The sequence below is a fragment of the Flagellimonas oceanensis genome (assembly GCF_003992595.1).
In the GTDB taxonomy this organism is placed as follows: Bacteria; Bacteroidota; Bacteroidia; order Flavobacteriales; family Flavobacteriaceae; genus Flagellimonas; species Flagellimonas oceanensis.
In genome coordinates, this window is record NZ_RZNA01000049.1 from 115,344 (window position 1) to 173,014 (window position 57,671).

Consider the following 57,671-nt stretch of genomic DNA (forward strand, 5'->3'; position numbering starts at 1 on the left):
AGTTGCTCAAAGTTTTCCTGTAGGCTTGCCTGAGTGTAGAGGTCTGTGGTTCCATCAAACAAATAAAAGGTAATGTAAATTCCAATGGCCAAGAAGAAGCCCAGTTTTAAAATGGACTCCAAAGCAATGGTCGCCACGATGCCTTTTCGGTGTTCCGAAGTATCGGTGGACAAGGTTCCATAAAAGGCAACAAAAACCGCTATAAGCAACGCAATGTAGAAGGTGGAATCATCGAAAAAGCCCGTGGATTCATAACCTCCTTTTGCCGAGATCAATGAAAATGTCTCGGATACTGCTTTTAATTGCAAGGAGATATATGGAATTATGGCAAATAAACAGGTTAGCGTTACCAAAGCTCCCAACTGGCGATTATTACCATATCTCATGGAAATAAAATCGGCAACACTGGAAATTTTGTGCTGTTTGGAGATACGAATTACCTTTCTCATGAGTACAACCCAAAGAGGCAGGGCAATTACAGGCCCAAGATAAACGGCCATAAAACTAATACCCGAACTGGATGCTATTCCCACACTCCCGTAGTAGGTCCATGCGGTACAGTATACCGCCAGTGAAAGTGTGTAGACATAAGGATTGTTCGTCCATTTGCTCCTTTTGTTCTTTTCGGCAAAGTAGGCCAGTACAAAAAGCATGGCCAAATACAACACAATTACCAATCCTACAATATAATTACTCATAGAACCGCTTTAAAATAATATAGGCCAAGACAATGGAAACCAACCAGCTAAGAAATATGAATACATAGAACATGGGAAAGCCAAAAATTTCAGCTTCTCCATCAAAAATGGTAACAAATGGCACATTCCATAAAAAAAACAGTACTATGGAAATAAGTATCAATTTCTGCTGATGCCTTTTCTTCATTTTTATTTGCACGGTCGCTAAACTTAAAATTACAAAAAACGGTGCGGTAAATCCATACCACACCGCTTTTTCACAACCAACTAATTAATGAGACGATGCTTCACCCGCACCGCTGGGTATTCTGATATGCTCCACAATTTCCTGAACTTCTTCTGGAGGTTCTGGGGTAAACCTATTTACTACGATGGCCACAATAAAGTTGACGATCATGGCAATGGTTCCAAACCCTTCGGGCGATATGCCAAACCACCAGCTTTCCTGAAGACCGGCCACTGCTTCTTTGCCTCCGTCAAATATTCCAAATTTGAATTTCAGCATGTAGAAAAGCATCAAACAAAGCCCTACGATCATTCCAGAAATGGCTCCCTTGCTGTTCATTTTTTTATAGAAAATACCCAAGATGATAGCAGGGAAAAACGATGCAGCTGCAAGACCAAAGGCCAAGGCCACAACCGCTGCCACAAAGCCCGGCGGGTTGATTCCAAAATAACCGGCAATAACAACAGCTATCGCAGCTGAAAGTCTAGCTGCCCAAAGCTCTGCCTTTTCAGAAAGATCTGGTTTAAGTACGTTTTTAATCAAATCGTGGGAAACCGAAGATGAAATCACCAATAATAAGCCTGCTGCAGTAGATAGCGCTGCTGCCAGTCCACCTGCAGCTATCAAACCGATTACCCAGGCCGGAAGGTCGGCAATTTCCGGGTTGGCCAATACCATAATATCACGATCTACCGTAAGCTCATTTACCTCGGGCGATGCCACATATTGGATTTTACCATCACCATTTTTGTCATCATGGGCAATCAGCCCCGTGGTTTCCCAGCGACTGAACCATTCTGGCATGTTATCGTATTCCTTACCACTTACGGTTTCAATCAGGTTGGTTCTGGCAAATACGGCCACAGCTGGTGCAGTGGTGTAAAGAATTGCTATGAACAATAATGCCAATCCAGCAGATTTTCTAGCATCACGTACCCGTTTTACCGTAAAAAACCGAACTATGACGTGGGGCAATCCAGCCGTACCCACCATCAAGGCAAGGGTAATGGCAAAAACATCGATGGTGCTCTTTGAACCATCTGTATATTCCGCAAAGCCAAGTTCGGTAGAGAGACCATCCAATTTATCCAAAAGATAAGTTCCAGAACCATCAGATAGGGTACTACCAAAACCTAGTTGGGGTACTGGGTTTCCTGTCATCTGAATGGAAATGAATATGGCCGGTACCATAAAGGCGAATATCAACACGCAATATTGAGCCACCTGCGTATAAGTGATACCCTTCATTCCACCGAGTACGGCATAGAACAACACAATTACCATTCCGATTACTACTCCCGTATTGATATCCACTTCGAGATATCTGGAAAAGACAATCCCTACCCCGCGCATTTGTCCCGCTACATAAGTAAAGGAAACTATCAATGCACAGATGACAGCCACGACACGTGCGGTCTTCGAGTAATAGCGTTCTCCAATAAAATCAGGAACGGTAAACTTTCCAAACTTTCTGAGATAAGGTGCCAATAGCAAAGCCAAAAGCACGTAGCCTCCCGTCCATCCCATTAAGTAAACAGCTCCATCGTATCCGGCAAAAGAGATTATCCCTGCCATGGAGATAAAAGAAGCTGCCGACATCCAATCAGCCGCAGTGGCCATTCCGTTGGCCAATGGGGAAACTCCTCCTCCGGCCACATAAAACTCCTTGGTGGAGCCTGCTCGCGACCAAATCGCAATTCCTATATATAGTCCAAATGACAGCGCGACAAGAACATAGGTCCATATTTGTACATCATTCATAATTTTAGATTTTGTTGGTTAGTTAATCTTCGTTGTATCCGTATTTCTTGTCCAATTTGTTCATTAGGCGTACGTACACGAAAATGAGGATGACAAATACATAGATAGACCCCTGTTGTGCGAACCAAAACCCTAGTTTAAATCCACCCAGTCTAATGTTGTTCAAAGCATCTTTGAAGAGAATGCCCGCTCCGTAGGAGACCAAGAACCAGATGACCAGTAAAATGACCAAATACCTCAGGTTCTCTTTCCAATAGGCCGAAGCCTTTTTCTGTTTTTCTGACATAATTTGTTGGTTGTTTAGTTATAAATAAATCTGTGCTTGCAATGTTACCACGCTGTTGCTGTCGCCAGCACCGACTTTGGAATTGGCATATTCCAATGTTAACTTGGAATGATGGCCCGTCATAAACAGGTTGATTCCCAATCCCAATCTTGTGGCGTTGTCATCAATTGCATCTATGGTTCGTGTTTGATAGGATAAATAAGGCTGTACCCTTGAATTATCCGCTGGGGCAGGAATCAAGTATCCCACATGCCCATATACCATATTTCCGGTACCATATGGTCCCAGGTTGAAGTTACGACCATAATCGTTATTTTGAAACACGGCATAGGCAGTTATTGCGGAACCATCCTCACCAAGAGGTGCATCGTAAAAGGCGTCCACAGCCAAAATGTTGACATTTTCACCTTCTAGATTACCAGTTCCGTCCATCACCACAACACCGTTTGGATGTGTTAGAAAACCTGCTCCGACATTGAATACTTTTTTGCTGCCCAGATAGGTCCCTACCTTGTAAGGAAGAAAGTTGGATTCTTCATCCAAGAACTGATAATCGAAATAACCTTGAATTACTTTACCTGCATCGGCAGAACCCAATAATTCCCTTCCTCGATACACGGCTCTGCCGTTTGGTGTAGGATCATTGGTGGCATCCAAGGTATTTGTAATAGCCTCATTGAAAGATACCCGGTATTGCAAACGACCTACCCTACCCTTTACATACACACCCAAATGACGGGCAAATTGGTCGCTAAGTCCCAATACTGCCCAAGACTGGCGGTTGTTGTCCAAGGTCATAAAATTAAGGGTACTACTATTGTTCAGTCTGGAAATGCCATTCCAGTAGTGCAGTCCAGTCCCCGCATAAAAATCCTTTGCAACACGCCATTCCCCCCAAAAGGAGTGGTAAAAAAGTTGTGAAGACTCCCCTTTTCCCGTTGCACTAAGATTATTTCCGTTCAAACTGTTTAATCCAAAATGTGACAACAGCAGGAACCTTTTGTTCAATTGGGTAAAGCTCAACAATCTTGCTCTTCGGACGCTAAAGTTTGTGGTGCTGACATCCTCAGGAACATTATCGTTGTATTGGGCCCAAAACTGACCCCATGCGATCATACGAAGATATTTGGAACCATCTTCGTTGAAATTGATTTTGAAACCTCCCGTGTATTCGGTGTTTCCCTGTGAAAATGATTTTGGAACGAACAACAGAAAAAATACCATTCCAATTAGGATTCTTTTCATTTCAGTTTGAGTGTTAGAGCGTTATGTGCTCTACGAACATCCTAAAATTTTGTCCTGAAATAAAAATCCATATATATATATGCTAAATAATTATACTCAATCCTTAAAACGGTCCCATTTTATCAGCATAAATTTATCACCCAACTCGGTTACCAACTGTCCTGCCCCTTTTAGGTTTTCAGGGTTTTGAAAGTATTTTTGAAGCTCCGTATGGTTCAGGATCTTGTAAGTGGGATGGTACTTTGAATTGTAAGGCCGTTTGATGTTATATTTTCGGACCCAATTCATTACGGAAACATGGGAAACACCCAAAATACGCTCGATTTCACGATAGGTCAATCCCTCCAAATACAACTGTAGCGCCTTGTTCACGAAGTAATCGTCAATCTGTTTACCTAGTTTGGGCACCGTAAAATAGTAACCACAGGACTTGCATTTATAGCGTTGCCGCTCTTTTATAATTCCGGCTTTGGTAAACTCTGTGGATGAGCAATTTGGGCAACTTTCCATACTTGATATACTTAATTAGCATAAATATATCAATTTAGCTTTAAATATTTATCATTCTTATAGCAATAAAAAAAGGGAATCGTTAAAATTCCCTTTAGTTTATTGGTCAAATCACAATATAGGTGGGTTATTTTGACAAATATGTGGTCACATTCTCCAAAATACGCTCTTGAAGATTAGAAATATCGCTTTTCACGAATTGCTCCCCTGTAATATTCTCATAAAGTTCAATATACCGATTGGAAACCGACTCGATATAATCATTAGACATTTCAGGGACCGATTGTCCCTCTAGTCCTTGGAATCCGTTGGAAATCAACCACTGTCTAACAAATTCCTTTGATAATTGCTTTTGGGCTTCACCCTTAGCTTGGCGTTCATCATAGCCGTCGGCATAGAAATATCGGGAAGAGTCCGGGGTATGGATTTCATCGATCAAAACAATTTCCCCTTCTTTGGTTTTACCGAATTCGTATTTGGTGTCCACCAAAATAAGACCTCTTTTGGCCGCTATTTCGGTTCCTCTTTGAAATAGGGCTCGTGTATATTTTTCCAATACTTCGTAATCTTCCTTGTAGACAATACCACGCTTCAAAATATCCTCTTTGGAAATATCCTCGTCATGATCTCCTTTTTCAGCTTTTGTTGCTGGAGTAATAATCGGTTCCGGAAATTTATCGTTCTCTTGCATTCCTTCGGGCATGGGTACACCGCAAAGCATTCTTTTGCCTGCTTTGTACTCGCGTGCAGCATGGCCGGACATATAACCCCTGATCACCATTTCCACCTTGAATGGTTCACAAGCCTTGCCCACCGCTACATTGGGGTCAGGAGTGGCCATCAACCAATTGGGAACAATATCTTCGGTATCCTTCATCATTTTGGTGGCTATTTGATTTAGAATCTGCCCTTTGTAGGGTATTCCTTTGGGCATCACTACATCAAACGCAGAGAGACGGTCCGTGGCAACCATTACCAAAACATCGTTCTCCAAGGTATAGACTTCCCTTACTTTTCCTTTATAAACAGATTTTTGCCCAGGAAAATTAAAATCCGTGGACATCAGCGTATTCATTCCCATAATTTTTTCTAGAATTGATTTTGGTGCTCTATGTTCTGATAGGCATCAATCACCTTTTTCACCAATTTGTGACGGATCACATCTTTATCATCTAAATAAATAATACTAATACCATCCACATTCTTTAAAATAAGCAAAGCTTCTTTTAAACCAGAAATTACCCTGCGTGGCAAATCAATCTGCCCAGGGTCGCCCGTCAACAAAAACTTGGCATTCTTTCCCATACGAGTCAAGAACATCTTCATTTGGGCGTGCGTGGTGTTCTGGGCCTCATCCAAAATCACAAAGGCATTGTCCAAGGTTCGACCGCGCATAAACGCCATCGGTGCGATTTGGATGGTGCCGTCTTCTATGTACTTTTCCAATTTCTCGGCTGGAATCATATCCCGAAGAGCATCGTACAACGGTTGCATGTAGGGGTCAAGCTTTTCCTTGAGGTCACCTGGCAAAAAACCAAGGTTTTCCCCAGCCTCCACAGCGGGACGTGTAAGGATAATGCGTCTCACCTGTTTTTCCTTCAAGGCTTTTACGGCCAGAGCAACACCTGTATAGGTTTTTCCGGTACCAGCGGGACCGATGGCAAAGACCATATCATCTACTTTGCAGGCATCCACCATACGTCTTTGATTGGCTGTCTGGGCCTTGATCAACCTACCACTGACGCCGTGCACCAAAACATCGCCACTACTGGAAGATGAAGTGTACTCCTCCTTACTTGTACTGGTCAGTACCCGCTCGATCATATTCTCATCGAGCTTATTGTATTTGGCAAACTGCCCTGTGAGTTCATCAAAGCGTTTATCGAACTCTTCCAACAGTTCTTCATCGCCAAATACTTTGATCTTGTTCCCCCTTGCTACAATCTTGAGTTTAGGGAAGTATTTCTTAAGCAACTCAATGTTAGCATTTTGTTGCCCAAAAAATTCCTGGGGGCTGATTTCCGTAAGTTCAATTATTAGTTCGTTCAAAAATAGTGAGGTGTTACAGTTGTTTTTGAAGAATTTTATTCTTTCTTTTTTGACTAATTTTACAAACAAACTTAACTAAAAATCAATTTGAACGCGGAAAAACATATCAACAGTATTGTATGCCAATCATAACCTTAACTACAGATTTTGGATACAAGGACCACTTTGTGGGTGCTGTTAAAGGGGCCATTCTGAACAACCTCCCCGATATTAGCGTTGTTGATATTTCCCATGCCATCAGTCCGTTCAATATTCAGGAATGTGCCTATATCCTAAGGAATGCCTACCGTTCGTTTCCAAAGGGAACGGTCCATATTGTAGGGGTGGATTCTGAAATTTCACCCGAAAACGAGCACATCGTAGTGCAAGTAGATGGGCACTATTTTGTGAGTGCCAACAGCGGTGTCATTTCCTTGATAACTTCCGAGGTACAACCTGAAAAAGTGGTAGAGATCAATCTACCCAATGCTGAGGCCGGTGCCTTTCCTGTGCTCAATATATTTGTTCAGGTAGCGTGCCATATTGCACGAGGCGGCAAATTGGAAGTCATAGGCAGACCATTGCAAAGTTTGAAGGAGCTGCGCGATTTTGAACCACGGATAACCAACGAAGGCAAAACCATTACGGGCAATGTAATTTATATAGACAACTACGGTAACGTGGTCACCAATATCCAAAAAAGTTTGTTCGAAGCCTATCGGAGCGGCCGCGATTTTGAGATCAATGCACGGACCACCAAAATACGGCAAGTGCACCAAAGCTATAACGGCTTCATCAATTATGATCTGGAACGGAACCAGCGAAAAGGGCCCGGAGATGCCTTGGCCCTGTTCAATTCCGCAGGCTATATAGAACTTGCCATTTATAAAAGTGACCTGAATTCGGTCGGAGGCGCGTCCACCCTTCTAGGACTGAATTATAGGGACACGGTAACCATAAATTTCCTGTAAATGTTGATACGCATTGTAAAACTGACTTTTAAACCCGAAAATATTGCTAGTTTTGAGCGAATCTTTGAAGAAAGTAAAAATGGCATTCTGGCTTTTGAAGGATGTAATATGGTAGAATTGTATCAGGACATTACGAATTCCAATATATTTTTCACCTATAGTTTTTGGGATACCGAATCGCACCTGAACAACTACAGGAATTCCGATTTCTTCAAAGGGGTTTGGGGCAACACCAAAAAACTGTTTGCCGACAAGCCCGAAGCATGGAGTGTTCATAAAATTCAATCAACAAACCCATCTTAATGTTCGCAATTTTTAAGAGAGAGGTACGGTCCTTTTTTACATCGCCCATCGGTTACTTGATCGTAGGTTCGTTTTTACTGCTCAACGGGCTTTTTCTTTGGGTCTTCAAGGGCGAATACAACATTTTTGATTACAGCTTTGCCGATTTGAGCAACTTCTTTTTGTTGGCCCCTTGGATTTTTATCTTTTTGGTGCCCGCCATCACCATGAAGAGTTTTTCCGAAGAACGAAAAATGGGAACGCTCGAATTATTGCTGATCAAACCCATCTCCGTTTGGAAATTGGTACTCGGGAAATTTTGGGGAGCCTTCTTGCTATGCGTTATCGCTGTAATTCCCACAATCGTCTATGTTTTTGCCATCTCGGGATTGGGCATGGTAGAGGGTAATTATGACCTAGGCGTGGTAATAGGTTCCTACTTTGGACTATTGTTTTTGATGGCCTGTTATACGTCCATCGGGATATTTGCGTCTACCCTTTCCAACAATCAAATCATAGCATTTTTAGTGGGTGTTTTGGTCTGCTTTCTGATTTTCAATGGGTTTGATGCCGCGTCTTCGTTGTTTTCGAACGGGGAAACGCAACAAACCATACAATCGCTCGGAGCAAAATCACATTTTGATAGCATTGCAAGAGGTGTGATAGACACTAGGGATTTAACCTACTTTATCTCGTTGACACTCTTATTTCTATACCTCACTTTTCAACGTTTAAAACAATTGCCAAGATAATGGGAAAGTTTTTTGTGTCCATTTTAAAAGTGATTGTGGCTGTTTTGGCCATCAACCTGTTGGCCAGTTTTGTGTATACTCGGTTTGACCTTACCGAGGATAAAAGATATACCCTTTCGGAACCTGCCGTAGCGGTAGCACAAAAATTTGAAACTCCAATTATTGTTGATGTACTCTTGGATGGGAACATTCCTGCCGAGTTCGCCAAATTGAAAACAGAGACCATTCAACTGTTAGAATCATTCGGGGCTAAAAACAGTAACATCAAATATAATTTGGTGGACCCTATGGAGGATAGTGAAAATCCACAGGAAACGGTCGCCCAATTACAGAGCTTAGGCTTGCAACCTGCCAATGTTACCGTTGAGGAAAACGGAAAAGTATCTAACGAGCTGGTCTTTCCTTGGGCCATGGTCAATTACAACGACCAGACGGTAAAAGTGCCGCTGCTCAAAAATAAATTGGGCTCCACTGCCGAAGAACGAATCAATAACTCGGTACAGCAATTGGAATACGCCTTTGCCGATGCTTTTACCAAGTTAAGCATTGAAGAAAAAAAGAGCATCGCCGTTATCAAGGGAAATGGCGAACTCGACGATATTTATATCGCTGATTACCTTACCACCATTCGGGATTATTACAACATTGGCGCAATAACCTTGGATTCCGTGGCTACCAATCCGCAAAATGTTTTAGATCAATTAAAAAACTTTGACTTGGCTCTGATTGCCAAACCCACAGAGGCGTTTACGGATCAGGAAAAATATGTAATGGATCAATATATGGTTCAAGGGGGTAAAACCATTTGGATGATAGATCAAGTGAATATGGAAATGGATAGCATTTATGCCGGTGGCGGAGAGGCCATCGCCATTCCCAGAGACCTTGATTTGAAAGATTTATTTTTTAAATATGGGGTGCGCATCAATCCAGTTTTGGTCAATGACCTCTATTTTACCCAAATTGTTTTGGCCACGGGAGAAGGGAATGATTCACAGTATAATCCCCTACCCTGGTTTTATTATCCGATGGTGTTTTCGCAAAACAATCATCCCATCAACACCAACATTGAAGCAGTACGGCTCCAGTTTACCAGTCCAATGGACGTGTTGGAAAACGATTATAACAAAACTATCCTATTGCAAAGTTCACCGCTTTCCAAGACCGATGGAATTCCGCGAGTGGTCAGTTTGGATATGATCAACCAACAACCTGACCAAGCCACATATAACAATGGTAATTTGCCATTAGCCGTCCTGATTGAGGGGAATTTCACATCCATGTACAAGAACAGGGTAAAGCCATTAAAGCTTCAAAATACTTTGGAGGAAGGTCCAGAAAACAAGATGATTGTTATCTCGGACGGGGATGTCATCAAAAACCAATTGCGCAATGGCAGACCTTTGGAGTTGGGGTACGACAAATGGACCAGTAACTTCTACGGCAACAAGGAATTTCTAGTGAACAGCACAAATTACCTTTTGGACAATACGGGGCTTATTAACATTCGAAACAAGAAAGTGACCATCCCATTGCTGGATGTCAAAAAAATTGCAGAACAGAAAACCAAGTGGCAGCTTGTAAACATTGGATTTCCAGTCGTTTTAACGCTGTTGTTCGGGCTGTTCTTCGGCTATTACAGAAAACGTAAGTTTACGGCTTAGGTGTTGATAAATTTGTTTCTCTGCTAAATCCATTTGGGATATATTTGTTTTTATTGATTTTATAGGCCCTATTACAGGGAGAAATTGCCAAAAAGGCAACTATACTAAAGTATTTCTTTGATGAAGTTTATTGTATCCAGTACATATTTATTGAAACAGCTTCAGGTTTTGGGGGGAGTTATCAACAACAGCAACACCTTGCCTATCCTGGATAATTTTTTATTCGATCTTAAAGAAACTAAGCTAACGGTTTCCGCATCCGATTTGGAAACTACGATGAGTACGGTTTTGGAAGTGGATTCCGATTCTGAAGGAACCATTGCTGTCCCCGCCCGTTTGCTTTTGGACACCCTTAAAACATTCCCTGAGCAACCGTTGACCTTCGTTGTTGAGGACAACAATACGGTGGAAATCAGTTCCAACCACGGTAAATATGCCTTGGCATATGCCGATGGTGCTGAATTCCCAAAAGCGGTGGAAGTCTCCAACCCGAGCTCCACTACCCTATTGGGTGATATTTTGGCAACGGCCATCAACAAAACCATTTTTGCGGCAGGTAATGATGACCTTCGCCCCGTAATGAGCGGTGTGTTTTTCCAGTTCTCTCCAGAGAATTTGACTTTTGTGGCTACGGATGCCCATAAATTGGTAAAATATCAACGTCAAGATGTAACCGCTTCCGAAGTGGCGGAATTCATCATGCCAAAAAAACCATTGACATTATTAAAAGGTATTTTGGCAGGTTCTGAATCCGAAGTGACCATTGAATATAACGATAGCAACGCCAAGTTCTATTTTGATAATACCGAATTGGTTTGCCGTTTGATTGATGGAAAATACCCGAACTACGAAGCCGTAATTCCAAAAGAGAACCCGAACAAATTGACGATTGCCAGAAACCAGTTCCAAAGTTCTGTGCGTAGGGTTTCTATTTTCTCCAATAAGACCACACACCAAATACGTCTAAAAGTTGCTGGTGCCGAACTTAATATTTCCGCGGAAGATGTAGATTACAGCAACAAAGCTGAGGAAAGATTGTCTTGTTCCTACCAAGGTGACGACATGCAGATTGGTTTCAACTCCAGATTCCTTTTGGAAATGTTGAACAATTTGTCATCCGACGAAGTTTCCTTGGAAATGAGCTTACCTAACAGAGCTGGTATCCTTACCCCAATTGATGGCTTGGATGAAGGCGAACATGTGACTATGCTGGTAATGCCGGTAATGCTGAATAATTAAACTAACTATTTCAATTATAAAGAAAAGCTGGAACAAAATGTTCCAGCTTTTTTATTTTTATGATATAAATCTAATCGTCATAAAATAAGACGGAGACTCTCCATTCGACGCCTTCACTGCATTAACGATAGGTAGAATAAAACCTAGGATTCCTGCGCCTATCAAGCCCAATATACCCAAACCTAAAAGTAAAATGGCAGGAATACTGATGATGATGTAAAGTATAAGGCTGATTTGAAAATTGATAATGGCTTTGCCATGTTCATTCATCCCTTCCACCTTGTCTTTGGATGACAACCATATGATCAAAGGAACAATAAGGCTCCCGAATCCGGTTACATACGATAAAAGTTGTGTGAGATGCGTTACGGCCAACAAAGTGTTGTCCGTTCTAACTGCTTTTTGATTTATAACTTCCATTTTTGATTGATTTTGATGATTCATCTTATTAGTATACAAAATGCTGAAAATGTTACAAACGTCAGCTAATTTGTACTTTTGTGCCCATGTCGTACACAGATAACATTGTAGCCTTGGCAACTCCTTCTGGAACAGGTGCCATTGCGGTAATCAGAGTCTCTGGACCTGATGCCATAAGCTTGGTGGATACGTTGTTCAAATCCATTAAAGGCAAAACATTGACCAAACAGAAAAGCCATACCATCCATTTGGGGAATATTGTTGATGGCGATAAGATTCTGGATGAAGCCTTGGTTTCCATTTTTAAAGTTCCACATTCCTACACAGGTGAAAATGTGGTGGAGATTTCCTGCCACGGCTCTCCTTTTATCCAACAACAGATCATTCAACTCTTGTTACGGAAAGGATGTCGTTCCGCTTCTGCTGGAGAGTTTACTTTACGAGCTTTTCTTAACGGTAAAATGGATTTGAGTCAGGCCGAGGCTGTGGCCGACCTCATAGCCAGTGACAGTGAAGCAGCCCATGATATTGCCATGCAGCAAATGCGCGGTGGATTCAGTAATGAGATTCAAGAATTGCGACAAGAACTTCTCAATTTTGCATCATTAATTGAGTTGGAGCTGGACTTTTCCCAAGAAGATGTAGAATTTGCTGATAGAACCCAGTTTAATGAATTACTTACTCGCATCAGTACGGTACTTAAAAAATTGATTGATTCCTTTGCGCTCGGAAACGTCATCAAAAATGGAATACCCGTCGCCATTGTGGGCCAGCCGAATGTAGGGAAATCGACCTTGCTTAATGTACTGCTCAATGAAGAAAGAGCCATCGTGAGCGAGATTGCTGGTACTACTCGTGATACTGTAGAAGATCAAATCAGTATAAAAGGCATAGGTTTTAGGTTCATAGATACGGCAGGCATCAGAGAAACCGTGGATGTGGTGGAAAAAATCGGTATTGAACGTACTTTTGATAAAATTGAAAAGGCACGTCTCATTATTTACCTCTTTGATGGAATGGAGTTTGACAAAGCGGAGCTCGAACTCATTCAAAAAAAATATCCTAACAAACAATTGTTGCCCATCTGTAACAAAATGGATTTGCTGAGTCCTGACCAGAAAGAAAAAATAACATCAGAAATACCCAATGTCCTTTTCCTTTCGGCAAAGTTTAAAGAAGGAATTCCTGAATTGGAAGCAAAGCTTCTTTCTTTGGTGGATTCAGGAGCATTGAGCGGCGATACCACCATCGTCACAAATAGTAGGCATTATGATGCTTTGCTTAAAGCTTTGGAAGAAATTCAAAAGGTAAAAGAAGGTTTGGATATGGAATTGTCCAGCGATTTAATGGCGATCGATATCCGACAGGCACTGTATCATTTGGGAGAAATCACAGGAAGCGTGACCACGGATGATTTATTGGGGAATATTTTCTCTAATTTCTGTATCGGCAAATAGTCGGTAATTTTATTTAATTCGTTTTGTGCTTAAATGATTGATTATCAGCTTATTGTTAACAACTTTAAATATCTTGTTTTCCGTTAATATAGCCATTTTCCTACTTTTATTGTGTCTCATTTGTGTCTCGTTGTTTTTTCAAAATCAAGAGACACAAAAATTTGTTTCCCATGATAAAAGCACACCTAAGAAAGAAAAAGTTAGCATCAGGAAAACTGAGCTTGTACATTGAATACTACAAAGGAAACCGAACACTACCTAATGGTAAAACCAAATACCTTAGGGAATACGAGTACCTAGAATTATATTTGGTTCAGCATCCCAAATCAGCTAGCGAAAATAAAAAGAACAAGGAACAACTTGCATTAGCAGAGCAAATACTGGTCATTAGAAAAGCTGAAATCTATCAGGGAAAATTCAAGATAGAAAACAACTCAAAAGGCAAGACTTCGTTTCTTTCCTATTACGATAAAAAGAAAGAAGAACGCTATGAGACCAAGGGCAATTACGATAACTGGGATGCCGCTCAAAACCATTTGGAAAAGTACTGTCCAGAGCACACCATATTCAATGACATCGATGTGGACTTCATAAAAGGTTATAAAAAGTATCTGGATACGGTAGCGGTTACCAAAAGTGAAAAAAAACTATCCCAGAATACCAAGCATACCTATTTCAATAAATTCAAGGCATGTCTTAGGGCGGCATTCGATGAAGGGTATCTAAAGGAGAACTTGGTAAAAAAGGTCAAAGGGTTTACCATGGCCGAATCCACCCGAGAATATCTCACTTCCCATGAACTTCAGAATCTGGCCAAGACGGAATGCAGGTTTCCAAAGCTCAAACCAGCTTTCCTCTTCTCAGTCCTTACGGGGATGAGATGGTCGGATATCAACAAGCTCAAATGGAAAGAGGTCCGTGATGAGGGAAACGACCACCTTGGAAATCCTATGTATCGGGTCGTCTTCAAACAAAAGAAGACCGCTGGAGCTGAATACCTTTATATATCGAGACAGGCAAGAGACCTATTGGGTGAGCGCCAGAAATCCGAAGACAGGGTCTTCAAAGGACTCAGCTACAGTGCCCACATGAACATACAATTATTAAAATGGTGCATGCATGCTGGAATCACCAAACATATTACCTTCCACTCCGCCAGACATACCAATGCAGTCCTTCTATTGGAAAATGGAGCGGACATTTACACGGTATCCAAGCGATTGGGCCATAGGGAGATCAGGACCACTCAAATCTATGCCAAGATCATCGATGAAAAGATGAAGCAAGCTGCAGAAATGTTACCGAATTTGAATCTTGAAAAAATGGAGTAGCCTTCATTTATAGATCCAAGTTCTGTCTTTACCGCCATTGGCCAAACCTAAGATTAGAGGTTAACCCATAATAAGATTGTTGATAACTCCATTTTGCTGGACCATGAAGTAATTTTATTTGTTGACCATTGAAATCATTTGTGTTTAAATGACAACAAAACAACACAAACCTCTGTATATCTGTATTTTGTGAATATTTCACTACTTACCCTCACGGTTTCAACTGTACTTTATTCATACTTTTATCCATAGAATTCCACAATAGGAAACAAAGCGCTTTGTTCATTGATAATCCTTAAATCCGATAAAAATGAACAACATTGAATTAAACGAGAAACTCAACAATATCGAACGTCTTTTGTTGGGGTCAAAAAAGGTGCTCACTTTTGACGAGGCCTGTGATTATACCGGGATATCCAGAAGCTATCTGTACAAACTGACCGCAGCGGGTAAAATACCCCATAGCAAGCCCAACGGAAAGTTGATTTATTTCGATATCGACCGTCTCAACAAATGGTTGTTGAGAAATGATCGTAAATCCACCTGCGAGACCAATGACCAGGCCATTGAATATATCCTGCGAAAAGGATAGGCATTGACCTTTTAAATGTAACCCATCACGCTATATCCCCTATAGCAAAAAAATATCCCACATGGAAAACACTCCCTATATCAGGGTCGGGACCACTTTTTACAAGTTGGTCCAGGTCCCTACTATATCCGGACACTTCAATGAAGTGCTGGTACCTTGGAACGAACATATCATCAAACAGGACCATGGCAAAGATTACTTGGGCAAGGTTCCCAAATACGATGGGTTTGCCTGCATTCCCAGCCATATTGATTTTAAAAAGGAACATCACGGCTTTTACAATACCTACTCTCCTTTGGATCATGAACTCAAGACTGGAGACTTTCCACATACCATGGCATTTTTGAAACATCTATTTGGCAAGCAATTGGAACTGGGACTGGACTATCTGCAGTTATTATACCAAAAACCGGTGCAGATACTTCCCATATTATGCTTGGTGTCCAAAGAAAGAAACACTGGAAAGAGCACCTTTCTCAAATGGCTCAAGGAAATCTTCGGGAACAACCTGACCTATCTGACCAATGACAGCTTTGGAAGCCAGTTCAATGCGGATTGGGCCAACAAATTATTGATATGTGTGGACGAAGTGCTGTTCAACAAGGAGGAGCTAACTGAGCGTATAAAATACTTAAGCACCACCAATAGAAACAAATTGGAGGCCAAGGGAAAGGACAAACGGGAAGTGGAGTTCTTCGGGAAGTTCATCCTCTGTAGCAACAACGAGGACAGTTTTATCAAGGTCGATGCCCATGAGACACGGTTCTGGGTCCGCAAAATACCCAAACTTAAAAAAGAGGATACTGCATATCTGGAACGATTGACAAAAGAAATTCCTAACTTTCTGTATTACTTGACCGAGAGAGAGCTGTATTCCCGACAACGATCAAGGATGTGGTTCACCCCAAAGGAGCTGCATACCCCAGCATTGAAAAAACTGGTGTACAACAATAGAAACCGGGTGGAAAAGGAACTGGCCAGCCTATTGATCAGTGCCATGGAAAAGTTTGATGTGGAATCGGTGGACCTTTGCCCCATAGATGCGCTACACCTTCTCAACCGGACAAGGGTCAAGACCGATTTGACCCAATTGAGGCGGCTGTTGAAAAAAGATTGGAAACTGGAGAACCAGCCCAACTCCAACAAATACCAAAGAATAACCATATGGAACAACGGTGATATCAATACCGAGGACGCCAAGGGGAGGTACTTTACCGTAAAAAAGGATTTTTTGTCCCAAAATTTTGATGATTTGATGACAGATTGAGAAATCTCCAGTGTTTATAAGGGTTAAGCCTGTCATCACTTTGTCATCATTCTGTCATCAAAATAGAAAATGATGACAGGGCCCATGAAGAAAAAAACAAAAATGATGAAACGATGACAAAATGATGACCGGGGAACCACTAGAATTTATGGGGCCTCCCAGAGAATTGTCATCAAATCATCAAAAATCATCTCAAAACAGAGCCATGAAAGAAAAAAGAATGAACTGTGAAACGGCGCGCGAGCTTTGCATCATTTCGGCATTGGCAAGCATGGGACATTTCCCAACGAGGGAATCCAAAAAGGAGGCATGGTTCCTCAGCCCTTTTCGAAAGGAGACCCAAGCATCCTTCAAGGTCTCCAAGGATTTGAACAGATGGTACGACCATGGTGAGGGCATCGGCGGAAACCTGATCGACCTTATGATGAAGATCACCGATTCCTCCGTTTCCGAGGTACTGGAGATATTGGATGGAAACACCTATTCCATAACACAAACTGCTGCCCCGGCCAAAGTACCGGCCAAAACCAAGAGAGGAATCATTGTGGGAGAGGTAATGGACATATCCCATCCTGCATTGGAGCAGTATCTGGAGGAAAGGTGTATCCCAATGACCATTGCACGCTCCCATACAAAGGAGGTCCATTTTGAAATGGGAAACCGGGACTATTTTGCGATCGGACTCAAGAACACCAAGGGAGGATGGGAACTCCGGAACGGCTTCCAAAAACTGTGCTCCTCGCCCAAGGCCATAACACATATAAGAAATGGTAAGGAAAATTTGGCCATTGTCGAAGGCATGTTCGATTTTCTATCGCTAATGGTCATGGGTCCGACCTGGTTAAAGGATTCGGACATATTGGTTTTGAATTCCCTTGCTTTTGCCAACCAACTGGGAAAAACCATTGGTGGCTATGGGAAAGGTAGATTGCTCTTGGACAATGACTGTGCCGGGGACCGTATGACCAACACCTTATTGGAGGAACATGGGAACCTGGAAGACGGAAGGGAACTGTTCCGTGGGTTCAAGGACCTTAATGAAAAGCTCCAAGATGGCAATTAGATCCAAGTGGATTTTTGAAGTGCCCGTGAATATACCCGTTAAAAATCTTGCCATTGGCAATCTATGGCATCGCTTAAAAAATCCATCTATTTTCAATCCTTTTCCAATAAAACCCTAGGAATCCTGATTTATACATAGACCGATAAACATTTGCCCACATTTAATACGAGAAGTTTTGAGGCTCAAGACAAATGTCTTATTGTTGAAGACAAATGTCTTATTAGGGTTGTGCAAGAACATCAAAAAAAAACTGAGCAATTAACTGCCTTAAATAAAGCAATCCAAGCTTATATCAAAAATTTGGATAAGTCCTCTGAGGTTAATCCCAGAACGGAAAACATAACCTTTTCAGATTTTTTTGACAATAAAATGCTTGTTATCAAAACCATAAGAAAGGGGCTGACTTATAAATTATTCAGTAAAATAAAGGATGTGACTCCATTTTCCGAAGATGATTGGGCCGTATACTTGAACTTGTCAAAGAAAACTTTACAAAGACATCAAAATGATGCTGATTATCTATTTAAACCGATTCATACGGAAAAGATTATAGAGTTGGCAGAAGCAACCCATTTTGGCAAAGAAGTCTTTGATACAACTGAACAGTTTTATTTATGGCTTAATACCCCTTCATTTGCCTTAGGTAACTTGAAACCGGCCGAATTATTAAAAGATTCATATGGCAAGGAATTGGTAATGGCCGAATTGAACAGAATTGATCAAGGAATTTTCACTTGATGGGAGTATATGGACTATCAAAGAAAAAATACTCGAATGAGTTAAATGGTAAAGGCGCGGCCAAATCCGGGAATAGATGGAATTCAAAAGGAAGGGAAATCATTCATTCGGCCGAAAGCAGGGCTTTAGCAATGGCAGAGGTTGCTGTACATTTGACTTTGGCCACATTGCCAAGTGACTTTGTAATGATCGAGATCGACATTCCAGATGATATCCAAATAAAAGTATTGGAGCAAAAAGACATTCCTGAAAATTGGAACACTCATCCACCAAGAGTCAGTACTCAGAGAATCGGAGATGATTTTTTAGACACTGCGGATTCCTGTGTTTTAAAAGTTCCTTCAGCTGTTGTTCAATATGACCATAATTATTTAATCAACCCCAACCATAAAGATTTTTTTAAAATATCAATATCCCAAGTTCAAGAATTTTTGTTTGACAAAAGAATATTTGAATAATGGCCATCCCGTAAAGTGTATTGGACAATTTTTAAGGGTTTGGGCTTTATTAAAATGATGTTATATTTCCTCCTGGGTATGGACATTTTTCGGTCGCCTCCTTTATCCCTATATATGGATTTGATCAGAGCATGGTTTTCAAAGAAGGTCAGGGTCGCACAATAAATCAAAAAATTACCACTGTCGTAGCTTTCGTTTATATTTATCGATCGCTTCAGGATCCAGGTCCATGATCAAATGTTTCCTGCCTATTCTGTTTCTGCTCTCGACCACATGGTCCAGCACATACACAAAGTCACTTTTCAATTCCTCCATTTGCTCCTCCAAGTGTTCATACCTGATCTTGGGAACGGTAATCTCTGTATCCAACAGCTCTGGCTTGGAAGGTGTTTTCTTCTCGGTCAATTGCTGCTCAAAAAAATCGAAGTCCCCTTCCCATTCCCCGTCGGATTCAAGTTCTTGATTGAAGAGTGCCTGCATCATTCCCACAGTGGGCAGGGTCTGTTCCTTTTCAATGCTCCGCATGATGGCCACCATGGCATTGAACCTCCGTCTGATAAGATATTTTAGACTGGCGACGGTCTCCCCCAATTCCTGGTCCGGGGAGATGCCGTGCCGTTCAAAGAAATCCAACATGGCCAATAAGGTCATGGACCTGGACCTGCCGAACTTCTTGGAATACCTCCTGAACTTCAAGGCCACTGATTCCTTTATGGCCATGTTATTGAACTTCTCTTTTTGGTATCCTTGATCCATTTTTTCGTTAAAAATTCCTTGGTTTTACTGGGCCCGAGCCCTTTTTTCGTCAAAAACAACAAAACCCCTATTTTCATGGATATCCCTGTATTCCTTATAAACAGGGCCTTTCCGAAGGAAAATGGATAAATAGCGCTGCGTGGGCACGCTATCCTCTTGCTCCTCCTTTTCGTCCCGCAGGGACAAAAACGTATCGCACTGCCACTGAAAAAAGATGGGCCTCTTTTATGCTTCGATCAATGGTACGGACTTTGGGAAAGTCAAATCAGATCATTATGCCGTACCCAAATTGGTTCCCTATAAAGTTATGCTTTGTTGAACAAAAAACCCAATCATAATGATTGGGCCTGATTGGTTCCATTTATCAAAATCCCCCTTTGCTTGGATTGTTTGTTGTTTGATATCACATCAATCCATTATCGGCAAAACTGTAATAGCTGCCATCGGGAGCAAGTATCAAATGGTCCAATACCTGGATATCGAACAATTGCGCCGCCCGTTGGATCTTTTGGGTCAGCTTTCTGTCCATTTCACTGGCCTTCAACTGTCCCGATGGGTGGTTATGGGCCAGGATGATCCCCACTGAAAGTGTCTTGAGCACGATGGCAAAAAGGATGCGCATGTCCACCAGGGTCCCCGTGATGCCCCCATGGGACAGCGGATAGATTCCCTTGACCTTGTTGGAGCGGTTCAACAGTACGATTTTGAAGGTCTCGTGCAATCCAATGGTATCGGCATCCCAATTCTTATATAGGAGTTGGGACACTTCCTTGGAATTTGTGATCGAGAGCGATCTGAGGGTCACGAGCTTCTCCCGGTAACTGATCTGTATTTCATTGACTTTGTGTTCCATGTACAATACCTTGATAGTTGAAAGAAAAAGGCGCCCCGAACCATGGAGCGCCTCCGGTTTCTATTCCTCATTGTTGCCTCCCAACAATAAGATCTCACTAACCACAACCTCGGTCACATAGCGTTTGTTCCCCTCCTTGTCCTCGTAGGACCTATGGGTAAGTTTTCCCTCAACAGCAATTTCCTTGCCCTTGGCCACGAATCCCTCGATGATGTCCACGAGCTTTCCCCAGGCGATCAGGGTGTGCCATTCGGTATTGGTCACCCGCTCCCCTTGATTGTTCTTGTAGTGTTCGTTGGTGGCCAGGTTTACCCGTGCCATGCGCTTTCCTTTCTCAAAATCAGTGATTACCGGGTCCTGTCCGACGTTACCGATCAGCTGTACTTTGTTTCTTAAATTTCCCATTCTAAAAAGGTTTAAAGGATTAATGATTGCCCCTTGGTTCCTTTGGATGTTGACCAAATTTTAAGGGGGCGTTCGTTTGGTTTCCTTCGTGCACAGCACAATGAAAGAAGCGGGTTCTGTCAAGGCTTTGGACAGGAAATCGGGAGGGTACATGAGGTAGCAAAACCCTTGGGTTTTCAAGGAAATGGATACCCTATTTACTGGCAAAACTGGGCTTGGCCTTGAGAGGTTCCACAAGGACCCTTGGGAATTCCATCTGACCCAGTGGCAAATGAGCGAACGGGAAGTTGAGCGAGTGAAGTCATTGGTGTCCTGATTGGAAGTCCCTGGGTACTGCCCTGTTTTTCGATGTCCCGGAAAACAACCAAGGGCTTCTTTTATTATGACCCCCTTAAAATTCAGGCTACAACCTACATAAAGTAATAGAAACTCATATAACAAAACCATTTACAACTCCAATGGTATAAGGAATTGGTGGACAACTGTTCAGGGCTTCTTGGGAGAGGCCTGGGTCATTTCATATTCAAAACATAAAAAGTTTGGGTTGCTTAACAAATATCGAATCGTGGATGTCAATGTTCTACTATTTGCATTACGCGAATCATAAAATGCAAATTGTATCTCAATTTTGAGGATGGTTTCGTGTACGTGATAATATTTGTTCTGACCTCCTCCCAAAATTAGGTGCCGGCTATTATTAGAGGGTCCGGGCTGTTGACCACCTTCAATACTATGCATCAAAAATTCGTTCATAACGATCATCCAATAAATCAATATAGGCCACTTTCATTTTAGGGGACAAAAAGGATTTGTCAATCCAACGCAGGGCATCCTTTTTCTTTCGTAAAAATCGTTTGAATACCACTTCCGTTTGTTTTTCCGTAAGCCCCATCTTCTTGGCAAGGTTTTCAAAATGGATCCTCTTTAACTTATTTTTCTTTCCTTCCATGGTCAATGCAAGTTCCTCGCTATCATCAGGATTGACAATGGTGACATTGAGCAGGTCATATGCTGGGGAAAGAATCCAACCGGATGGGGAATCCAGCATGGAAAAATTCTTCAAGTGCATATCATTGTTGCCCGTTAAAAAACAGAACAAGGTCATCTCAAACAGGAAAATCATATCCAACAAAGTATTGGCCGAATGCTGGTACAGTGCCTTTCCAACCTTTTCCATGGAGCTTTTATATTTGTCATAGGCCTCCGTAATCTGGAACATATCAAGCATATGGATTTTTTGTCCCTCATCCGTTCTATCGATACGTTTTGTGATATAGGACAACTCGCCGGATTTTAATCGTATCAAACTGGAGGGAACGGTCTGAATACCGAATGATTCCGCGATGCGCATGGTCAAATGTTCGTTCGCTGGCATTTCCGGATATTCTCTTGATGGTGGTTTAAAGATATATTGGCCTCCAAGTGCCCCCACCACTGTCAACCGAAAGTCTCCGGTATTACCTGCATCATTAAACAGTGACATCGACAATTTAGGTTGCACACCTGGTACGGAAACACTTCGCTCTACCACATTTTTGGCCAGTTCGGACATTTGATCCAAACTATACTCCAATTTTGGCGCTTCCTTTTTACCAAAGAAAGCAATAGCGCACCTTTCATGAAAATCAAGGTCACCCTCCAACGCTTCATAACAGTATAGACACTTACCCTTCATTGTTGTTCATTAAGGGTTCCACGCTCACTGCTCCGATACAATTCTGACAGCAGGCCAACAATAGTCCCATCCTATCATTCTTGTTCAATTTCCAGTTTTTTGATGCAATGTTCAATAGCCAACCTTCCGGAATCAATCCCTCAAAAAACGGAAACAATCTATTGTCCCTGTAGGGTTCCATTCGGACAGGCATCGAGAACGTTATGAACTGGTCAGGATATTGTTCCACGTAATCCCCATCGTATTGAAATACATAGTCCCCATCATCGGTTTCCATGAGCTCTCCGGCCTTGATACCATCATATAGTATATTGGCATTCCTCATTGGACTTTTGTATTTTCATTATCAATGGCATGTAAAGGAACTGCAGCAAGGGTATGTCCAAACATTCTCAAGACCAGATTGACCTTGTCCATATTTAGATTTGTTTTCCCCTGTTCTATTTTTCGCACTACGGTAAGGGCAACACCTGCACGTTCAGCAAATTCTTCTTGCGTCAGGTTTACCTCGTTCCTACGGGTCTTGACAAACTCGGATAGCTTATACATTATATGCATTTAGATATAAAACGCATCAAATATATTAAATTATATGTAAAAACATATAATATTATTAAGAATACACAATTTTATATGTTTTCACATATAAAACAATCGTTATCCATTGGGTTCATAGTACGCTCAAATTCAAACGCTATCGAAATGAATATCACAGTAAATGATTTTCACATTGATTAATCTAAATATTATAAAAATGTTTGGTTTTCTTAACTTTTTTACACCTCTATTACACTTCAAAATGCTGGGAGACCCTATAAAATAAGGAAAAGTAACTTCTGCACGATAATATTAACTTTAAAGTTCAGATTAATGATAAGTCACAAGATTGGAATTTGTTCAGAATGTGAAAGTAAGTTTTACACTCATAATTCGAAAATGATTGGACTATGTCCAGAATGCGCACACCGATTATATGGATATGGGAATTGCTCACATGAATTCGAGAATGGGAGGTATATTAAATGTTATTGGAACGGTAATGAATCAGAATTTTTAAAAAACTGAGACAAAAACCATTGAGAAAATAAACAAAAGTTCAAATAAACGATGATGTATACATGTAGTAAAACAAGACAAAACTTCAGTATAGGCACCCAATTTGGTGGGATATACGGAATTATGTTCAGCATATAAGCAAGTTGGCAGTAATGCAAAACCAGACCGAAAATGACGATTTATAAATAATACGAGAAGAAATTAATTACAAATGAATTGGATAATATTAATAATTGCCGGACTCTTTGAAGTCGCCTTTGCTGCTTGCTTGGGAAAAGCGAAAGAGGCTACTGGAACTGAATCGACATATTGGTATGTTGGATTTGTGATTTGTTTAGCTATTAGTATGTTTCTACTTATAAAAGCGACTCAAGAGTTGCCGATTGGCACAGCTTATGCAGTTTGGACAGGAATCGGAGCAGTTGGGACAGTTCTAATTGGGATTCTTGTTTTTAAAGAACCAGCAACCTTTTGGCGACTATTTTTCATTACGACCTTAATTGCTTCAATTATAGGACTGAAAGTAGTTTCACATTAAAGAAATCGGACTAAAAAAAGAAAAGCACATACTGCCAACAATGTATATAAAAAATAGGCTAAATAGTAGTAATATCAAGGTATTTGGCACTTATTAAACTTTGTGTTTAACCGAAAGTTTTGTGCTTCATAATCGCCTACTTTTCATATACTAACCGTTGGCAACAAGCTGAAAAAAGAAAATTTTTACCAAATTGGTAACTTTTTTATTAGGTTTGCGTCAAATAAGTATCATGTGAGAGTAATAGCTAAACGAACTTTACGAGACTTTTGGGAGAAGCACACTGACTGTGAAGAACAATTAAAGTCTTGGTTTAGAGAAACTGAAAAATCCGAATGGAAAAATATTAATGAATTAAAAAACGATTACCCCAGTGCAAGTATCTTAAAAGACAATCGAATTGTTTACAATATTAAAGGCAACAACTACCGATTGATTGTAAAATTCAACTTTGAATATCAAATATGCTGGATAAGATTCATCGGAACTCACGCAGAATATGACAAAATTGACGCAAATAATATCTGATTATGAAAATAAAACCAATTAGAAACGAAAAAGACTATCAAAAGGCACTCGACAGACTTGAGGACATTTTTGATGCAAAAAAAGGAACTGACGAGGGAGATGAATTGGAAATCCTTTCAATCTTAATTGACAGATATGAAAATGAAAACTTTCCAATTGGAATGCCTGATCCAATTGAGGCTATCAAATTCCGAATGGAGCAAATGGGAATGAAACAAAAGGATTTAGCCGAAGTTGTTGGATTTAAAAGTAGAGTCAGCGAAATTTTAAGCAAAAAACGAAAACTGACCCTCGGAATGATAAGAAAACTGAATTCAACACTTCACATCCCGACTGAAGTGTTAGTTCAAGATTATTAATAAAAAAGCCAGTTGCCAACAAAGATGGCCATAAGTAATTGCTTGTTCTCGCTTACTTCTGAAACTCCTCGAGAATCTCCAGTTTGGTGTGTACTTGCAAAGTTAACCGCTAAACCACGCAACTACTCATACGAGCCGAAAATGTTGTACAAAATTATGGGAAACAGATTTTGACAATGATTTCATATAAAAGAGACATATTTTATATTATTGGAATTTTCATAATTCTATTGTTTAGCTTTTCATGTGAAACAAATAATTTATCAAACAAAAACTATTAGAAAAAATGGACTTTTCACACCTAGTCCTCCCTTAAATTACTGTTAACCTTCCCTTCTCCCTATTTGGTTTTTTTTACATTTAACAGGCTACAGGTCAAGTGGCATTCCCCCCGACAATATCGGACAAAATCCGGCAAAGTAGATTTTATCTACATCCAAACACTAAAAAACCATTGATGAAACAACAACTATTTTCGGTTCTAATCCTATTGATTTCTGTAGGTTGCCATGGTCAAAATGATGAAAAGTTTAATCTAGATTTTGAAAATCATAAAGAAGGAAACGCACTCGCAGATGACTGGTTTCAATGGGGAAACCATAAATTATCCATTGATACCCTAGCCTACTCGGGAACCAAGTCCGGAAGGGTTTCATCTCTTGAAAGTGGCAACTTTGGAAGTATTGCTTACAAAATACCCGCTAAATATGAGGGCAAAAGCATAAAACTTGAAGGTTATATGAAAACCAAGGACGTCCAAAATGGTTTTGCCGGATTATTGATGAGAATTGATGGCAGAGGTTCTTCCTTGGCCTTTGACAATATGCAAAACCAAAATATAACGGGAACAAATGACTGGAAAAAATATACGATAACCCTTAACTATCCTGAAGGCGCTGAAATGATTTATGTTGCCGGCATACTTGTAGGTTCAGGTGAGGCATGGTACGATGACTTTACAGTGACAATCGATGGTAAAAATGTGCAAACCCTGAAAAAAGTCAAACGAAAGCCGGCCAAGGCACAATTGGACAAGGAATTTGATTCAGGATCATTGATAGAACTATCTGATGTGTCTCCCAAAGAAATTGAAAACCTAGAGTTATTGGGCAGGGTTTGGGGGTTTCTCAAATACCATCATCCAGAAATAGCCAAAGGAAATTATAATTGGGATTATGAGCTCTTTAGGTTTTTGCCAAAATACATTCAAACCAAAAGTGATGTAGAGAGAGACAAACTTTTGATCAATTGGATTACTACTTTAGGCGATTTAAAAAAATGTTCCAAATGCAAACCTACAAGTGAAGATGCGGTAATTCGTCCCGATCATAAATGGATTGAGGACCAAGATCATCAACTTAAAGAAAAGTTACTGGATGTCTACAACAACCGTTCTCAAGGAAAACATTATTACATAGGCATGGCACCGAGCGTTGGCAACCCGAATTTTAAAAATGAAGAAGCATATTATCTTATGCCTTTTCCTGATGATGGGTACAGACTCCTTTCACTATATAGATTTTGGAACATGATTCATTATTTTTTTCCGTATAAACATTTAACGGACAAAGATTGGAACGCTGTACTAGGTGAATATATCCCACTTTTCCTGAATGCCAAAGACGAACTGCAATATGAATTCGCAACAATACAACTTATCGGGGATGTTCAGGATACGCACGCCAATATCTGGGAAGGTGCTGGCAAGATAAATAAATGGAAAGGATTGAATTATCCTCCGGTCCATGTTCGTTTCATTGAAAATCAATTGGTCGTAACCGACTTCTTTAATGAAGAACATAGAGGTAAGGTCGGCTTGGAAATTGGAGACATCATCACTAAGATCAATGACATACCCGTAAATCAAATTGTAAAGGAGAGAGCCAAATATTATCCAGCTTCAAACCACCCTACAATGCTAAGGGACATTTCCGCAGATCTTTTACGCTCAAATTATGATGAAATTGAAATCCATGTTGAATCGGACAACACGACTGCAAAGACCCAGTTGCTAAAACTGTATCCAAAAGATAGTCTTGATACTTATCGATGGTATAGAAGAGATCATAGAAAGTCTTTCAAAATGTTGGACAACAATATAGGTTATGTGACCCTACAAACCATAAAGAATGAGGACATACCTATAATTAAAGAGCAATTCAAAGACACTAAAGGTATAATCATGGACATCAGGAATTATCCCTCCACATTTGTTCCGTTCGCCTTGGGCACCTATTTTGTATCTTCCCTTACCCCATTTGTAAAGTTTACCAATGGCAATGTCGATAATCCAGGTGAATTCACGTTTGGGAAAGAACTGAAAATACCCAGCAAAGGAGATACATACAAAGGAAAATTAGTGGTTTTGGTCAATGAACTTACACAAAGCCAAGCCGAATATACTTCCATGGCATTTAGAGCGGGAGACAACACCATAATAATTGGAAGCACAACCGCAGGGGCTGATGGAAATGTATCAACGATATTTTTGCCTGGTGGTATGAGAACTATGATCTCGGGAATTGGAGTATATTATCCAAACGGAAAAGAGACACAGAGAGTTGGCATTGTTCCGGATATTGAAGTTAAACCAACTATTGAAGGAATTAGGAAAGGTAAGGACGAACTGATGGAAAAAGCAATTGAAATAATTACCAAAGATTAGCAACCATCAGAAAAGTTGATAAAGGTTCAAATAACCGATTATCACACTAATAAAAACAATACAAATGGCAAACTGTACTAATTGCAATAACCGCTTACCATTTTTTAAAGTTATATTATTATCTGAAACCCGAAATGGGATAAAATGTAAAAGCTGTGAAAAAACTTTGAAAGCCGAGAAGTCCTTTTTAGGTATTATAAATTTGATTGGCCTTTTGGGAATCCCGTTGATATTTTGGAACAAGGAAATTTTTGGTGATCAATCACTATCATTGATAATGGCAGTAGCTTCTTCCCTTCTTTTGTTTATTGCCGCCATGTTAATTCAAAATAGATTCATCAAACTAAGTGTAGCAGAAAGTCAAGATGATTAAAAGAACAAACAACAGATGAAGAGTAAGTATTTGCCCTTATTGATTATTACGACAAGTGCCATTTTAATAGCTATAAATTTTATTTTCATCTCTGAAGATATGGGTTCAGGATGGGTATTTTATCAAGTTTACTGATAATATTGGCAATATATGTAACTATTAAAGGGCGGGACAACGATTAAAAATGAATTGTCGGTCCTTTAATAATCAAACTGAAAAATAGAGTTCTAATTAACTCTTGAATGTTCCAACGTCCTGCCGAAGTGTGACAAATATGAAAGATCAAGAAGGGATTATCCTGATCATGAAAAAACCTGAATAGTGTCATATATATCCAAAGTAAGCATCGATTGTCCCCGTAAAAGGCCTTTCCCTTTTGATGTTCCTGTGGTCAGGTATGCCAGAGGCCTCGATTTTTCCAACCCCATTACCTTCATCATAGGTGATAACGGTACTGGTAAAAGTACCCTGTTGGAAACTCTTGCAATGAGACTACAGATTCCGAACATGGACGGTTCTTCCTATGGAAAAAGAGGGTTTGAAGCTGCGAGGGCTTTAGTGGAATTTCTTTCCATAGAATGGGCTATAGATAGACCTAGAGGATTCTTTTTAAGAGCCGAGGATTTTGGAAACCTATTGAACAGTATCCAGAATGAGGACAACAGACTTTCCACTTTTTTCGAGGACATAAAGGGGAAGGTTCCAGACTCCATTATAAAATCCATGCGCGATAATTCGAACTATCAAATTCATGCGATGCATGAAAGCTATGGCCAGGATCTTCAAGGCTTCTCACATGGGGAGGCCTACTTCAAGATAATGAACGATAAGATAAACAAACCCGGCATATATCTATTGGACGAACCTGAGGCTGCACTTTCCCCCTCTAAGCAGCTTTCGTTGCTCTACTTTATCAAAGAACATTTGAAGAACAACATGTCCCAGTTCATCGTAGCCACTCATTCCCCCATCCTGATGGCGTACCCCGGAGCGGCAATCTACCAAATTTCGGACGACACCATGAAAAAGGTGGAATTCAAGGAAACAGAACACTATTCACTAACAAGGTCTTTTTTAAATAATCCCGAAGCCTACCTTAGACATCTAGAATGAATTGCTAAAGTTCAAATACAGTATTGCAATTACTCTAATCTAGTTTTCCCATTAATTTGGTGTAATCCAAATTCATTTTGATTGTATCCAAGTAATGGTTTTTTATGGTTCAACTTTACCATGGATAAGATTTTTGATTCGCCTTTTATTATCTATTAAACAGATAATAGATTTGATTATCTTAACTTTTTTGTGTCCCATTTGCGCCTCAAAACTCTGGGAACCCCTATAAAATAAGGAAAAGTAACTTCTGTATCGGGAAGTACCGAAATTAATTTAAAATCAACACCTATTGATATTCATGTATTGACCAATGTCATTTGCACCGGCTAAGCAAAAAGATAAATGAGTTTGAAATTATCACTCTTCAGCCTACAAAGAGCCCTATACTATTGAACTATCAACTCAAATATGAGTATCTTTCTGGAAAATATTCAACCCCCACTTTTTATGGGAGACCAAAATGGAAAGTAACACTTATGGAAAACATCAGATTTAGCAAAAAAGGGATGCTTTGGTCCCTTTGTTTTATTATGGCCAGTGTACAATTGATGGCACAGCAAACCGTTCAAGAGGGCAATCAGTCCAAGTTTAGTTCCTTTATGTATCGGCAAGGTTCCGAGTACCGTTCCGCTTCCGGGAAACCAGGTCCAAAGTATTGGCAAAATGCTGCCGATTACAAAATTAACGCCACCTTGAACGAAGACACGGATGTATTACAGGGATCCATCGTAATCAACTACACCAACAACAGTCCTGAGGCTTTGGATTTTGTTTGGATGTCCTTGGAACAAAATAGGTTCACAGAAACCTCGAGAGGCACTCTGACCACGCCGATTGGAGGTAATCGATATGCCGGTGACACCGATGGCGGATATACCATTTCCAACCTTAAGGCCAAAACAGGCAGAAGAGGCAGTGTTTCTTCGGAACACTTGATTACAGATACCAGGATGCAGGTATTCCTTAACCAGCCAATTCCAGCCAACGGAGGAACAGCTGAAATTTCCATGGATTTTTCTTTTAAGATACCTGAGAGTGGTATGGATAGAATGGGACAACAGGAAACTCAAGAGGGTACCATCTATTCTTTGGCCCAATGGTATCCTAAAATGTTAGTGTTCGATGATGTAAAGGGATGGAATATTGAGCCCTATTTGGGTGCCGGAGAGTTTTATCTGGAATATGGCGATTTTGATTACAGCATTACAGTTCCCTATGATCACATTGTAGTTGGTTCAGGAGAACTGGTGAATAAAAAAGAGGTATTGACATCCCAACAGTTAAATCGTTGGGACAGTGCTTCCAAAAGTGATGAAACCGTATTCATCATTACCCCTGAGGAAGTGAACAATCCATCGGTTACCCGTCCCGTTCAAGAAGGAAATGTCACTTGGCAATTCAAAATGAACAATACCCGGGATGTGGCCTTTGCCACTTCAAAAGCCTTTATCTGGGACGCAGCAAAGATTGATTTGCCCAGCGGCAAAAAGGCAATGGCGCAATCTGCTTATCCATCTGAGTCCAGTGGAAACAGTGCTTGGGGTAGATCTACGGAATATTCCAAGGGAGCCATTGAACATTATTCCCAAAAGTGGTACGAGTATCCATATCCTGTTGCCACCAATGTTGCTTCCAATGTTGGGGGCATGGAATATCCAGGACTTAATTTTTGCAGATTTCAAAGTACAGGACGTGGCCTATGGGGTGTCACAAACCACGAGTTTGGTCATAACTGGTTCCCTATGATCGTCGGTTCCAATGAACGCTTGTATCCTTGGATGGACGAAGGTTTCAATAGTTTTATCAATCAATACGCCACTGAGACCTTTAATAACGGTGAGTATGCATCCGGACCAACCAGTACACGAAATTCATTGAGTTATTATACCAGTCCCACCCGACAAGGCATCAACACCTATCCTGATGTTGCACTCAATCGCCGGAATCTAGGTATGGCCGCATACAGAAAACCTGCCTTGGGCTTGACTATCTTACGTGAATATGTCCTTGGAGAGGAGCGTTTTGACAATGCTTTTAGTTCATATATAAAATCATGGGCCTACAAACATCCTACCCCTGCTGATTTTTTCAACCATATCGAAAATGTGGCTGGCGAGAACTTGGATTGGTTCTGGAAAGGATGGTTCTACGGTAATGGAAATATTGATTTGGCCATCAACACTGTAGTGTCCAATGAAGGAGGATATATTGTAGCCTTAGAGAATAGACAAGCCATACCCATGCCAGTGAAACTATTGGCCAGCTATAAAGATGGTAGCAAGGAACACATTGAACTGCCAGTGGAAATTTGGATGAAGGGAGATAGCTGGAACCATTTCTTGAAAACTGATAAGTCCCTGGAATCCCTGATTATAGACCCTGAACGTATTTTACCTGATATCAATAGTTCAAATGATGCTTGGCCCGTGGATATCAAGGTCATTGAAGATTAAAAAATCAATCATTATAGCAATGAAAAACCTGTACTTGTGTACAGGTTTTTTTAGATTTTCAATCAAAGAATCCGTCGAAGAAACAATCTGGCCTTAGAAAATAGATTTCATATCATTTTATTTTATTATTTAATTTACAGGTGGTTATATTCAAATTCCAGTCCTATCGAGTCTATAAAATTCCTCCAATTGTGTATTACAACTAAAGTTAACTTTTAAATCCTTTACAATCCCTGTACTAATTCCATAAACCCAACCATGTAGGTAAAGTTCATGTCCATCTTTCCAGGCATCTTGAACGATTGATGTCTTGGCCAGATCATATACTTGCTCTTTTGTGTTCAATTCCACAAAACGGTCAAATCGTTTCTTTTCATCCACTATTTGATCCAGTTCCATATAATGGTGTCTATACACATCTCTAATATGCCGTATCCAATTATCCACCAATCCATAGGATTGATTTCCCATAGCTGCCTTGATTCCTCCACATCCATAATGCCCGCAGACAATAATATGCTTGATTTTCAATGCGTTGACAGCATAATCCAATACGCTGAGCATATTCAAATCGGAATGCACTACCATATTGGCAATATTACGATGCACAAAAACCTCGCCTGGGTTGGCCCCTATAATTTCATTGGCGGGTACCCGACTATCTGAGCACCCTATCCATAGCAGGGGAGGATGCTGTCCATTTTCCAATTTCTTGAAAAAATACGGGTCGCTTTCCAATTTGGACTGTACCCATTTTTTGTTGTTTTCTATTAAGCTTTTATAAAAGTCTGTTTTCATGGGGAGTTCGTTGATAATTTCAATGTTCTAAATGAAACACTTGATGCCCGAAATATTTTCTAAAACTTTCAGGATTGTCCAAGGTTTCCTTTTCCGCAATGAGTTTAACGTTAATATTGTTGTTTCTGGCCTTGATTGAGAATTCATCAAGATATTCCAGGATATCATAGTCCAATACCTTGGTCTTTCTAAAATCCAGTTCCAAAAAGGAGTTTCTTTCCAGGGCATCCAACTCCTTCATTATGGGTCCTTTGTTGATAAATGTTACTTCCTCGGCAAAATTGATATGAAAAAGATTTTTCTTTCCCTTGTATTCTTTAATCAACATATGGTGAGAATTGTAATAAGACTTTAAAAGAACCACTATCAAACCCACTGTCAACCCTATCACGATTCCTTTCAATAGGTCTGTAGCGACAATCCCTACAACGGTTACTATAAAGGGAATAAATTGGGCTTTACCCAATTTATACATCTGAACAAAGGATTTTGGCTTGGCGAGTTTGTATCCAATTACCAATAGAACACTGGCCAAAACTGCTTGTGGAATAAGATTGAGTAGTCCTGGGATCGCTACAATACTCAGCAAGATCAAAAAACCGTGCAATATCGCCGATAATTTGGTCACGGCACCACTCATAACATTGGCGGAGCTACGCACGACAACCTGGGTAATCGGTATTCCTCCAATCAGACCAGACACACTGTTTCCTATCCCTTGGACAATAAGTTCCCTGTTCGTCGGAGTCTGTCGTTTTTGAGGGTCAAGTTTATCAGTTGCCTCCACACTCAATAATGTTTCCAAGCTGGCAACAATGGCTATGGTAAAAGCGGTAATATAAACTGAACCATTGGCAAGGGATGAAAAGTCCGGTAAGGTAAACTGACCCAAAAAGGATGGCACATCCTCAGGAACCGGAACATTTACCAATTGACTCGTCTCCAAGGCAAAAAAGCCGTTTGACCCCATGGTAACATAGATAAGAATTCCAACTATTACCGCGATCAAAGGTGCTGGCACAAGTTTGAAAATTTTATTTCGTTTGGTCAAAAAGCCGTCCCAGACCATTAGTATACCCAAAGAAATACAGGTTATCAGTATAGCTCCTGGAGTAATATGATCATGCAATCCACTCAAATCAATACGATCTGTGTTTACATTACCGGTAAATCCAAATGCAAGGGGTATTTGTTGTATAAAAATCATGATTCCTATGGCGCTGAGCATCCCCTTAATGACAGCTGAGGGAAAATAGTAACCGATAACACCTGCTCGGAATATTCCCAATAAAATTTGGATGATTCCAGCTAAAATCACGGAGGTAAGAAAAAGTTCATAGCTCCCCAGCTCTGTAATGGCATTTAGAACTATCACAACAAGGCCTGCTGCAGGGCCGCTTACCCCAATTGAGGAACCTGATAGATAGCCCACCAATATTCCCCCTATCAATCCAGCGATAAGACCGGCAAAGGGAGGGGCTCCACTAGCAAGGGCCACCCCAAGGCATAAAGGAAGCGCAACAAAGAAAACGACTAAGCTCGCTGGAAAATCTCTTTTCCAATGACTGAATAATTTCATGAATATGTAATTAGTAATATTTTGAATTGGGCCAGCCCGAAAAATACATGGATGGCAAAGCGCAAAAGATTTGTTCAAATAGATGCCAAGGACAAACCTTGATATCAATTTTTGTTAAGGTTAAGAGGTATATCTGTATGTTATACCAGATGTTCCGGAGGAGGAGTGGGCTGGGAAATTCCAATCAATTGGATGATGGAAATTAGGTAGGTATGTGAAGAGGCCAACTCTTCGAATATGACCTCCGTTATAAATAAAGAATGTTCTTCAATAATTCCTAACTCAACGATATCTTCATCAAAGGATGATTCGGAATCATTTTGATTGTCATAACCCTCCAATTCAAAAACAATGGCTGAATCATCCAAATAATTTATTATCAGTTCATGAACTAGACCTGACATAAAAACAAGGACTAAAAAGCTTGATATAGTATGCTTTATCTTGATTATCAATTATTAAACATATTTACGTATTTGATCAATTATTGACAACAAAATTATGCTTATTAAAAAAATACTATATTAAAATAGTGTTAAATGGATATGTGATTAAATATTTGATAATAATAAAACTACCCATTGAAAGTTCCCTAAAATTTAACATCCATAGCATTTGGATTCTGATGATTTCATTTTTAGGAACCCTATAATTATTTCTCGAGGGTAAACCAATAGCTAATACCTAGGGACCAATAAAATACGTTCTTCAGGTCTTCTTCATATACAGCATCATCTGTTGTCAAGGTAGCACTGGTCTGTGGAAATGCCCAACTGGGCGTAAAGGATAGTATAAACTGATCAAAATGATACTGCATTGGCAAACTCAATTCCATATTGAGGACATTGAATTCCGATGCTTCCGAAATTTGAACTGTGGTCACTTCGGTTCCTGGGTCCGTGGAGCCACCTTGTCCACTACCCTGACCCCCATTGCCCGTTTTTCTATTGCCCAATCTACTGGTGGTATAATATTCCTCATAAAAATATTGAGAGCCCGCAAAGACAGAAAATCTGGGGGCAACTAGCAGATGCCGATCCATTGCATAAAATGTTCTGTCCAAAATGGTCCCAAGAAATATATCGGGGGAACTGTTCTTGTTAAAATAAGAACTGGCATACAAGGATATTTCGGCAAGCTTAAAATCATAGCTGACCAAGCCTGTAAGGTCTGCCACCACTTCCGATTGCACATTGTAACTGGCATCATTATAGAAATAGGCCGTTCCGGAAACTCCACCGCTCCAACGCTCGGAATTGAACAAATACCCCCCGGTAAGATAAAAAAGGTCCACTCGCTGTTCCTCTGAACTGGTCAGATATGAGACCGTGGCATCGAAAAATAAACCGGATTTTTCATAATAGCCTACGGATGGTAAGAGGTATGGGGCCGCAATAGAGTCTCTCCTTCCCATGAAAATGGCATCGTTCATATAGCTCAGGTCCATTAAGAAATAAGAATCCCCATTATTGGATTGTCCTTTTTCTGTCTTTTGGGAGAAAACATCCATAACGACCAACATCAAAATCGAACCTATGAGAAAACAACGTTTCATGATGTACTATTTACAAAAGAACTAGGGGCTTTGCCTCTGAAATTTAAAGCAAAGCCCTGTATTCAAATCCATTAGTTTATGGCTCCCTTTTTCTTAAGAGCACCTTTATCCATGGATTTTTTTGACTTCATGTTCTTCATGGCCTTCATGTTTTTTTGCAACATCATTTTACGATGTTTGTACATGTTAGTGAATTTCTCACCGGCCAGGTTCAAACATTCCCCATCCTGAAGCCTTAACTGCTGACGATCTTGATTCATGTAGGTTCCATCAGGGTTGATGGCCATTCCATTGGCAAGTTCAAGTCGTTGCTGCAATCTGTTTTGTGATTGTGTCCTGATTTGATAGACATCACCATCAATAAGCATCAATTGATACCTGTTTTGGTTACGTTGTTGAATCTGCACATCGGTAAGCCCGTTGTCAGATTGCATCATTTTGTAACGGTACTGATACTCATTACGGTACTTGACCCCATCATTATCCAAACATTCGCCATCTTTTAACCTGAGCCTGTCACGATCTCGGGTAAAAAAAGTTCCATTTGGATTCACTACCGTTCCATCGTTCAGCGTAATGGGATCTTGCAAACGAATTTGGTCTCGATCGCGAATTTGAAGTACATCGCCATCGACCAGCATTAAACGGTCTCGGTCTTGGTCGGGATCTTGGACTCTGTCCCTATCCCTGTCCTGTGCCATCAGTGTCACTGTTCCAAGAACAACGAACACCAATGTTAACATTTTTTTCATGGTACTCGTTTTAAAAATTACAGAGAACAAGGTAGAGCCAAGGTTCAGTCAATCCTATGACTTGGGTCATCAACCAAATGAAAGACAGAAATATAGAATCAATCTAAATGCTATCCACGCACTACATAATTGATTGTGTCCACACCCGTGTTACCCGTTGTGGAATTATAGGCATAGATTGTAATTTGATAATAACCTGCTTCGGAAATGTCCAGAGTACCTGTGAATGTGTTTTGGGATGGATTGACCAATGAGATTTCCCCGAAGGCCTCTCCATCCTTATGAACAATGGCCTTTACTTCCATAAGATTGGAATCCCAGATACCATCTTTCTGAATCGGGCAACCGCACATCATCACAATATTGGCCTCAATGGACAAGCCTGATTCGGTTAAGGATTCCAAAGCAATATATTGATGGGTGTTGGGTTTTAATATATCAACCACAAAACCGGGAATCTCCACCACTACCCCATCTCCCAGTATATCTTTCCCCGGGATCAACCAAAGTTCGATACTGGCCTGAATCTGGGCATTTTTCTTATTTATCGGGGAAAGTACCTCCACACGGACAAAAGTAGGCTTAGCGATGTCCACAATGGCCAAAAAACCAGCGGTTTTATCATCGGAAAGTTGGGTGTAGCGCTCGTGGGCGCTTTTCATGATCAAATCCGTATTTCCGGTTGAGCCAGTGGTATTTCCTTCGGCCAAAATTTCACCATTGACGGTATTGCGGACAATGACATGCGCTCCGCCGATGGAACTTCCCACAAACTTGGCATCTTTTGCCTTTGCCCGAACCATGAGTTTGGTCTCGGTGGCAAATGCGTTCATACAAATGGATAATAAAGCTAGGAGGAGGATTGATTTTTTCATTGAGTCTATTTTTCAACCTTAAAGTTACTGCTTTTAGGATGTTTACTAAATGAGAGAGGCGTTTAATTTACGGGGTTTCTCTTTCCATGATCATTTTCCTGCCTTTCATATCGATTATATGTCTTAGGAGCTTTCTCGAGTTTTTACTTATATAATAGGTGTTGAGTACCTGGTTGTCACTAATATCATCGGTCACTTCCACTTTCCATACATCCACAGTATTTCCCTTAAACTTCATCTTATGGGACGTCACTTGGTTTATGGATACGGACAATTCCCCAATTTTAGCATTTGGATTGTAATCAAAGATGGAAATAGCAGCGCTAAAATCATCTTCAAAAGGAAGCCATCGAATCAATTGAGGGTAGCTACTGCTATCAAAAATCGATGCTGGCAAACTTTCATTGATAATTGTTTTTTCCTCACTCTTCTTATCAAAATAATAACCTGTCAACCGATCTCCATATTTCAGTACCATATCCCTATTTTGATTGTAGGAAGAATGATAAATCGGAGCAAAATCCTTTCTTTGAACAATAGTCGTATCCACCCAAGGAGTCGTGGCGTTTGGGATGTTCACATTGACCACAAAGCTAATTTCATCATCTTTCACCATGATTTGGGTATCAACTTTCCCCACTGAACGCTTTATGGAATCCTGGACCATATACCAATCCAAGGTATACGCTTCATCTGTTATGGCATTTTTTTCTAAGGGGTCACTTTCCGGGGTAAGGATTTCTTGTCCATAGGTAGTTGTGGCTAAGACACCGAGGATTGTTGCGATATTTTTTTTCATGAAAATAAATTGAGATTGTTAAGCACTTTCTCCATATCGAGAAACATTCGGAATAACAGTCGTATGGTTTATACGATTGTTACATTTTTCTAATGGAAAGTACCTTAACCTTTGAATTTTTGGAAGGTGTAATTGGTGTTAATGGAAGGGTTTGAATACACCTATTTTATGGCTTAAGCTTTTTCAATTCAATATCTGCGGCCTCAATCAGACTCTTGAAGTAATCGATTTCCTCCTTGGGAGAAGATTGTGTCAAATGATATTGTGAGCTTTCAATAAGTCTTTGACAATAGGAAATCTGTTCTTGCACGGGGCATTCACAAATCGTTTGACCATACAACTGGTCCAATTGATGCAAAGAGGGCTTGGGGGAATTTTTAAAAAACTTGAACATAAACTGAATTTCACAAAAAAAGGCCACAAAAATCAAGCCAGACCCTGCTCTATTCTCCTTCAATCCGAAGCATAAATCCTCGACGGCTTACGTTGACGATACTTAATTTCGGGTCTTGGGACAGGTGTTTCCGTAGATGGGAGATGAAAACATTAAGGCTCTTTTTGTTGAAATAATCGTTCTTGTCCCAAACAGTGGTCAGGATTTCCTTGTGGGTGCACAGATGGTTTTTGTTTTTGGCCAATAGCGCCAACAAATCAAACTCCTTACCTGTCAATTTTATCGGTTTTCCTTGATAGCTGAGTTCAAAATTATCCATGTTCAACACATAATCCCCGATTTCATATTGTGAGACCTGAACCTCTTGTTCCGTATCACTGACCAATCTGGCCAGTAAGGCATTGATGCGAACCACAAGTTCTTCCTCATCTATTGGTTTTTTCAGATAGTCGACCGCACCCAAAGAGAAACCTTTCAAAACATCTATTTTAAGGGAGCGTGCCGTTAAAAAGATGAAGGGCAGCTCCGGATTGATACTTTTGATCTTCTGCGACAGTTCAAACCCGTCCATATCTGGTAGCATTACATCCAAAATAGCCAGGTCAAATACATTGGTCTTTGTTTTCAACATAGCTTCGGATGCATCCTTGGCCCAGGTAACAGCAAAATCCTTCATCCCAAGGTATTCGGAGAGCAAATACCCAAGTGAATTATCATCCTCTACCAAAAGTAACTTGTATGTTTTATCCATGTTTTGTCAGTTTTAGGGATATGGTAAATGTGGTTCCTTCTCCCAATTTGCTTTCCACCGAAATTTTTCCACGGTGCATTTTAATGATTTTCTGCACATAGTAGAGCCCGAGTCCATAGCCCTTCACTTTGTGTACATCCCCGTTCTTGATTCTAAAATATTTTCTGAATATTTTGTTGATGTCCTCCTTTGCAATTCCCTGGCCATTGTCAGAAATAGTGATGAGCAACTTTCCCTTTTGGGTATATGCAGTTAGTTGGATCTTAGGGTCATCGGAATACTTTCTGGCATTCTCCAAAAGATTACCTACCACATTCTCAAGATGGAACTGTTCCGCTCGAATGGTATATGGCCCCTCCCCCAATGTGTACTCAAACTCCATATCCTCATGTTCTGCAAGTAGCGCAAACCCTTCACAGATGCGTACTAAATCTGGCCTGAAATCAATCTCCTTGAACTGTAGCAGTTTTTTTCCTGACTCCATACTAGCCAGTTCCAAGACCTTATCGATATGCTTTTTCAATCTGTCGGACTCCGTTCGGATCATATCCACCACAGCCTTTTTACTATCTGGAACATCGGCCTCCAAAATTTTACTGGCCAACCCAATGGAGAACACAGGGGTTTTGAGCTCATGGGTCAGGTTATTGATAAAATCATTGGTGGTGGTATTGATACTCCGTTGCAAATAAAAGGAACGCAACACCCAAACAACAACGATGACAATCATCAAAAGAAACAATAGCCCTGGAACGATCAACCCTCGTATCTGGCTAAGAAAATATTTGTTGAGGTCCTCAAAACCTATTTCGAGAATTACATCCTTATCCAATAGTTCGGGCAAATATCCTTTGATTTGAATGGGGTATGTCAAATTATCATCCGCCTTGAGATGCGGTTTGATGGAGCTTAAATAGGTAACGGAATCCCTAGAATACAAAGTATAGGAAAAAGGGGCGTCGATACCGGATACGCTCAATTGATAAGAAATATAGTCGTTCAAATAATACTGGGAGGCTCTTACCAGACTGTCCAGCCCTATGTTTACTTCCGAAGTATCCTTTTGGATGGCATTTCCAAGAGTGTAGGTCAGCGTATTCACTTCGGATAATTCGCTGTTGATATTCTCACGGGCCCTGTCCATTTTATCGGAGAATTGTGCTTTGGCGAGCCCCAAACCAACCCTCAAATATTGGTACTGCACCACCAAAAGGCCCACAACGGCAACAACAAAAATCAGGACATACAGGTTTCTCTTGGTCAGCATACCGCTAAATAAACAAAAATATACCAGCTATTTACCCAATGGTTAACCCTATTAATCTTTCATTAACCTTTTTGATCTTTCGTTAACCCCTACAAGCCAATTGAAGGTTTAACTTAGTACTTGAGTTTAGTTAAAAACATATACAAGTAGTGAATCCAATGAACCGGCTTTGATGAAGTCGGTTTTTTGTTTTTATAAATTCAGTATGCTGAATTTATCCTCACTGCAATTGATTACGTCTGCATATCCATTATATTAGCACTCCAAATTTTAATCATGTTCAGTTTTTTTCAAAAGAAAGAATACTTGGTGGACCATTTGCATGGGTTGGTGGACATCCACAACCACATTCTTCCCGGTATAGATGATGGCGCTAAAACGGTCGATGATTCTTTGGAACTACTCAAAGGTTTTTCGGAGTTTGGAATGACCAACTTCATCTGCACTCCCCATATCATGCACAACCATTATAACAATACTCCAAACACTATCAATAAAGCTTATGACAAGCTTTCAAGGGAGTTGGACAAAAATGGTATGCAGGACACCAAAATACAATGTGCCGCCGAACACATGATCGATGACAATTTTGAGAACATTTTGGAGAACGAAAAAATAATGCCCTTGCAAAATGATTATCTTTTGGTTGAAATGTCTTTCCTACAACCTTCCTTGAATTTTGATGTTTCTATCGAAAAAATTGCACAACATAGATATTTTCCGATATTGGCCCATCCTGAGCGATACATGTACTACCATGGAAAATATGGGAAATACCCGTCCATGAAAACCAAAGGGATTTTATTCCAACTCAACTTACTATCACTGACACCTGATTCATATGGCCCCGAAGTAGTGAAAATGGCGGACAAATTATTGGAAGACGGTTTGATAGATTTTGTTGGGACAGATGTTCATAACAAAAGGCAACTTGGTTTGCTGAAGGAAATCAAGGTTTCAAAAAAGTTATTGACCAGATTATACCCAGTCATCGAAAGAACCATTCAGTCTTTTTATTAAGCTACCTAAGCAAATTTCCACCATTTTTTGACGGATTTCCCATATCCGTAACCATATTTACCTCCATAGCCCAAATTGGTTTGCTTCACATTGTTCACCACAAATGAAAGTCCTTTTAGCTTTCCTTCCTTTTTGAGTTTCATCGGAAAGTCCAAAACTTTTCTTTCAGTAACCCCTGCCCTGACTACATAAAGAATTTGGCTTGCATATTCACTTATGAGAACGGTATCTGTCACCACCATCAATGGAGCTGTATCCACAACGACATAATCATAAAGTTCAGATACGGTCTTGAACAGTTCCTCCATCCTTTCGTTCATCAACAGCTCTGTTGGGTTAGGTGGTATTTTTCCAGAAAAGATAATATCAATAGCATTTTCATTTACTTGTGCAGGAACGGCAATATCCTGAACATTCAGGTTAGGATTTACTAAATATTCTGTCAATCCATCCTTGGTACTTCTACGAGGTTTCATTTTTCCGTCCTGTATCATATCATCGGTCGCAAAAAAATCGTACAACTTAGGGTTTCTGATGTCAGCACCAATAAGTAGTACTTTTTTACCTGTATTGGCATAAATAGCAGCAAGGTTAGAAGAAATAAAAGTTTTTCCTTCCCCAGGTACACTAGATGTGACAAAGATAATATTATCGCGAGGAGATTGATGTGACCTTTGAATATAGTTCAGGTTGGTTCTTAAAATCCTAAGGGATTCAGCCAAAACAGACCTATCTTCCTTTTTTACTAATCTGTGATCTTTTTTACCCAATCTAGGGACTTCTACAATAACGGGGATGTCTCCAGCAATTTTTTCCAAATCCAATTTATTATGGATTTTGTTGTCAAGTAAGTCCTTGGCATATATTACTGAAAAAGGCAATAACAGACCCACAATAATTGACAGCAAAAACACCATTTTAGGTTGGGGAGAAATAGGTCGGTTAGACCCATATGCACTATCAACAATTTTTGCTTTTGGAGCTGCAGAAGCATATGCTATTTGAGATTCTTCTCTTTTTTGTAATAAATAAAGGTAAAGAGACTCTGTCGTTTGTTGTTTTCGTGAAATATCCCTTAAAGCTCTTTCATTACTTGGGGCTGCATAAATTCTTGAATTAATTTGGGATAATTGTTTACTTAAACTGTTTACCTGCAAATTCAAATTATTAGTCACATTATTTAAACTGGATTGCATACCTTTTTTTAACGACTCCAATTGCTGATTAAGGTTAACGATAACCGGGTTTTTTTCATTGGAACTCTCAAGCAACCTATCCCTTCTATAGACTAATTCATTATACCTTTGCGCTGCACTAGAAATACCCTGGTCATTTAAACCAACATTAGTAGGTATTACATCATAACCACTTTGGTTACTGATTAAATCTTTCATGGAATTGGCAATGTTCAGCTGAATGTTTGCTTCCTGCAATTGTTTCTCGCCCGCTGCACTTTGATTAAAGTTCACATTGGATTGAGAACCAAGGTCGGCAATCCCTCTACTTTCTTTGAAGGTTTCCGCTGATTCATCCACAGATGAAAGATTTGAATAAATCTCTGAAATCCTATCATTTATAAATTTGGTAGTTCGATCAGCTATGGCCTTTTTGTCCGCAACGGCATTTGCGTTATTCGTTAGTATTAATTCATTTATAACATCAACAGCTCTGTCTTGATTGGGGTCATTTAACGTTATATTTATAATATTCGACATTTTATCAGCTGCTGCCACCTGTGTTTCATTCCTATATCTAGCCGCAACCGAATAGATGGGTTCTATGACAACCTTTAATCTTTCCCCTTTAAACGAACTGATAAACCTAGCGTTAGGAACTAGAACCATGTCTCCAATTTCAGTATTCACTTTCGAACCAAAATCTTTTTTCTTAAAGGGAGTTTCTTCATCTTCCCCAAATTGAAATGATGTGTTAGAATTTATATCTATGAAAAACGAATATTTCAATTTATTCGATACTGAATCCTCCGAGATAAAATTAATTGAAAAAGGAAAATTACCCCCATATAACTCAGAATCCCGAATTTGTCCCAATACAAAATACCTAACATTCAATTTTAGTTTCTTAACAACTTGAGTGAAATTACCACGTGATTTCAATAATTCCACTTCATCCTCTATCTTGGTCTTTCCACCTGAAAAAAAATCTAAATCTTGTAGAGCACTTAATTCAGAGGAAGCATTCTTATCTTCAAGAATTTGAATTTTTGCTGCCGCGCTATATTGCGGCACTGTATAACGCAAGTATACAAATGCCAATATACCAAAACCTAAAACACTCAAAAGAAACCATTTCCAATGCTTCAAGTATGATTGTAAACTACTTTTAAGGTCAAGTTCTTCGTTTATCATTGTAATTTCAAGTGAAAATTCTCAATTTATTTAGTTTAGTTCTTAATTCCGAGTCAACAAAACAACTGTTGAAGTAATTAAAACGGATATAATAGAAACAGCTATGGATGCTCTTTGATCGAAGCTTGATTGTGTTTTTCCAGACTTGTTAGGCTCTACATAAATAACATCGTTTTGGGTCAAATAATATACTGGAGACTTTAATGCATCCTTACTATTTAAGTTTATGCGATTATATACCTTAGTTCCATCGAAATCTCGTATTACCATTATATTATCCCTTTTCCCCTTTATGTTTATATCTCCAGCATAACCCAAAGCTTCCATTATGGTAATTTGTTCTCCATTTATAGGATAAGTTCCCGGCCTATTTACCGCTCCCAATACTGTAACGGTAAAGTTTCTTATCCTAATATTAATAATCGGGTCCTTAAGATAATCTTTCAATTTTTCCCTTAATAACTGTCTTGTTTCAGCAGGGGAAAGACCTTCAATTTTGACTTTGCCAATAACGGGAAAGTCAATTTCCCCATTTTTATCCACCAAATAATTTACCTGCTCCGGTCGCATTCCAATGCCCTCCTCTGCCCCTCTGAACAAATTGAAAGGGGCGCTTGCCTCTGGGTCTAATGTTGATACATGAATACTTACCAAGTCATCAACCTTAAATTTAGGGGTAAAGGTATTATCGTCGACCAATGTTTCGAACTGGGTGGCATCTTGAAAATAAACTACATCTTTGGATGGTGTGCATGAGATAATTAGGCATGTAAGAGCGGTGTAGCACGCCAACTTAATTTTTTGGTACATGGGAATATTCATTTTAGTTGTTGAGTTGAGGAAATCCTACTTGAGATGATTCTTTAATCTCCGTTGGTGGATTATTTTTGTCCAATTTACAAAAATCCGAATTGTTGGAAATATATTCGGGAACAATGCTTTTCATTAATTGAACCACATTATCCCTAAAGAAAAGGTTGGAGATACACAATTCATCTATCATGGTTCGAACTTTAGCATAATTTATCTCTCTAACCTTACTAATCATAATTTTGTCATGATAAGTGGGAAGAGTATTCTCTCCATTTGCCAAAAGCTCCTCAAACAATTTCTCACCTGGTCTTAGGCCGGTAATTTTAATATCAATGTCGTCGGGATAAGTTAGTCCGGAAAGACGAATCATGTTTTTGGCCAAATCCATAATTTTAACGGACTCTCCCATATCGAAAATAAAGATTTCCCCTCCTTTGCCCATAGCTCCGGCTTCCAGAACCAATTGGGAAGCTTCCGGGATAGTCATGAAATACCTTGTGATATCCTTATGGGTAACGGTAAGGGGGCCGCCTTTTTCTATTTGCTTTCTAAACAAAGGAATAACCGAACCGTTTGATCCCAGCACATTGCCAAATCTAGTGGTGATAAACTTGGTTCCCCCGTCTTGTTGTCTACAGCTAATGTACATTTCCGCAATACGCTTAGTGGCTCCCATTATGTTTGTAGGGTTCACTGCTTTATCAGTAGAAACGAACACAAACTTCTCCACATTATATTCAGATGCAAGATCAACAATGGTTTTGGTTCCTGCCACATTTATTTTAACTGCTTCATATGGATTTTGTTCCATAAGAGGAACATGCTTATAGGCAGCAGCATGGAAAATTCTGTCTGGTTGATATTGTTCGAAAAGGACTCGCATTTTATTCTTATCCCTGATGTCACTGACAATTGGGACAAAATTGAAGAACCCAGCCTGTTTCAATTCTTGTTGAAGGTCGTAGAGTGGAGACTCAGCTTGGTCTATTACAATTAACGTCCTGTAATTGTACTTACAGATTTGCCTGACCAACTCACTTCCAATGGATCCGGCTCCTCCTGTGACCATAATGACCTTATCATCAAAATCTTTCACAACCTTCGTGTTCCTAATCTCAATTGGTGGCCTGTCCAATAAATCTTCTATCTGGACCCTTTTGATTTGCGATACCTTTAGTTCCCCATTGATCCAGTCTTCCACGGGAGGCACAATCTTAACTTTTACAGGCAAATCAACAATCTCATTCACCAATGTCCTCAACTGTTTTGGACTGATGGTCTGAATGGAAAAAATCACTTCTGAAATATTGTTGAACTTAACAAAGTCTTCAGTTAAAATGGACTTGTTATAAACTTTTACACCGTTGATTTGCTTACCCACTTTCTGTAGATTGTTATCAACAAACCCAATCACTTTTACATCCATTTTGGAATGATTGGTAAGTGTATTATATGTGATTATTCCTGATTCCCCTGCGCCATAAATTATCAAGTTCTTTGATGGAGCTTGACCATTTTTCATAATGCTCTCATAGGCAATTTTAAACACATATCTTGATGCTGCCAAGGTAATGAAAGTCAACAAACTGTTTATGATGATAATGGACAAAGGGATTGTAAAACCATTTACCAAGTCCATATACCTATTAGTCAGAACAACTGCTATTGCTCCAATACTTGCTAAGCATACTGCATTAAAAATAGCGTAAACATCCTTTATTCCCGTGTGCCTCACCACACCTTTGTAACTTCCAGAAATCAAAAATGAAACTAAGAACAACAATACAACAACAGGAAGTTGAGTCCATAAACGATTAACATCGAAATTGAAACTTAGATTGAACCTGATAAAATAAGCCAATACAAATGAAAAGGAAACAACACAAAGGTCTATTGCCAACACTGTCCATTTTGAGGCATAACGCTTTCCTCTCCTAAAAAAGAATTCCTTGATCATTTCAATTCGTTTTTAATGATTCCACAAATTCTTTCCAAATCTTCAAGTTCTAGGCTTGATCCACTTGGCAAGCACAAACCTCTATCAAAAAGGTCTTCGCTTACTCCATTTACAAAAGAAGTACTCTTTTCAAAAACCAGTTGTAAATGCATTGGCTTCCATAATGGCCTTGATTCTATATTCTCTACCTCAAGGGCCAACCTTAATTTTTCTCTTATATCAAATGAAGGGGTCAGTATGCAAGTTAACCACCTGTTTGAATAACTTCCTTCAGGTTCATGTAAAAACTCAATTTCAGGAAGTTCTGACAAATGCTCATTGTAAAAATCGAAATTATGTCGTCTGGCTTCCACCCTATCTTTGAGCACTTCCATCTGTCCGCGACCAATACCCGCCAAAATGTTGCTCATTCTATAATTATACCCAATTTTTGAGTGTTGGTAATGAGGGGCATTATCTCTTGCTTGAGTAGCTAAAAAAATGGCTTTTTCTTTGCACTCTTGGCTACTACTTAATAATGCACCTCCTCCGGAGGTAGTTATTATTTTATTACCATTGAAAGATAAAATACCAAAATCTCCAAAGCTGCCACAGTTAAAACCTCTGTAAGAACTGCCTAAAGCTTCGGCACTATCTTCAACTACAGGAATCCCATATTTTTTGGCAATAGCATGAACTTCATCCACCTTGTATGGCATGCCATACAAATGAACTGCAACAATGGCCTTTGGCCTTACTCCTTTGGACAATCTATCATTAATAGCTTCTTCCAAAAGCTCAGGTGAGATGTTCCACGTTTCCTTCTCGCTATCTACAAATATTGGAGTTGCGCCCAAATATGTGATTGGGTTTGCCGAAGCGGCAAATGTAAAACTCTGACAAATGACTTCATCTTCTGGACCAACACCTAAAAGCTCAAGCCCCAAGTGAATAGCCGCGGTTCCCGAACTAAGGCAAGCTGAATAAGTAGCTTTGCCGATAAAATCTTCAATGGACTTTTCAAAATGGTGGACATTGGGTCCTAATGGGGCTATCCAGTTGGTGTCGAAGGCCTCCTTAACATAGGTTTCTTCGTTTCCTCCCATATGAGGAGGCGACAGCCATATTTTCTTTAATACTGTGGTTTCCATTTTCAGTTTTGGGTTGATATAAGTAGGATAAGAATTTTAATTCTCGAGAGTAAATGTAATATGAAATTTGAGCCATTTGATGTTTTTACGGCACTATTCGCTAAAGACAAAAAAAAATCGATTAAGTGTTCTCAACCAACAATAACAAAATAATGATTCAAGAAACTGTTTTAAATGTAGATGGCTATAGATAAACGACCAACTTGTCTATTTGTTTTTTAATTCCTGAAACTCTCTGTAAAAATGTTCTGAGTATAATTCTGCCCCTTTGACCGACATATGTGTGTAATCCTGCCATAAATCATAATCGATTCCCTTAAAAAAATCAACATCATCAATATAGTTTACTCCTTTGGAATTAAAATACGATTTGACCGTTTCCCTGACCTCATCATCTATTTGGAAAAGTGAAGGGGATGTAAAAAAAATGATTTCGGATTTATTCTGTCTACCCATTTCGATAATTCTATCTATACACTTTTCCACCAAAGGATTTACCACATAGGGCTTATTTAGAGTTCTTAGTAGAGTATCCTTCCTGTTTTTCACCATGTTTTTAAAAATGGCTTTCTGCTCTTCATCCGGTGCCAAGGGAGCAAACCCATCGGTTTTAACATTTTTGTTCTGAAAAACATAATTCTTTAATATAGGGAAGACTTTTCCATTGTAAGAATAACATTTGAAAACATCGGATATCCAAACATCTTCTGGAAACACATCCATCAAAAATGATCTTAGTTGGGAATTATCAGAAGTCTTGTTCAAAAGGGTCAAAACATCCACGCCGTCATACTGTGAATCAAACAATTTAACATGATCGATATGGACAAAAACAGTTTGTTTTTTTTTCTTGAGTGTTTGGACAAGACCTGTTGCATAGGCTATTCGTTTGCCATCCACTCCCATATTAAAACAAGATTCACCAAAAACCTTTGGGTCAAGATGATGAACAGCCCTGGAACTACCAAAAATCAGAATATCGGTCGAATCCTTGATTTTATTGAAATAATTTACCTTGCCCGCACTGTCACCGATAAAAATTTGCTTTTCAAAATGTTTGATGACGCCATAAACGATCCTGTCGCTAACAATGATTGCCAAAAAAATACCCAGAATAAGAAATAGTGACTTTTTCATTGCTTAAAATTGAAAGTAAATAAAGTTGCTGGCACTGGAATAAAATAACAGGATATTGATAGTAATAAAAGTGATGCTGCAAATAAGGGTGCCGGTCTTAAGCGAGGACCCAACATCCTCTAAATTAATCTTGGACCTAAAAAGATAAATATCAAATAGAATCATCAAAAATAAACCATACAGCACCGTCGCCAATATGTTCATACTACCAATATAGGGTATTCCATACCCCGCACTAAACAGTTTTTGAATCATAATACTAGAGTCCTCAAAACTCAATGACCTAAAGAAAATCCAAACAAAAGATACCGCAAGGAAGATGATTACGTTATTTAAGAACTTATATCTTCTAGGAATTAGGTCAAACCTTTTTTCCACCGCCAATAAAATTCCATGAATAGATCCCCAAATAACAAAGTTCCAACTGCTTCCGTGCCATAAACCACCTAGAAGCATGGTAATAAACAAATTCCTGTACTGCAATAACACCCCCTTGCGGTTCCCTCCCAGTGGTATGTAGAGATAATCCCTTAACCAAGAAGAGAGCGAAATATGCCATCTTCTCCAAAATTCTGTAATGGAGCTTGAAAAATAGGGCAAATTGAAATTTTGCTTGAAATCGAACCCCAAAAGTTTGGCGGTACCGATGGCAATGTCTGAATAGCCACTAAAATCAAAATATATTTGAAATGAGTATAGAATAACCGCCATCAGAATACTGGAGGAGTTGTGAACATCCGGGGAATTATAAATGGTATCTATAAGTGCACCAATGGAATCGGCCACCACTACTTTTCTGAAAAAGCCTATAGAAATTTGAAAAATACCATCCTGTAATCGTTTATGGGTCCAATACCTTTTTTCCTCTATCTGATGTATCAAGTTAGAGGCCCTTTCAATAGGTCCAGCAACCAATTGCGGAAATAGACTCACAAAGGTAGCAAAGCTTATAAAATCACGTGTTGGCTTTAGTTCCTTTCTATATATATCTATGGAATATGACATTGTTTGAAAGGTATAAAAGGAGATACCAACCGGTAAAATTATATTTAGAGTACTTATGGGCATATCATACCCGAAAATTTTCCACAGCTCTACCCAAGATTCGATAAAGAAATTAAAGTACTTGAATATTCCGAGCAAGCCTAAGTTTGTACAAATACTCAAAACCAGATAGGTCTTTGCTTTGGCTTTAGCATTGTAAATTTTTAATCCCAAGAAATAATCAACTATTGTAGAAAACAGTATCAACGACAAAAAACGCCAATCCCACCAGCCGTAAAAAACATAACTGGCAATGAGCAACAGTATATTTTGAATCCTAACATATTTAGATGGTATAGACCAATAGAGGACAAATACTAGTATAAAAAATACAATGAAGGCCAGTGAATTAAAAAGCATAGTCGATGCCTAATTTAAATTGAGACCCCAAAGATAATCAGTCGCACCGCTTACAAAAGAATTAAAGATGATTGTCCTAAAAAAAAGATGAAAAGCAAACACCCTGCAAATGCAAGGTGTTGGTGTTAATAGTTTTGATATTTAAGTCAATGCTAGTAATCTATTAGATTAATAAATTCCTCAATATTAGTATACCCATCACCTTCCATATCAGCATTACTATCATCAACATTTGGGTTAAAGCCCCTGGAAACCTCCCATATGTCAGGCATTCCATCTCTATCACTATCTAAATACGAATCTCCTCCAATAAATGAGGGAACATTAAATTGATTACTTGATAGTTTTTCTTCATAAATTCCAGATTGCACATTATCCAACCATTTAGAATCCAACTCATCCAAGTTAGATACCACTTCTCCTCCTGCGGTTAGTCTTTTATTACATCCAACATCAGACTTCACGCTATTGAAAGCATCTTCTGGACTTTGAATATTAATTGGATACCCCAACATAGGGTGTCTTTCAGATGTAAAGTAATCTTGAAACAATTGGTCACCTGAACTTATATTGCCATTATCTAAGAAAAATTTCCAACTCAACGAGTTATTAGAATTTAATTCTGCAACAGAATTGGTTAATGGCTCCATCGAACTTGTAGCTATAATCAAATTATCTTGTGTGTATATAGATGGAGCAGAACCTGAGTAAGCATACATATTCAATCTAGTGTCTTTGATAGGAGTCCTGCCATAGTCATTGTAATTACCGATATGATTTAAGTTAAAACTTCCATTGCCTCTTATCAATCTATTAGAAATACTCCAACTTACATTATTTATTACTTCAAAATTTGCATTATCACCAGAAATATTAGGAAATCTATGCTTTAAATTATAGTACAAGTTATGGTGTATCGAAATATCGCCAACGGTAGAAACACCAGCTAATCCTCCCACAATACTCCCTGTTGAAGCGCTCTCAGCAATGATACAACGTTGAATTGTTAAATTATCGACTAAATCATTTGTTGTTGCATACCAACTGGCACTTTCATCTCCACCAAAAGAAAAGGAACAGTGGTCAAATACTTGATTTGTAATTCTTTCTTTAGCCACAAAACTGTCATCAGAAGCATTAACCCCCCCCCTGAACCTTATATATCTAACAATGGCATTATTTACATTAATAAAAGCAACCCTATGCCCATCAATTGTAATTCCACCTGCTGGTGCAGTTTGTCCTGCTATTGTAAAATCTCCTCTTGTAACAGTAAGACTTGAAGTCAAATTAATTATACCCGAAACATCGAATACTATAATTACCGGACCAGAAACCTGAAAAGCATTACGCAAACTACCTTCACCAGAGTTGTTCAGGTTAGTGACATGATAAACAACTCCTCCCCTTCCTCCAGTAGTGGTATAACAGCCTGCTCCTTCACAACTAGGGAAAGCTTTCAACTCACCTTCAACATCTTTTGCATTTATACTTTCATCCTCTTGTCCAGGGAAATCATTTTCTTCATTTTGCTCCCCGCTAGATTCCGTCTCTGTTTCTTCTTTTGATTGCTCCAACTCTTCTTGAATATTTTCATCTAGTGCTTGTGAAAAAATATCTTCATCTTTGGTACAGGAGAAATTTAATGAAATAGTTAGGGAAAAAAATATCAAACAACTTAAATTGAGGTATCTCATGATAATGGGGTGTATTTTTACATTTGACAAAATTAAAACATGTTTTAAAAAATCAGCTGAAAAACAGATTTATTCGATGAATTGCACTTTTTTTTCAAAACCATGTTATTTATCTGATTTTTAAAATCGTATTTCAACTAAGCTCTTAAGCTTTACATTACGCTATTCATCGTCTATTTGGATTGTTTCACCCAAAATTTTAACACAAAAAGATTATTTTATCGATGAGCTACACTTTCCATTAGTTTTAGTTTAACAAATTAATAGTGTATATAATTTCAACATGATTTATTTATCGTCGAATTATTTAGGGGGTTCCAAACAAATATTCCTTTTCAGATTGGACACCTTTTACCGATTTATATCGTAATTGAACAAAATATAGTCCTATCTAAAATCAAAACTGATTTGATTTGTTCATCTTTACAAGGAATTAGACATCTATGAAAATATTAGTTACCGGAGCTGCCGGTTTTATAGGATTCCACGTCTCCCATAATTTATTAAACCATGGACATGAAGTCATAGGTTTGGACAACATCAACGATTATTATGATAGGGGCTTAAAATATGCCAGGTTAAATATATTGGGAGTTACACAGTCTAAAGCTTCCATATCGAACGAGCTAACCAAAAGCTCTAAATTTCCCGGTTTCAAGTTTATCCGTACTGATCTATCCGATGGCGATACGATATATACTTTGTTCAAAGAAGAACAGTTTGATGTAGTCTGTAATCTTGCAGCGCAAGCAGGAGTTAGATATAGTCTTGAAAACCCATCTGCCTACATCGACAGCAATATTGTAGGTTTTTTGAATATCCTTGAAGGTTGCAGACAGAATAATGTAAAGCATTTAGTTTATGCTAGCAGCTCCAGCGTTTATGGACTCAATAAAAAAGTGCCCTTCGAAACAACAGATTCCGTTGACCATCCTATAAGTCTGTATGCCGCTTCCAAAAAGAGCAATGAATTAATGGCACACACTTATAGCCATTTATTTGGTTTTAAAACAACAGGTTTACGTTTCTTTACTGTTTATGGCCCTTGGGGAAGGCCCGATATGGCCATGTTCCTTTTCACAAAGGCCATATTGGAAAAGAAACCCATAAATGTTTTCAACCAAGGCAATATGGAAAGAGATTTTACGTATATAAATGATATCACTGAAGGCGTGGTACGTATAGTGGAGGACAATTTTACCGAAAAATATAATTCGGAAGAACTGTATCACCTTTACAATATCGGCAACAATAAATCTGTAAAACTCATGGATTTTATCGAGGCCATTGAAAATAAATTGGGAACGACAGCACAAAAAAATATGATGGACATGCAACCAGGCGATGTTGAAAGAACTTGGGCCAATGTTGTCCCCCTAATAAGTGATTATGATTATACTCCCAACACACCGATTCAAGAAGGCGTGGATTCCTTTATTGATTGGTACAGGAAATTTTATAATGTTTGATACCGAAGAATAATTAATTGTCATCAGTACTTTATCGGATATTCTTGAAAGTTGTATAATTTTTAACTTTTATTGAAATTCTTTTCCAACCTTTATACCCCAAAACCTAACTATGAAATTAAACGACCTATCCTTCAATCCTAAATTCCACGTATTGGTAACAGGTGGAGCTGGATTTATCGGTTCCAATCTATGCGATTGGTTGGTTAAAAATGGTAACACCGTAACTTGTCTAGATAATCTCGCAACAGGTAAAAAATCGAATATCGAACATCTTTTGAACTCAGATAACTTTACCTTCGTCGAGGGAGATATCAGAGATTTGAAAACATGTCATAAAGCGGTAGAGAATGCGGATTTTGTGTTACACCAAGCTGCTTTGGGCTCTGTGCCAAGATCATTGAACGACCCCATTACCAGTAACGAAGTTAATATTAGCGGCTTTTTAAACATGTTGGTGGCATCACGAGATGCCGGGGTAAAACGCTTTGTGTATGCAGCAAGCTCATCAACCTATGGTGACTCAAAAAAACTTCCAAAAGTAGAGGATGAAATCGGGAAGCCATTATCTCCTTATGCAATAACAAAATATGTCAACGAGCTTTATGCCGAAATATTTTCAAAAGCATATAATCTGGAAACCATTGGCCTGAGGTATTTTAATGTTTTTGGACGTAGGCAGGACCCTAATGGAGCATATGCCGCGGTAATACCAAAATTTGTAATGCAATTAATCAACCATGAATCACCAGTAATCAACGGAGACGGCACATATTCCAGGGACTTTACCTACATAGACAACGTGGTACAAATGAACATTCTCGCTATTAAAAGCAACAATAAAAAAGCCGTAAACAAAGTTTATAATGTGGCATTTGGAGAACGGACAACTTTAAACGAGTTAGTTGCATCATTAAAAAAACACTTAAGCGAATACGATTCCAAAATAGCGGATATCGGTATCAACTATGGCCCGGTCAGGTCAGGGGATGTTCCCCACTCACTGGCTTCCATAGAGCGAGCAAAAAACTTATTGGACTATCAACCCCAATTCAGTATAGACCAAGGGCTAAAAAATGCCATAGCATGGTATTACCATAATCTAAAATAAAATCTGATAAACAAAAAAACAATCTAATGAAATTAACCGTAATTGGAACAGGGTATGTCGGTTTGGTTAGTGGAACCTGCTTTGCCGAAATGGGTAATACCGTAACCTGTATTGATGTTGATGCAAACAAAATAGACAACCTTGAAAAAGGTATCATTCCTATCTATGAACCCGGACTGGAAGCAATGGTTCGGCGAAACATAGAGAACAAAACACTTTTGTTCAGTACTGATATCAGCAAAAATCTGGAAAATTGTGATGTTGCATTTATAGCTGTAGGAACACCCATGGGGGAAGATGGCTCCGCTGACCTTAAATACGTACTTCAAGTTGCCGCTGACATTGGGAAATATATGACCACTCCTTTGGTCGTTGTAGATAAATCAACCGTGCCCGTTGGAACCGCCGATAAGGTAAGGGCAACTATTAGCGATGCGTTGAAAAAAAGAAATTCCGACATAGAATTTCACGTAGTTTCAAATCCTGAATTTCTTAAAGAAGGGGACGCTATCAACGATTTCATGAAGCCCGACCGTGTAGTTATCGGTTCGGATGACGAAAATGCGACAGCCATAATGCGTTCACTATATTCTCCATTTTTCAGAAGCAGTATGGATCGCTTAATCACCATGGATGTACGATCAGCGGAAATGACAAAGTACGTAGCAAACGCCATGTTAGCCACAAAAATTTCTTTCATGAACGAAGTGGCAAATATATGTGAATTGGTCGATGCAGATGTAAACAAAGTAAGAATAGGTATAGGTTCCGACAGCCGAATAGGATATAGTTTTATTTACCCAGGCAGTGGGTACGGTGGTTCTTGTTTTCCAAAAGATGTCAAGGCACTCAAAAAAACAGCTGAAGAACATGGCTATTCTCCTAGGCTTATCAAGGCCGTTGAAGACGTCAATGACCAACAAAAATTTGTGATTGCCAAAAAAATAATTGCGAAGCATGGTGAGGACCTAAGTGGTAAAACATTTGCTGTTTGGGGACTAGCATTTAAACCCGGTACAGACGATATGCGCGAAGCCCCAGCAATTTACATAATAAAAGAATTGGTGAAAAGGGGAGCAATCGTGAATGCCTATGACCCGAAGGCTATTGACGAGGCACAACACTTCTACTTAAAGGATACTCCAAATGTAAATTACTTTCAAGCCAAGTATGCTACATTGGAGAATGCAGATGCCATGATCTTACTTACGGAATGGAAAGAGTTTCGTGCTCCAGATTTTGGTGAATTGAAAAAACAATTGAAAAATCCCGTGATTTTTGATGGTAGAAATCAATACAACGACGAAAAATTAAAATCGATGGGATTTGAATATCATCAAATTGGAAAAAAAACCAATAATCAAAGCCAAAATGAAATCCAATAAAAAAATTGCAATAGTAGGCCTTGGTTACGTTGGCCTACCCCTGGCCCGGTTGTTCGCTACTAAATATCCGGTGGTTGGCTTCGACATTAATCAGGGAAGAGTATTAGAACTTAATACAGGTACAGACAGCACATTGGAAGTTGAAGACCATATTCTACAAAATGTGCTTGTCGATAGCCCATACATGGAAAAGGGGCTGTATTGCTCATATAAAAACGAGGATATTGCCGATTGCAATTATTATGTGGTTACTGTGCCCACTCCGGTAGACAGTACCAATCGGCCTATATTGACCCCTCTTTACAAAGCCAGCGAGACAGTTGGCCAAGTCTTAAAAAAAGGAGATATAGTTATTTATGAGTCAACCGTATATCCAGGTGTAACCGAAGATGAGTGTGTACCCATATTAGAAAGGGTCAGCGGACTTACATTTAACAAAGACTTTTATGTAGGCTATTCTCCTGAACGGATAAACCCGGGGGACAAAGAACACACTGTGGATAAAATTCTGAAGGTTACTTCTGGATCAACACCGGAAATCGGTAAAAATATAGATGATTTATACGCCTCCGTGATTACTGCAGGCACTCATTTAGCGCCAACCATTAAAGTTGCTGAAGCTGCCAAGGTCATTGAGAACTCACAAAGGGATATCAATATTGCCTTTGTAAACGAACTGGCTAAGATTTTCAATCTTATGGGCATAGATACCCACGATGTGTTGAATGCTGCCGGAACTAAATGGAACTTTTTACCATTTAAACCCGGATTGGTCGGTGGACACTGCATTGGCGTGGACCCATTTTACCTTGCTCAAAAAGCTCAAGAGTATGGCTACCACCCTGAAATCATATTGGCAGGGAGGAGAATGAATGATGGAATGGGTAAATATATCGCAACCGAAGTTGTGAAATTAATGGTACAGCATGACATCAAAGTAAAGGGTGCTAACATCCTTGTTCTCGGTATCACGTTCAAAGAAAATTGTCCAGATGTAAGAAATACAAAAGCTGTGGACGTTGTTAGAAATTTAAACGAATATGGTGCTATTATTGATATATATGATCCCTGGGCGTTTCCAAAAGAAGTAGAACACGAATATGGTCTTATCTCTACAAAAGAATTACCTAATCAAAAATATGATGCAATCGTTTTGACTGTTGCCCACAAGGAATTCCTTGACTTAAAATTGGAAAATTTTAAAAAAGAAAATGGGGTCTTTTACGATGTAAAAAGTGTATATAATTCTAAACTGGTAAATGGGCGTTTGTAATATAAATAATCACACTCCTCTTGTTAGTATAATTGTGCCTGTTTATAATGTTTCACAATACCTGAACAGGTGCATTGAGAGTTTAAAAGCCCAAAGTCATCAAAACTTAGAAATCATACTTATCAATGATGGTTCAAAAGATAACAGTGGTAAAATATGTGATAATGCAGTACAACTGGACTCCAGAATAAAGGTAATCCATCAAGCAAATGGAGGGTCAAGTATTGCCAGAAATAATGGTATCCGCAATTCTACTGGAGAATATATTGCATTTGTTGACAGCGATGACTTGGTAGAAAAAAATTACATTAAAGACCTATTGGATTTTGCGTTGGAAAACAATTTAAAAATTGTTGAATGTAATTCCATTA

At 39.3% G+C, this 57,671-nt stretch carries 57 protein-coding genes (2 of these 57 cut by a window edge); 25 read left to right on the forward strand and 32 right to left on the reverse strand.

The genetic code is table 11. The features are described 5' to 3' along the window. The 8 genes from EO132_RS16380 to EO132_RS16415 form a co-directional block, all read right to left on the reverse strand. Positions 1-698: the beginning of an ATP-binding protein gene (locus EO132_RS16380; protein ID WP_127138894.1), read on the reverse strand. The gene continues 1,990 nt to the left of window position 1, outside the view; 698 of the gene's 2,688 nt are visible here — the first part of the coding sequence; it begins with the start codon at positions 696-698; its stop codon lies beyond the left edge, outside the window. Next, positions 691-885: a hypothetical protein gene (locus tag EO132_RS16385; RefSeq protein ID WP_127138895.1), complete on the reverse strand. Its 195-nt coding sequence runs from the start codon at positions 883-885 to the stop codon at positions 691-693. Before EO132_RS16385 ends, EO132_RS16380 begins: the two co-directional genes overlap by 8 nt. Before the next feature lie 84 nt (positions 886-969). Beyond that, complete coding sequence (locus EO132_RS16390) at positions 970-2,685, reverse strand: sodium:solute symporter family protein (RefSeq protein ID WP_127138896.1); 1,716 nt, start codon at positions 2,683-2,685, stop codon at positions 970-972. Between the two features lie 22 nt (positions 2,686-2,707). Then, positions 2,708-2,971 carry a DUF4212 domain-containing protein gene (locus EO132_RS16395; RefSeq protein WP_127138897.1) on the reverse strand — a complete coding sequence of 88 codons (264 nt, stop codon included), beginning with the start codon at positions 2,969-2,971 and terminating at the stop codon, positions 2,708-2,710. 18 nt (positions 2,972-2,989) lie between these two features. Next, on the reverse strand, positions 2,990-4,216 hold the full coding sequence (locus EO132_RS16400) for a hypothetical protein (protein WP_127138898.1): 1,227 nt from the start codon (positions 4,214-4,216) through the stop codon (positions 2,990-2,992). Positions 4,217-4,312: 96 nt separating this feature from the next. Beyond that, positions 4,313-4,726, reverse strand: coding sequence for an IS1/IS1595 family N-terminal zinc-binding domain-containing protein (locus tag EO132_RS16405; protein WP_127138899.1), 414 nt, complete (start codon positions 4,724-4,726; stop codon positions 4,313-4,315). Between the two features lie 127 nt (positions 4,727-4,853). Further along, entirely contained in the window at positions 4,854-5,807 is a 954-nt protein-coding gene (locus tag EO132_RS16410) for a phosphoribosylaminoimidazolesuccinocarboxamide synthase (RefSeq protein ID WP_417935898.1), read from the reverse strand. A gap of 8 nt (positions 5,808-5,815) precedes the next feature. Continuing rightward, entirely contained in the window at positions 5,816-6,775 is a 960-nt protein-coding gene (locus EO132_RS16415) for a PhoH family protein (RefSeq protein WP_127138901.1), read from the reverse strand. A 119-nt stretch (positions 6,776-6,894) separates the two neighbouring features. Here EO132_RS16415 and EO132_RS16420 point away from each other — a divergent pair, with 119 nt between their 5' ends. The 5 genes from EO132_RS16420 (at position 6,895) to dnaN (ending at position 11,662) form a co-directional block, all read left to right on the forward strand. Beyond that, positions 6,895-7,725 (forward strand): SAM hydrolase/SAM-dependent halogenase family protein, encoded by an 831-nt coding sequence (locus tag EO132_RS16420; protein ID WP_127138902.1) that lies wholly within the window; start codon positions 6,895-6,897, stop codon positions 7,723-7,725. Further along, the gene (locus EO132_RS16425; RefSeq protein ID WP_127138903.1) at positions 7,726-8,028 is read left to right on the forward strand and encodes a putative quinol monooxygenase; all 303 of its coding nucleotides are present in this window, start codon (positions 7,726-7,728) and stop codon (positions 8,026-8,028) included. Next, a complete protein-coding gene (gldF, locus tag EO132_RS16430; protein WP_127138904.1) occupies positions 8,028-8,759 on the forward strand; it encodes a gliding motility-associated ABC transporter permease subunit GldF in 732 nt (243 codons plus the stop codon). Before EO132_RS16425 ends, gldF begins: the two co-directional genes overlap by 1 nt. Next, on the forward strand, positions 8,759-10,423 hold the full coding sequence (gene gldG / locus EO132_RS16435) for a gliding motility-associated ABC transporter substrate-binding protein GldG (protein ID WP_127138905.1): 1,665 nt from the start codon (positions 8,759-8,761) through the stop codon (positions 10,421-10,423). Before gldF ends, gldG begins: the two co-directional genes overlap by 1 nt. A gap of 120 nt (positions 10,424-10,543) precedes the next feature. Further along, positions 10,544-11,662: a DNA polymerase III subunit beta gene (gene dnaN, locus EO132_RS16440; RefSeq protein ID WP_127138906.1), complete on the forward strand. Its 1,119-nt coding sequence runs from the start codon at positions 10,544-10,546 to the stop codon at positions 11,660-11,662. A gap of 57 nt (positions 11,663-11,719) precedes the next feature. Here the strand turns inward: dnaN and EO132_RS16445 are convergent, their stop codons facing one another. Continuing rightward, entirely contained in the window at positions 11,720-12,082 is a 363-nt protein-coding gene (locus EO132_RS16445) for a DUF4870 domain-containing protein (protein ID WP_127138907.1), read from the reverse strand. A gap of 86 nt (positions 12,083-12,168) precedes the next feature. Here EO132_RS16445 and mnmE point away from each other — a divergent pair, with 86 nt between their 5' ends. The 7 genes from mnmE to EO132_RS16480 all read left to right on the forward strand — a co-directional run bounded on the left by mnmE (position 12,169) and on the right by EO132_RS16480 (position 18,988). Continuing rightward, positions 12,169-13,539, forward strand: a complete 1,371-nt coding sequence (mnmE, locus tag EO132_RS16450; protein ID WP_127138908.1) for a tRNA uridine-5-carboxymethylaminomethyl(34) synthesis GTPase MnmE — start codon at positions 12,169-12,171, stop codon at positions 13,537-13,539. A 173-nt stretch (positions 13,540-13,712) separates the two neighbouring features. Next, the gene (locus EO132_RS16455) at positions 13,713-14,870 is read left to right on the forward strand and encodes a tyrosine-type recombinase/integrase (RefSeq protein WP_127139018.1); all 1,158 of its coding nucleotides are present in this window, start codon (positions 13,713-13,715) and stop codon (positions 14,868-14,870) included. Positions 14,871-15,180: 310 nt separating this feature from the next. After that, positions 15,181-15,462, forward strand: coding sequence for a helix-turn-helix transcriptional regulator (locus EO132_RS16460; RefSeq protein ID WP_127138909.1), 282 nt, complete (start codon positions 15,181-15,183; stop codon positions 15,460-15,462). Positions 15,463-15,523: 61 nt separating this feature from the next. Beyond that, positions 15,524-16,729: a primase-helicase family protein gene (locus tag EO132_RS16465; RefSeq protein ID WP_127138910.1), complete on the forward strand. Its 1,206-nt coding sequence runs from the start codon at positions 15,524-15,526 to the stop codon at positions 16,727-16,729. 205 nt (positions 16,730-16,934) lie between these two features. Next, on the forward strand, positions 16,935-17,792 hold the full coding sequence (locus tag EO132_RS16470) for a toprim domain-containing protein (RefSeq protein WP_127138911.1): 858 nt from the start codon (positions 16,935-16,937) through the stop codon (positions 17,790-17,792). Between the two features lie 150 nt (positions 17,793-17,942). Further along, positions 17,943-18,530 (forward strand): type II RES/Xre toxin-antitoxin system antitoxin, encoded by a 588-nt coding sequence (gene parS / locus EO132_RS16475; protein ID WP_235856490.1) that lies wholly within the window; start codon positions 17,943-17,945, stop codon positions 18,528-18,530. After that, positions 18,530-18,988: an RES family NAD+ phosphorylase gene (locus EO132_RS16480; protein WP_127138912.1), complete on the forward strand. Its 459-nt coding sequence runs from the start codon at positions 18,530-18,532 to the stop codon at positions 18,986-18,988. Before parS ends, EO132_RS16480 begins: the two co-directional genes overlap by 1 nt. Before the next feature lie 174 nt (positions 18,989-19,162). Here EO132_RS16480 and EO132_RS16485 read toward each other — a convergent pair whose 3' ends face one another. From EO132_RS16485 to EO132_RS16510, 6 genes are all read right to left on the reverse strand, one after another. Continuing rightward, the gene (locus tag EO132_RS16485; protein ID WP_127138913.1) at positions 19,163-19,744 is read right to left on the reverse strand and encodes a BfmA/BtgA family mobilization protein; all 582 of its coding nucleotides are present in this window, start codon (positions 19,742-19,744) and stop codon (positions 19,163-19,165) included. 403 nt (positions 19,745-20,147) lie between these two features. Next, positions 20,148-20,597, reverse strand: a complete 450-nt coding sequence (locus tag EO132_RS16490; RefSeq protein ID WP_127138914.1) for a JAB domain-containing protein — start codon at positions 20,595-20,597, stop codon at positions 20,148-20,150. 60 nt (positions 20,598-20,657) lie between these two features. Then, positions 20,658-21,002 (reverse strand): single-stranded DNA-binding protein, encoded by a 345-nt coding sequence (locus tag EO132_RS16495; protein WP_127138915.1) that lies wholly within the window; start codon positions 21,000-21,002, stop codon positions 20,658-20,660. A 730-nt stretch (positions 21,003-21,732) separates the two neighbouring features. After that, a complete protein-coding gene (locus tag EO132_RS16500; RefSeq protein WP_127138916.1) occupies positions 21,733-22,677 on the reverse strand; it encodes a HipA domain-containing protein in 945 nt (314 codons plus the stop codon). Then, the gene (locus EO132_RS16505) at positions 22,667-23,002 is read right to left on the reverse strand and encodes a HipA N-terminal domain-containing protein (protein ID WP_127138917.1); all 336 of its coding nucleotides are present in this window, start codon (positions 23,000-23,002) and stop codon (positions 22,667-22,669) included. Before EO132_RS16505 ends, EO132_RS16500 begins: the two co-directional genes overlap by 11 nt. Continuing rightward, complete coding sequence (locus EO132_RS16510; protein ID WP_127138918.1) at positions 22,999-23,226, reverse strand: helix-turn-helix domain-containing protein; 228 nt, start codon at positions 23,224-23,226, stop codon at positions 22,999-23,001. The genes EO132_RS16505 and EO132_RS16510 overlap by 4 nt, the downstream gene beginning before the upstream one ends. A gap of 718 nt (positions 23,227-23,944) precedes the next feature. On the opposite strand from EO132_RS16510, the gene EO132_RS16520 reads away from it, so the two are divergent. The 7 genes from EO132_RS16520 (at position 23,945) to EO132_RS16550 (ending at position 31,765) form a co-directional block, all read left to right on the forward strand. Beyond that, a complete protein-coding gene (locus EO132_RS16520) occupies positions 23,945-24,271 on the forward strand; it encodes a DMT family transporter (protein ID WP_127138920.1) in 327 nt (108 codons plus the stop codon). A gap of 234 nt (positions 24,272-24,505) precedes the next feature. Next, entirely contained in the window at positions 24,506-24,799 is a 294-nt protein-coding gene (locus EO132_RS16525) for a type II toxin-antitoxin system HigB family toxin (protein ID WP_127138921.1), read from the forward strand. A gap of 2 nt (positions 24,800-24,801) precedes the next feature. Then, positions 24,802-25,158 carry a helix-turn-helix domain-containing protein gene (locus EO132_RS16530; protein ID WP_127138922.1) on the forward strand — a complete coding sequence of 119 codons (357 nt, stop codon included), beginning with the start codon at positions 24,802-24,804 and terminating at the stop codon, positions 25,156-25,158. A 457-nt stretch (positions 25,159-25,615) separates the two neighbouring features. After that, positions 25,616-27,823 carry a S41 family peptidase gene (locus EO132_RS16535; protein ID WP_127138923.1) on the forward strand — a complete coding sequence of 736 codons (2,208 nt, stop codon included), beginning with the start codon at positions 25,616-25,618 and terminating at the stop codon, positions 27,821-27,823. A gap of 64 nt (positions 27,824-27,887) precedes the next feature. Then, a complete protein-coding gene (locus tag EO132_RS16540) occupies positions 27,888-28,196 on the forward strand; it encodes a hypothetical protein (protein WP_127138924.1) in 309 nt (102 codons plus the stop codon). Between the two features lie 321 nt (positions 28,197-28,517). Beyond that, positions 28,518-29,309 carry an AAA family ATPase gene (locus EO132_RS16545; RefSeq protein ID WP_164732368.1) on the forward strand — a complete coding sequence of 264 codons (792 nt, stop codon included), beginning with the start codon at positions 28,518-28,520 and terminating at the stop codon, positions 29,307-29,309. 479 nt (positions 29,310-29,788) lie between these two features. Continuing rightward, positions 29,789-31,765 carry a M1 family metallopeptidase gene (locus tag EO132_RS16550; protein ID WP_164732369.1) on the forward strand — a complete coding sequence of 659 codons (1,977 nt, stop codon included), beginning with the start codon at positions 29,789-29,791 and terminating at the stop codon, positions 31,763-31,765. A gap of 150 nt (positions 31,766-31,915) precedes the next feature. Here the strand turns inward: EO132_RS16550 and can are convergent, their stop codons facing one another. The 10 genes from can to EO132_RS16600 all read right to left on the reverse strand — a co-directional run bounded on the left by can (position 31,916) and on the right by EO132_RS16600 (position 40,535). After that, positions 31,916-32,563: a carbonate dehydratase gene (gene can / locus EO132_RS16555; RefSeq protein WP_127138926.1), complete on the reverse strand. Its 648-nt coding sequence runs from the start codon at positions 32,561-32,563 to the stop codon at positions 31,916-31,918. Between the two features lie 19 nt (positions 32,564-32,582). Continuing rightward, positions 32,583-34,142, reverse strand: coding sequence for a SulP family inorganic anion transporter (locus tag EO132_RS16560; protein WP_127138927.1), 1,560 nt, complete (start codon positions 34,140-34,142; stop codon positions 32,583-32,585). A 140-nt stretch (positions 34,143-34,282) separates the two neighbouring features. Beyond that, entirely contained in the window at positions 34,283-34,546 is a 264-nt protein-coding gene (locus tag EO132_RS16565) for a hypothetical protein (RefSeq protein WP_127138928.1), read from the reverse strand. Between the two features lie 248 nt (positions 34,547-34,794). Then, positions 34,795-35,697: a hypothetical protein gene (locus EO132_RS16570; protein WP_127138929.1), complete on the reverse strand. Its 903-nt coding sequence runs from the start codon at positions 35,695-35,697 to the stop codon at positions 34,795-34,797. 71 nt (positions 35,698-35,768) lie between these two features. Then, entirely contained in the window at positions 35,769-36,449 is a 681-nt protein-coding gene (locus tag EO132_RS16575; RefSeq protein ID WP_127138930.1) for a DUF6799 domain-containing protein, read from the reverse strand. A gap of 110 nt (positions 36,450-36,559) precedes the next feature. Next, entirely contained in the window at positions 36,560-37,324 is a 765-nt protein-coding gene (locus EO132_RS16580; protein WP_127138931.1) for a hypothetical protein, read from the reverse strand. A gap of 67 nt (positions 37,325-37,391) precedes the next feature. After that, positions 37,392-38,123: a DUF3108 domain-containing protein gene (locus tag EO132_RS16585; protein ID WP_127138932.1), complete on the reverse strand. Its 732-nt coding sequence runs from the start codon at positions 38,121-38,123 to the stop codon at positions 37,392-37,394. Between the two features lie 166 nt (positions 38,124-38,289). Next, complete coding sequence (locus EO132_RS16590) at positions 38,290-38,517, reverse strand: hypothetical protein (RefSeq protein ID WP_127138933.1); 228 nt, start codon at positions 38,515-38,517, stop codon at positions 38,290-38,292. Between the two features lie 49 nt (positions 38,518-38,566). Next, on the reverse strand, positions 38,567-39,268 hold the full coding sequence (locus EO132_RS16595; RefSeq protein WP_127138934.1) for a response regulator transcription factor: 702 nt from the start codon (positions 39,266-39,268) through the stop codon (positions 38,567-38,569). Next, a complete protein-coding gene (locus EO132_RS16600) occupies positions 39,261-40,535 on the reverse strand; it encodes a sensor histidine kinase (RefSeq protein WP_127138935.1) in 1,275 nt (424 codons plus the stop codon). Before EO132_RS16600 ends, EO132_RS16595 begins: the two co-directional genes overlap by 8 nt. Positions 40,536-40,811: 276 nt before the next feature. Here EO132_RS16600 and EO132_RS16605 point away from each other — a divergent pair, with 276 nt between their 5' ends. Further along, positions 40,812-41,555 carry a tyrosine-protein phosphatase gene (locus EO132_RS16605; RefSeq protein WP_127138936.1) on the forward strand — a complete coding sequence of 248 codons (744 nt, stop codon included), beginning with the start codon at positions 40,812-40,814 and terminating at the stop codon, positions 41,553-41,555. A 5-nt stretch (positions 41,556-41,560) separates the two neighbouring features. On the opposite strand, the gene EO132_RS16610 is transcribed toward EO132_RS16605, so the two are convergent. The 7 genes from EO132_RS16610 to EO132_RS16640 form a co-directional block, all read right to left on the reverse strand. Continuing rightward, positions 41,561-43,924: a GumC family protein gene (locus EO132_RS16610; protein ID WP_127138937.1), complete on the reverse strand. Its 2,364-nt coding sequence runs from the start codon at positions 43,922-43,924 to the stop codon at positions 41,561-41,563. Positions 43,925-43,966: 42 nt separating this feature from the next. After that, positions 43,967-44,734 carry a polysaccharide biosynthesis/export family protein gene (locus tag EO132_RS16615; protein WP_235856491.1) on the reverse strand — a complete coding sequence of 256 codons (768 nt, stop codon included), beginning with the start codon at positions 44,732-44,734 and terminating at the stop codon, positions 43,967-43,969. A gap of 13 nt (positions 44,735-44,747) precedes the next feature. Then, positions 44,748-46,694, reverse strand: coding sequence for a polysaccharide biosynthesis protein (locus EO132_RS16620; RefSeq protein WP_127138939.1), 1,947 nt, complete (start codon positions 46,692-46,694; stop codon positions 44,748-44,750). Then, entirely contained in the window at positions 46,691-47,824 is a 1,134-nt protein-coding gene (locus tag EO132_RS16625; RefSeq protein ID WP_127138940.1) for a DegT/DnrJ/EryC1/StrS family aminotransferase, read from the reverse strand. Before EO132_RS16625 ends, EO132_RS16620 begins: the two co-directional genes overlap by 4 nt. Positions 47,825-48,031: 207 nt before the next feature. After that, on the reverse strand, positions 48,032-48,961 hold the full coding sequence (locus tag EO132_RS16630; protein WP_127138941.1) for a hypothetical protein: 930 nt from the start codon (positions 48,959-48,961) through the stop codon (positions 48,032-48,034). Between the two features lie 3 nt (positions 48,962-48,964). Further along, on the reverse strand, positions 48,965-49,966 hold the full coding sequence (locus tag EO132_RS16635) for an MBOAT family O-acyltransferase (RefSeq protein ID WP_235856492.1): 1,002 nt from the start codon (positions 49,964-49,966) through the stop codon (positions 48,965-48,967). A gap of 551 nt (positions 49,967-50,517) precedes the next feature. Continuing rightward, positions 50,518-52,062, reverse strand: a complete 1,545-nt coding sequence (locus EO132_RS16640; RefSeq protein WP_127138943.1) for a hypothetical protein — start codon at positions 52,060-52,062, stop codon at positions 50,518-50,520. 443 nt (positions 52,063-52,505) lie between these two features. Here EO132_RS16640 and EO132_RS16645 point away from each other — a divergent pair, with 443 nt between their 5' ends. The 5 genes from EO132_RS16645 to EO132_RS16665 all read left to right on the forward strand — a co-directional run. After that, the gene (locus EO132_RS16645) at positions 52,506-53,531 is read left to right on the forward strand and encodes an NAD-dependent epimerase (RefSeq protein ID WP_127138944.1); all 1,026 of its coding nucleotides are present in this window, start codon (positions 52,506-52,508) and stop codon (positions 53,529-53,531) included. 112 nt (positions 53,532-53,643) lie between these two features. Further along, on the forward strand, positions 53,644-54,642 hold the full coding sequence (locus EO132_RS16650) for an SDR family oxidoreductase (RefSeq protein ID WP_127138945.1): 999 nt from the start codon (positions 53,644-53,646) through the stop codon (positions 54,640-54,642). A gap of 26 nt (positions 54,643-54,668) precedes the next feature. Next, entirely contained in the window at positions 54,669-56,027 is a 1,359-nt protein-coding gene (locus EO132_RS16655) for a UDP-glucose dehydrogenase family protein (RefSeq protein ID WP_127138946.1), read from the forward strand. Further along, positions 56,014-57,300: a nucleotide sugar dehydrogenase gene (locus EO132_RS16660; RefSeq protein WP_127138947.1), complete on the forward strand. Its 1,287-nt coding sequence runs from the start codon at positions 56,014-56,016 to the stop codon at positions 57,298-57,300. Before EO132_RS16655 ends, EO132_RS16660 begins: the two co-directional genes overlap by 14 nt. Further along, on the forward strand, positions 57,287-57,671 hold the start of the coding sequence (locus tag EO132_RS16665; RefSeq protein ID WP_127138948.1) for a glycosyltransferase. It continues 626 nt past the right edge of the window; the window shows 385 of its 1,011 coding nt (coding positions 1-385); its start codon is at positions 57,287-57,289; its stop codon lies off the right edge, out of view. The genes EO132_RS16660 and EO132_RS16665 overlap by 14 nt, the downstream gene beginning before the upstream one ends.

What these genes read in the sequence shown, in the direction of transcription:
- EO132_RS16385 (WP_127138895.1), bottom strand. Translation starts at nt 885, where the DNA reads ATGAAGAAAAGGCATCAGCAGAAATTGATACTTATTTCCATAGTACTG.
- EO132_RS16510 (WP_127138918.1), bottom strand. Translation starts at nt 23,226, where the DNA reads ATGTATAAGCTATCCGAGTTTGTCAAGACCCGTAGGAACGAGGTAAAC.
- EO132_RS16420 (WP_127138902.1), top strand. Translation starts at nt 6,895, where the DNA reads ATGCCAATCATAACCTTAACTACAGATTTTGGATACAAGGACCACTTT.
- EO132_RS16490 (WP_127138914.1), bottom strand. Translation starts at nt 20,597, where the DNA reads ATGGAACACAAAGTCAATGAAATACAGATCAGTTACCGGGAGAAGCTC.
- gldG (WP_127138905.1), top strand. Translation starts at nt 8,759, where the DNA reads ATGGGAAAGTTTTTTGTGTCCATTTTAAAAGTGATTGTGGCTGTTTTG.
- EO132_RS16470 (WP_127138911.1), top strand. Translation starts at nt 16,935, where the DNA reads ATGAAAGAAAAAAGAATGAACTGTGAAACGGCGCGCGAGCTTTGCATC.
- EO132_RS16640 (WP_127138943.1), bottom strand. Translation starts at nt 52,062, where the DNA reads ATGAGATACCTCAATTTAAGTTGTTTGATATTTTTTTCCCTAACTATT.
- EO132_RS16625 (WP_127138940.1), bottom strand. Translation starts at nt 47,824, where the DNA reads ATGGAAACCACAGTATTAAAGAAAATATGGCTGTCGCCTCCTCATATG.
- EO132_RS16630 (WP_127138941.1), bottom strand. Translation starts at nt 48,961, where the DNA reads ATGAAAAAGTCACTATTTCTTATTCTGGGTATTTTTTTGGCAATCATT.
- EO132_RS16635 (WP_235856492.1), bottom strand. Translation starts at nt 49,966, where the DNA reads ATGTCATATTCCATAGATATATATAGAAAGGAACTAAAGCCAACACGT.
- EO132_RS16590 (WP_127138933.1), bottom strand. Translation starts at nt 38,517, where the DNA reads ATGTTCAAGTTTTTTAAAAATTCCCCCAAGCCCTCTTTGCATCAATTG.
- EO132_RS16600 (WP_127138935.1), bottom strand. Translation starts at nt 40,535, where the DNA reads ATGCTGACCAAGAGAAACCTGTATGTCCTGATTTTTGTTGTTGCCGTT.
- EO132_RS16500 (WP_127138916.1), bottom strand. Translation starts at nt 22,677, where the DNA reads ATGAAGGGTAAGTGTCTATACTGTTATGAAGCGTTGGAGGGTGACCTT.
- EO132_RS16520 (WP_127138920.1), top strand. Translation starts at nt 23,945, where the DNA reads ATGAATTGGATAATATTAATAATTGCCGGACTCTTTGAAGTCGCCTTT.
- EO132_RS16570 (WP_127138929.1), bottom strand. Translation starts at nt 35,697, where the DNA reads ATGAAACGTTGTTTTCTCATAGGTTCGATTTTGATGTTGGTCGTTATG.
- EO132_RS16595 (WP_127138934.1), bottom strand. Translation starts at nt 39,268, where the DNA reads ATGGATAAAACATACAAGTTACTTTTGGTAGAGGATGATAATTCACTT.
- EO132_RS16410 (WP_417935898.1), bottom strand. Translation starts at nt 5,807, where the DNA reads ATGGGAATGAATACGCTGATGTCCACGGATTTTAATTTTCCTGGGCAA.
- mnmE (WP_127138908.1), top strand. Translation starts at nt 12,169, where the DNA reads ATGTCGTACACAGATAACATTGTAGCCTTGGCAACTCCTTCTGGAACA.
- EO132_RS16615 (WP_235856491.1), bottom strand. Translation starts at nt 44,734, where the DNA reads ATGTACCAAAAAATTAAGTTGGCGTGCTACACCGCTCTTACATGCCTA.
- EO132_RS16575 (WP_127138930.1), bottom strand. Translation starts at nt 36,449, where the DNA reads ATGAAAAAAATGTTAACATTGGTGTTCGTTGTTCTTGGAACAGTGACA.
- EO132_RS16390 (WP_127138896.1), bottom strand. Translation starts at nt 2,685, where the DNA reads ATGAATGATGTACAAATATGGACCTATGTTCTTGTCGCGCTGTCATTT.
- EO132_RS16485 (WP_127138913.1), bottom strand. Translation starts at nt 19,744, where the DNA reads ATGGATCAAGGATACCAAAAAGAGAAGTTCAATAACATGGCCATAAAG.
- EO132_RS16645 (WP_127138944.1), top strand. Translation starts at nt 52,506, where the DNA reads ATGAAAATATTAGTTACCGGAGCTGCCGGTTTTATAGGATTCCACGTC.
- EO132_RS16405 (WP_127138899.1), bottom strand. Translation starts at nt 4,726, where the DNA reads ATGGAAAGTTGCCCAAATTGCTCATCCACAGAGTTTACCAAAGCCGGA.
- EO132_RS16460 (WP_127138909.1), top strand. Translation starts at nt 15,181, where the DNA reads ATGAACAACATTGAATTAAACGAGAAACTCAACAATATCGAACGTCTT.
- EO132_RS16445 (WP_127138907.1), bottom strand. Translation starts at nt 12,082, where the DNA reads ATGGAAGTTATAAATCAAAAAGCAGTTAGAACGGACAACACTTTGTTG.
- EO132_RS16400 (WP_127138898.1), bottom strand. Translation starts at nt 4,216, where the DNA reads ATGAAAAGAATCCTAATTGGAATGGTATTTTTTCTGTTGTTCGTTCCA.
- dnaN (WP_127138906.1), top strand. Translation starts at nt 10,544, where the DNA reads ATGAAGTTTATTGTATCCAGTACATATTTATTGAAACAGCTTCAGGTT.
- gldF (WP_127138904.1), top strand. Translation starts at nt 8,028, where the DNA reads ATGTTCGCAATTTTTAAGAGAGAGGTACGGTCCTTTTTTACATCGCCC.
- EO132_RS16505 (WP_127138917.1), bottom strand. Translation starts at nt 23,002, where the DNA reads ATGAGGAATGCCAATATACTATATGATGGTATCAAGGCCGGAGAGCTC.
- EO132_RS16560 (WP_127138927.1), bottom strand. Translation starts at nt 34,142, where the DNA reads ATGAAATTATTCAGTCATTGGAAAAGAGATTTTCCAGCGAGCTTAGTC.
- EO132_RS16465 (WP_127138910.1), top strand. Translation starts at nt 15,524, where the DNA reads ATGGAAAACACTCCCTATATCAGGGTCGGGACCACTTTTTACAAGTTG.
- EO132_RS16535 (WP_127138923.1), top strand. Translation starts at nt 25,616, where the DNA reads ATGAAACAACAACTATTTTCGGTTCTAATCCTATTGATTTCTGTAGGT.
- EO132_RS16660 (WP_127138947.1), top strand. Translation starts at nt 56,014, where the DNA reads ATGAAATCCAATAAAAAAATTGCAATAGTAGGCCTTGGTTACGTTGGC.
- can (WP_127138926.1), bottom strand. Translation starts at nt 32,563, where the DNA reads ATGAAAACAGACTTTTATAAAAGCTTAATAGAAAACAACAAAAAATGG.
- EO132_RS16580 (WP_127138931.1), bottom strand. Translation starts at nt 37,324, where the DNA reads ATGAAAAAATCAATCCTCCTCCTAGCTTTATTATCCATTTGTATGAAC.
- EO132_RS16550 (WP_164732369.1), top strand. Translation starts at nt 29,789, where the DNA reads ATGGAAAACATCAGATTTAGCAAAAAAGGGATGCTTTGGTCCCTTTGT.
- EO132_RS16605 (WP_127138936.1), top strand. Translation starts at nt 40,812, where the DNA reads ATGTTCAGTTTTTTTCAAAAGAAAGAATACTTGGTGGACCATTTGCAT.
- EO132_RS16610 (WP_127138937.1), bottom strand. Translation starts at nt 43,924, where the DNA reads ATGATAAACGAAGAACTTGACCTTAAAAGTAGTTTACAATCATACTTG.
- EO132_RS16530 (WP_127138922.1), top strand. Translation starts at nt 24,802, where the DNA reads ATGAAAATAAAACCAATTAGAAACGAAAAAGACTATCAAAAGGCACTC.
- EO132_RS16565 (WP_127138928.1), bottom strand. Translation starts at nt 34,546, where the DNA reads ATGTCAGGTCTAGTTCATGAACTGATAATAAATTATTTGGATGATTCA.
- EO132_RS16480 (WP_127138912.1), top strand. Translation starts at nt 18,530, where the DNA reads ATGGGAGTATATGGACTATCAAAGAAAAAATACTCGAATGAGTTAAAT.
- EO132_RS16540 (WP_127138924.1), top strand. Translation starts at nt 27,888, where the DNA reads ATGGCAAACTGTACTAATTGCAATAACCGCTTACCATTTTTTAAAGTT.
- EO132_RS16655 (WP_127138946.1), top strand. Translation starts at nt 54,669, where the DNA reads ATGAAATTAACCGTAATTGGAACAGGGTATGTCGGTTTGGTTAGTGGA.
- EO132_RS16425 (WP_127138903.1), top strand. Translation starts at nt 7,726, where the DNA reads ATGTTGATACGCATTGTAAAACTGACTTTTAAACCCGAAAATATTGCT.
- EO132_RS16650 (WP_127138945.1), top strand. Translation starts at nt 53,644, where the DNA reads ATGAAATTAAACGACCTATCCTTCAATCCTAAATTCCACGTATTGGTA.
- EO132_RS16395 (WP_127138897.1), bottom strand. Translation starts at nt 2,971, where the DNA reads ATGTCAGAAAAACAGAAAAAGGCTTCGGCCTATTGGAAAGAGAACCTG.
- EO132_RS16585 (WP_127138932.1), bottom strand. Translation starts at nt 38,123, where the DNA reads ATGAAAAAAAATATCGCAACAATCCTCGGTGTCTTAGCCACAACTACC.
- EO132_RS16620 (WP_127138939.1), bottom strand. Translation starts at nt 46,694, where the DNA reads ATGATCAAGGAATTCTTTTTTAGGAGAGGAAAGCGTTATGCCTCAAAA.
- EO132_RS16495 (WP_127138915.1), bottom strand. Translation starts at nt 21,002, where the DNA reads ATGGGAAATTTAAGAAACAAAGTACAGCTGATCGGTAACGTCGGACAG.